51 protein-coding genes (1 of these 51 cut by a window edge) are annotated in these 56,833 nt (G+C 67.2%); 22 read left to right on the forward strand and 29 right to left on the reverse strand.

The features are described from left to right. Positions 1–207: 207 nt before the first annotated feature. A complete protein-coding gene (locus tag ACVOME_RS06030; RefSeq protein WP_053520081.1) occupies positions 208–1,185 on the reverse strand; it encodes an isopenicillin N synthase family dioxygenase in 978 nt (325 codons plus the stop codon). Positions 1,186–1,334: 149 nt separating this feature from the next. Between ACVOME_RS06030 and ACVOME_RS06035 the strand changes: the two genes are divergently transcribed. The 3 genes from ACVOME_RS06035 to ACVOME_RS06045 are packed head-to-tail and all read left to right on the forward strand — an operon-like array spanning position 1,335 to position 5,233. Further along, a complete protein-coding gene (locus tag ACVOME_RS06035; protein WP_111186386.1) occupies positions 1,335–3,218 on the forward strand; it encodes a DUF3413 domain-containing protein in 1,884 nt (627 codons plus the stop codon). Between the two features lie 19 nt (positions 3,219–3,237). Beyond that, positions 3,238–4,383 (forward strand): glycosyltransferase family 4 protein, encoded by a 1,146-nt coding sequence (locus ACVOME_RS06040; RefSeq protein WP_053520079.1) that lies wholly within the window; start codon positions 3,238–3,240, stop codon positions 4,381–4,383. Then, entirely contained in the window at positions 4,376–5,233 is an 858-nt protein-coding gene (locus ACVOME_RS06045; protein ID WP_481504832.1) for a polysaccharide deacetylase family protein, read from the forward strand. Before ACVOME_RS06040 ends, ACVOME_RS06045 begins: the two co-directional genes overlap by 8 nt. Before the next feature lie 85 nt (positions 5,234–5,318). On the opposite strand, the gene glmM is transcribed toward ACVOME_RS06045, so the two are convergent. The 5 genes from glmM to trpB form a co-directional block, all read right to left on the reverse strand. Beyond that, positions 5,319–6,683: a phosphoglucosamine mutase gene (glmM, locus tag ACVOME_RS06050; protein WP_111186387.1), complete on the reverse strand. Its 1,365-nt coding sequence runs from the start codon at positions 6,681–6,683 to the stop codon at positions 5,319–5,321. Continuing rightward, on the reverse strand, positions 6,683–7,558 hold the full coding sequence (gene accD, locus ACVOME_RS06055) for an acetyl-CoA carboxylase, carboxyltransferase subunit beta (protein WP_053520076.1): 876 nt from the start codon (positions 7,556–7,558) through the stop codon (positions 6,683–6,685). The genes glmM and accD overlap by 1 nt, the downstream gene beginning before the upstream one ends. Positions 7,559–7,763: 205 nt before the next feature. After that, on the reverse strand, positions 7,764–8,573 hold the full coding sequence (gene trpA, locus ACVOME_RS06060; protein WP_065174902.1) for a tryptophan synthase subunit alpha: 810 nt from the start codon (positions 8,571–8,573) through the stop codon (positions 7,764–7,766). A gap of 1 nt (position 8,574) precedes the next feature. After that, entirely contained in the window at positions 8,575–9,264 is a 690-nt protein-coding gene (locus tag ACVOME_RS06065) for a hypothetical protein (RefSeq protein WP_481504833.1), read from the reverse strand. Next, the gene (trpB, locus tag ACVOME_RS06070) at positions 9,261–10,478 is read right to left on the reverse strand and encodes a tryptophan synthase subunit beta (RefSeq protein WP_065181847.1); all 1,218 of its coding nucleotides are present in this window, start codon (positions 10,476–10,478) and stop codon (positions 9,261–9,263) included. Before trpB ends, ACVOME_RS06065 begins: the two co-directional genes overlap by 4 nt. Positions 10,479–10,574: 96 nt before the next feature. Here trpB and ACVOME_RS06075 point away from each other — a divergent pair, with 96 nt between their 5' ends. Next, positions 10,575–11,462 carry a LysR family transcriptional regulator gene (locus ACVOME_RS06075; RefSeq protein WP_053520072.1) on the forward strand — a complete coding sequence of 296 codons (888 nt, stop codon included), beginning with the start codon at positions 10,575–10,577 and terminating at the stop codon, positions 11,460–11,462. A gap of 23 nt (positions 11,463–11,485) precedes the next feature. Here the strand turns inward: ACVOME_RS06075 and ACVOME_RS06080 are convergent, their stop codons facing one another. The 8 genes from ACVOME_RS06080 to prmB form a co-directional block, all read right to left on the reverse strand. Beyond that, positions 11,486–12,142, reverse strand: coding sequence for a phosphoribosylanthranilate isomerase (locus ACVOME_RS06080; RefSeq protein WP_053520071.1), 657 nt, complete (start codon positions 12,140–12,142; stop codon positions 11,486–11,488). Continuing rightward, on the reverse strand, positions 12,139–12,909 hold the full coding sequence (gene truA, locus ACVOME_RS06085) for a tRNA pseudouridine(38-40) synthase TruA (RefSeq protein ID WP_481504834.1): 771 nt from the start codon (positions 12,907–12,909) through the stop codon (positions 12,139–12,141). The genes ACVOME_RS06080 and truA overlap by 4 nt, the downstream gene beginning before the upstream one ends. Positions 12,910–12,941: 32 nt before the next feature. Beyond that, positions 12,942–13,301: a VOC family protein gene (locus ACVOME_RS06090; protein ID WP_065174912.1), complete on the reverse strand. Its 360-nt coding sequence runs from the start codon at positions 13,299–13,301 to the stop codon at positions 12,942–12,944. A 26-nt stretch (positions 13,302–13,327) separates the two neighbouring features. Further along, positions 13,328–15,244 carry a motility hub landmark protein FimV gene (locus ACVOME_RS06095; RefSeq protein WP_481504835.1) on the reverse strand — a complete coding sequence of 639 codons (1,917 nt, stop codon included), beginning with the start codon at positions 15,242–15,244 and terminating at the stop codon, positions 13,328–13,330. 70 nt (positions 15,245–15,314) lie between these two features. Then, positions 15,315–16,343 carry an aspartate-semialdehyde dehydrogenase gene (locus tag ACVOME_RS06100; protein ID WP_053516858.1) on the reverse strand — a complete coding sequence of 343 codons (1,029 nt, stop codon included), beginning with the start codon at positions 16,341–16,343 and terminating at the stop codon, positions 15,315–15,317. An 89-nt stretch (positions 16,344–16,432) separates the two neighbouring features. Continuing rightward, a complete protein-coding gene (locus tag ACVOME_RS06105; RefSeq protein WP_053516856.1) occupies positions 16,433–17,470 on the reverse strand; it encodes a 2-hydroxyacid dehydrogenase in 1,038 nt (345 codons plus the stop codon). Further along, positions 17,463–18,566, reverse strand: a complete 1,104-nt coding sequence (gene aroC / locus ACVOME_RS06110; RefSeq protein ID WP_053516854.1) for a chorismate synthase — start codon at positions 18,564–18,566, stop codon at positions 17,463–17,465. Before aroC ends, ACVOME_RS06105 begins: the two co-directional genes overlap by 8 nt. Next, complete coding sequence (gene prmB, locus ACVOME_RS06115) at positions 18,563–19,492, reverse strand: 50S ribosomal protein L3 N(5)-glutamine methyltransferase (RefSeq protein ID WP_481504836.1); 930 nt, start codon at positions 19,490–19,492, stop codon at positions 18,563–18,565. Before prmB ends, aroC begins: the two co-directional genes overlap by 4 nt. A gap of 122 nt (positions 19,493–19,614) precedes the next feature. Between prmB and ACVOME_RS06120 the strand changes: the two genes are divergently transcribed. Beyond that, the gene (locus ACVOME_RS06120) at positions 19,615–20,265 is read left to right on the forward strand and encodes an SCO family protein (protein ID WP_065181843.1); all 651 of its coding nucleotides are present in this window, start codon (positions 19,615–19,617) and stop codon (positions 20,263–20,265) included. Next, positions 20,262–21,104 carry an archaetidylserine decarboxylase gene (gene asd / locus ACVOME_RS06125; protein WP_481504837.1) on the forward strand — a complete coding sequence of 281 codons (843 nt, stop codon included), beginning with the start codon at positions 20,262–20,264 and terminating at the stop codon, positions 21,102–21,104. The genes ACVOME_RS06120 and asd overlap by 4 nt, the downstream gene beginning before the upstream one ends. A 61-nt stretch (positions 21,105–21,165) precedes the next feature. Here the strand turns inward: asd and ACVOME_RS06130 are convergent, their stop codons facing one another. Together ACVOME_RS06130 and ACVOME_RS06135 are read right to left on the reverse strand one after the other, a co-directional pair. Continuing rightward, positions 21,166–21,513: a ribonuclease E inhibitor RraB gene (locus ACVOME_RS06130; RefSeq protein ID WP_053516848.1), complete on the reverse strand. Its 348-nt coding sequence runs from the start codon at positions 21,511–21,513 to the stop codon at positions 21,166–21,168. A 23-nt stretch (positions 21,514–21,536) separates the two neighbouring features. Continuing rightward, positions 21,537–23,147, reverse strand: coding sequence for a transglycosylase SLT domain-containing protein (locus tag ACVOME_RS06135; RefSeq protein WP_065174896.1), 1,611 nt, complete (start codon positions 23,145–23,147; stop codon positions 21,537–21,539). Positions 23,148–23,270: 123 nt separating this feature from the next. Here ACVOME_RS06135 and ACVOME_RS06140 point away from each other — a divergent pair, with 123 nt between their 5' ends. Continuing rightward, complete coding sequence (locus ACVOME_RS06140) at positions 23,271–24,776, forward strand: helicase HerA-like domain-containing protein (RefSeq protein WP_053516846.1); 1,506 nt, start codon at positions 23,271–23,273, stop codon at positions 24,774–24,776. Positions 24,777–24,811: 35 nt separating this feature from the next. Then, a complete protein-coding gene (gene greB / locus ACVOME_RS06145) occupies positions 24,812–25,318 on the forward strand; it encodes a transcription elongation factor GreB (protein WP_053516845.1) in 507 nt (168 codons plus the stop codon). 52 nt (positions 25,319–25,370) lie between these two features. Here the strand turns inward: greB and ACVOME_RS06150 are convergent, their stop codons facing one another. From ACVOME_RS06150 to ACVOME_RS06160, 3 genes are all read right to left on the reverse strand, one after another. Further along, on the reverse strand, positions 25,371–26,204 hold the full coding sequence (locus tag ACVOME_RS06150) for a DUF3025 domain-containing protein (protein WP_481504860.1): 834 nt from the start codon (positions 26,202–26,204) through the stop codon (positions 25,371–25,373). Continuing rightward, the gene (rimO, locus tag ACVOME_RS06155; protein WP_053516842.1) at positions 26,201–27,562 is read right to left on the reverse strand and encodes a 30S ribosomal protein S12 methylthiotransferase RimO; all 1,362 of its coding nucleotides are present in this window, start codon (positions 27,560–27,562) and stop codon (positions 26,201–26,203) included. Before rimO ends, ACVOME_RS06150 begins: the two co-directional genes overlap by 4 nt. A gap of 368 nt (positions 27,563–27,930) precedes the next feature. Then, entirely contained in the window at positions 27,931–28,470 is a 540-nt protein-coding gene (locus ACVOME_RS06160) for a hypothetical protein (protein WP_481504838.1), read from the reverse strand. Between the two features lie 345 nt (positions 28,471–28,815). Between ACVOME_RS06160 and ACVOME_RS06165 the strand changes: the two genes are divergently transcribed. Genes ACVOME_RS06165 through ACVOME_RS06175 form a run of 3 tightly spaced genes read left to right on the forward strand, consistent with a single transcriptional unit; the run spans position 28,816 to position 30,089 of the window. Next, positions 28,816–29,487, forward strand: coding sequence for a dienelactone hydrolase family protein (locus ACVOME_RS06165; protein WP_065174892.1), 672 nt, complete (start codon positions 28,816–28,818; stop codon positions 29,485–29,487). Beyond that, positions 29,484–29,906, forward strand: a complete 423-nt coding sequence (locus ACVOME_RS06170) for an HIT domain-containing protein (RefSeq protein ID WP_053516834.1) — start codon at positions 29,484–29,486, stop codon at positions 29,904–29,906. Before ACVOME_RS06165 ends, ACVOME_RS06170 begins: the two co-directional genes overlap by 4 nt. 15 nt (positions 29,907–29,921) lie before the next feature. Beyond that, the gene (locus ACVOME_RS06175; protein WP_005410498.1) at positions 29,922–30,089 is read left to right on the forward strand and encodes a LiaI-LiaF-like domain-containing protein; all 168 of its coding nucleotides are present in this window, start codon (positions 29,922–29,924) and stop codon (positions 30,087–30,089) included. Positions 30,090–30,155: 66 nt separating this feature from the next. Here ACVOME_RS06175 and dcd read toward each other — a convergent pair whose 3' ends face one another. Together dcd and apbC are read right to left on the reverse strand one after the other, a co-directional pair. Then, positions 30,156–30,728 (reverse strand): dCTP deaminase, encoded by a 573-nt coding sequence (gene dcd, locus ACVOME_RS06180; RefSeq protein WP_065174891.1) that lies wholly within the window; start codon positions 30,726–30,728, stop codon positions 30,156–30,158. Between the two features lie 74 nt (positions 30,729–30,802). Then, positions 30,803–31,657: an iron-sulfur cluster carrier protein ApbC gene (gene apbC, locus ACVOME_RS06185; protein ID WP_053516830.1), complete on the reverse strand. Its 855-nt coding sequence runs from the start codon at positions 31,655–31,657 to the stop codon at positions 30,803–30,805. A 440-nt stretch (positions 31,658–32,097) separates the two neighbouring features. Here apbC and ACVOME_RS06190 point away from each other — a divergent pair, with 440 nt between their 5' ends. From ACVOME_RS06190 to ACVOME_RS06215, 6 genes are all read left to right on the forward strand, one after another. Continuing rightward, positions 32,098–35,049, forward strand: coding sequence for a TonB-dependent receptor plug domain-containing protein (locus tag ACVOME_RS06190; RefSeq protein WP_053516828.1), 2,952 nt, complete (start codon positions 32,098–32,100; stop codon positions 35,047–35,049). Between the two features lie 97 nt (positions 35,050–35,146). Further along, positions 35,147–37,180, forward strand: a complete 2,034-nt coding sequence (locus tag ACVOME_RS06195; protein ID WP_053516826.1) for an alpha/beta hydrolase family protein — start codon at positions 35,147–35,149, stop codon at positions 37,178–37,180. 172 nt (positions 37,181–37,352) lie between these two features. Then, positions 37,353–39,455 carry a M13 family metallopeptidase gene (locus ACVOME_RS06200; RefSeq protein ID WP_180876129.1) on the forward strand — a complete coding sequence of 701 codons (2,103 nt, stop codon included), beginning with the start codon at positions 37,353–37,355 and terminating at the stop codon, positions 39,453–39,455. A gap of 166 nt (positions 39,456–39,621) precedes the next feature. After that, positions 39,622–41,628 (forward strand): M13 family metallopeptidase, encoded by a 2,007-nt coding sequence (locus ACVOME_RS06205; RefSeq protein WP_481504839.1) that lies wholly within the window; start codon positions 39,622–39,624, stop codon positions 41,626–41,628. A gap of 122 nt (positions 41,629–41,750) precedes the next feature. Next, on the forward strand, positions 41,751–42,233 hold the full coding sequence (locus ACVOME_RS06210; protein ID WP_197600341.1) for a VOC family protein: 483 nt from the start codon (positions 41,751–41,753) through the stop codon (positions 42,231–42,233). Then, positions 42,230–43,816 (forward strand): phytoene desaturase family protein, encoded by a 1,587-nt coding sequence (locus tag ACVOME_RS06215; protein ID WP_065181840.1) that lies wholly within the window; start codon positions 42,230–42,232, stop codon positions 43,814–43,816. The genes ACVOME_RS06210 and ACVOME_RS06215 overlap by 4 nt, the downstream gene beginning before the upstream one ends. A 49-nt stretch (positions 43,817–43,865) precedes the next feature. On the opposite strand, the gene ACVOME_RS06220 is transcribed toward ACVOME_RS06215, so the two are convergent. From ACVOME_RS06220 to ACVOME_RS06250, 7 genes are all read right to left on the reverse strand, one after another. Next, complete coding sequence (locus ACVOME_RS06220; RefSeq protein ID WP_053516819.1) at positions 43,866–44,540, reverse strand: rhomboid family intramembrane serine protease; 675 nt, start codon at positions 44,538–44,540, stop codon at positions 43,866–43,868. A gap of 93 nt (positions 44,541–44,633) precedes the next feature. Continuing rightward, positions 44,634–45,062 carry an MGMT family protein gene (locus ACVOME_RS06225; protein ID WP_231107755.1) on the reverse strand — a complete coding sequence of 143 codons (429 nt, stop codon included), beginning with the start codon at positions 45,060–45,062 and terminating at the stop codon, positions 44,634–44,636. Beyond that, complete coding sequence (locus ACVOME_RS06230) at positions 44,969–45,889, reverse strand: DMT family transporter (protein WP_065181839.1); 921 nt, start codon at positions 45,887–45,889, stop codon at positions 44,969–44,971. Before ACVOME_RS06230 ends, ACVOME_RS06225 begins: the two co-directional genes overlap by 94 nt. An 84-nt stretch (positions 45,890–45,973) precedes the next feature. Continuing rightward, complete coding sequence (gene gorA, locus ACVOME_RS06235) at positions 45,974–47,332, reverse strand: glutathione-disulfide reductase (protein ID WP_481504840.1); 1,359 nt, start codon at positions 47,330–47,332, stop codon at positions 45,974–45,976. Beyond that, entirely contained in the window at positions 47,329–48,579 is a 1,251-nt protein-coding gene (locus ACVOME_RS06240) for an NAD(P)/FAD-dependent oxidoreductase (protein ID WP_368865400.1), read from the reverse strand. The genes gorA and ACVOME_RS06240 overlap by 4 nt, the downstream gene beginning before the upstream one ends. A gap of 3 nt (positions 48,580–48,582) precedes the next feature. After that, positions 48,583–49,827 (reverse strand): DUF418 domain-containing protein, encoded by a 1,245-nt coding sequence (locus ACVOME_RS06245; protein WP_481504841.1) that lies wholly within the window; start codon positions 49,825–49,827, stop codon positions 48,583–48,585. A 99-nt stretch (positions 49,828–49,926) separates the two neighbouring features. After that, positions 49,927–50,409 carry an FKBP-type peptidyl-prolyl cis-trans isomerase gene (locus tag ACVOME_RS06250; RefSeq protein ID WP_053516805.1) on the reverse strand — a complete coding sequence of 161 codons (483 nt, stop codon included), beginning with the start codon at positions 50,407–50,409 and terminating at the stop codon, positions 49,927–49,929. A 111-nt stretch (positions 50,410–50,520) separates the two neighbouring features. Here ACVOME_RS06250 and ACVOME_RS06255 point away from each other — a divergent pair, with 111 nt between their 5' ends. Together ACVOME_RS06255 and ACVOME_RS06260 are read left to right on the forward strand one after the other, a co-directional pair. Further along, entirely contained in the window at positions 50,521–51,060 is a 540-nt protein-coding gene (locus ACVOME_RS06255) for a C40 family peptidase (RefSeq protein ID WP_053516860.1), read from the forward strand. Positions 51,061–51,191: 131 nt separating this feature from the next. Next, positions 51,192–51,965: a C40 family peptidase gene (locus ACVOME_RS06260; RefSeq protein WP_429001022.1), complete on the forward strand. Its 774-nt coding sequence runs from the start codon at positions 51,192–51,194 to the stop codon at positions 51,963–51,965. Positions 51,966–52,147: 182 nt separating this feature from the next. Here ACVOME_RS06260 and ACVOME_RS06265 read toward each other — a convergent pair whose 3' ends face one another. Beyond that, a complete protein-coding gene (locus ACVOME_RS06265) occupies positions 52,148–53,482 on the reverse strand; it encodes a dicarboxylate/amino acid:cation symporter (RefSeq protein WP_481504842.1) in 1,335 nt (444 codons plus the stop codon). A 155-nt stretch (positions 53,483–53,637) separates the two neighbouring features. Here ACVOME_RS06265 and ACVOME_RS06270 point away from each other — a divergent pair, with 155 nt between their 5' ends. The 3 genes from ACVOME_RS06270 to ACVOME_RS06280 all read left to right on the forward strand — a co-directional run. Continuing rightward, positions 53,638–55,344, forward strand: a complete 1,707-nt coding sequence (locus tag ACVOME_RS06270) for an alkaline phosphatase (protein ID WP_053516800.1) — start codon at positions 53,638–53,640, stop codon at positions 55,342–55,344. Positions 55,345–55,445: 101 nt separating this feature from the next. After that, positions 55,446–56,732: a tRNA lysidine(34) synthetase TilS gene (gene tilS, locus ACVOME_RS06275; RefSeq protein WP_481504843.1), complete on the forward strand. Its 1,287-nt coding sequence runs from the start codon at positions 55,446–55,448 to the stop codon at positions 56,730–56,732. A gap of 36 nt (positions 56,733–56,768) precedes the next feature. Beyond that, on the forward strand, positions 56,769–56,833 hold the 5' end (the start) of the coding sequence (locus ACVOME_RS06280; protein WP_065174877.1) for an exodeoxyribonuclease VII small subunit. Its footprint extends 196 nt past the window's final position; 65 of the gene's 261 nt are visible here — the first part of the coding sequence; the start codon lies at positions 56,769–56,771; its stop codon lies beyond the right edge, outside the window.

A 56,833-nucleotide genomic window follows, 5' to 3' on the forward strand; every position in this document is an offset into this window, starting at 1 on the left:
GGGGGGGGGGGGGGGGGGGGGGGGGGCGGGGGGGGCCCCCCCCCCCCCCCCCCCCCCCCGCCGGCGGGGCGCCCCCCCCCCCCCCCCCCCCCCCCCCCCCCCCCCCCGCCTCCCCACGGAACATCCCGGAGCCGCTTTGGCTTTGGCTCGCCGGGCACGGCCCGGCGCTACCCGTAACGGAAAGGCCGCCTCGCGGCGGCCTTTTCATTACTTCAGCTTGATCTCGCGCAGGCGTTCCTCGAGGAAGCCGTGGGCGGTGATCGGCTCCGGATACCGGCTCGGGTTCTCCGGGGTGATGCAGGACGGCAGCACGTCGATCAGGAAGTCCGGGTTCGGGTGCAGGAAGAACGGCACCGAGTAGCGCGGCTGGCGGGCCAGCTCGCCCGGGGGATTGACCACGCGATGGATGGTGGAGGGATACACGTGATTGGTCAGGCGCTGCAGCATGTCGCCGATGTTGACCACGATGGTGTCCGCATCCGACGTGAACGGCACCCACTTGCCATCGTGCGACTGCACCTCCAGGCCCGCCGCACTGGCACCAACCAGCAGGGTGATGAAGTTGATGTCGCCATGCGCACCGGCACGCACGTTGGGAATGTCGTCGGTGGTGATCGGCGGGTAATGGATCGGGCGCAGGATCGAGTTGCCGAAATTGGTCTTGTCGGCGAAGAAATCCTCCGGCAGGCCGATGTGCAGCGCCAGCGCCGACAGCACGCGCGACCCGAGGTTGTCCAGCGCCTGGTACAGGCCGTAGCCCCGCTCACGGAAGCCCTCGACCTCGGTCGGCCACAGGTTCGGCGGCATCACGTCGCGGTACCTGGAGTCGTCGCCGATCTCCCGGCCGATGTGCCAGAACTCCTTCAGATCGAAGTGCTTGGACCCCTTCGCGGTTTCCACGCCGAACGGGGTATAGCCACGTGCACCGCCCCCGCCGGCCACGTGGTACTTCCGCTTGATCTCCTCCGGCAGGGCGAAGAAGGCCTTGAAGACATCGTAGGCCGCGTCGATGTCGGCCTGCGGAATGCCGTGGTTGCGGATGCCCGCGAATCCCCATTGGCGATAGGCCGCCCCCAGCTCGGCCACGAAGGCCTCGCGGTCGCTGTCAAAACGGGTGATGTCGAGGGTAGGGATCTGGCTCACAGCGGTTCCTGGCTTGTCATTGGGTCTGGAGGGCCGCCGCATTCAGGGCCCACCTGAACATTGTGACAGATCGCCCGCAGGTCGACACCGATACGTTGAAACAAACCGATACAATGCGCGACCCGCGCGCGGATCCGCCAGCCGCGGCGGCGCCGCCCCCTTGTCCCGCTCCTGCTGAACACGTACCGACGATGCCCTCCGCTCCACCCGCCGCCGATCCAGCTTCCCGACCCGGTTGTACCCAGCACTGGCGCCGGCTGGCCTGGTGGTCCTTGTTCGTGGCGGCAAACGCCGTACTGGCAGCCGTCATCACCCTGGGCAACGTGCCGCTGCGGGACAACCCCGGCGGCCCCGTCGGCCTGGCGTATCTGGCCGTTGCCCTGCCCGGCCACCTGCTGGCGTTCGGCGCGCTGGCCGGCCTGCTGCCGCTGCTGCTCGGACTGTGGGCCCGCAGCGCGCGTCCTCTGAGCATCGGCGCGGTGGTGCTGCAGGGCCTGTGGCTGTGCCTGCTGCTGGTCGATGCCAAGGTGTTCGCGCTGTACCGCTTCCACCTCAATGCCATGGTGGCGAACATGGTGTTCGGCGGCGCGCTGCACGATCAGGTCGCACTGTCGTGGAAGACCTGGCTGCAGGCGATCGCCCTGGTATCGGCCATCTTCGCCGCCGAAGCCCTGCTGGCGTGGGCCTGCTGGAAGCTGCTGCCCGCCCTGCCCCGACGGCGCCACGTCCTGCAGGCATGGACACTGGTCATCCTGCTGATGGCAGGTGGCCAGGTGGCGACCGCCTATTACGATGCACGCGGCGAGCGTGACGTGATCAGCCAGTGGAACTACCTGCCCTGGGCGCAGCCGATCACCGCCAAGAGCTTCATGCGTCGCCTGGGCGTGGTCAGCCAGCAGCAGGCGGGCCTGCCCGACCCCCGCCATGCCCAGCTGCACTACCCGCTGCATCCGCTGCGCTGCCAGAGCCACCGGCGGCCGAACGTGCTGATGGTGGTACTCGAATCACTCCGCCACGACGTGCTGACGCCACAGATCATGCCGAACACCACGGCATTGGCGCAGTCCTCCCGCGTCTACGAGCATCACTTCAGCACCGGCAACGCCACCCGCTACGGCCTGTTCGGCCTGCTCTACGGCCTTCCCGGTGGCTACTGGGCAAGCATGCTTGACGAGCAGCGTGGCTCGCAGCTGTTCCAGGTCCTGGGACAGCAGGGCTATGACCTGCACCTGTACGGCAGCGCGCCGATGTACAGCCCTGAATTCGACCGCACCGTGTTCGCCGATGTCCGTGACCAGCTGCACCAGGGGCCGTCGGCACTGAAGCCCGATGGCCGCGACCGTGCCATCGTCGCGTCGCTGCAGCAGGACATCCGTAACAGCCAGGCCGCGCAGCGCCCGTGGTTCGGTTTCGTGTTCCTCGACTCCACCCACGCGCCCTACCACCTGCCGGCCGACTATCCGCCCCTGGCCACGCCGATGGCCGCGGACATCGACTTCCTCAAGTTCGGGCCGGACCACGATCCGACGCCGGAACTGAACCGCTATCACACCTCCGTCCACTACGCCGACAGCCTGGTCGGATCGCTGCTCGATACCCTGCGTGCGCAGGGCCTGGAGCAGGACACCATCGTGCTGGTCACTGGCGATCACGCAGAGGAGTTCAACGACCTCGCGCTGAACTACTGGGGCCACAACGGCAACTTCTCCGACTACCAGTTGCAGGTGCCGTTCGTGCTGCACTGGCCGGGCGAGGCCAGCGGCCGTGATGCGCGCACCAGCTCGCATGAGGACTGGGTGCCCACGCTGATGCGGCACGCCCTGGGCTGCGAGAACCCGCTGGCCGACTACAGCACCGGCCAGGATCTGCTGGCGGCCCCGGAAGGGCTCCGTGCCCTGGTGGTGGAGAGCTGGTCGCAGCGCGCCGTCCGCCACGGCGATGCCCTCTATGTGTTCGACAAGTTCGGCAATGCCACCGCGCTGGATCGGCACTATCGCCCACTGCCACAACAGGCGCCGGACGCAGCCGCGATCCGTTCCGCCTGGGAAGCGCTGACGCGCTTCCGCAATCGTTGATATCAAGGATCGAGTCCGCATGAAACGTTCGCTGCGCATCCTGCACACCGAAGCCGCCAAGGGAATGGGCGGGCAGGAGATCTACATCTTCCGCCACATGCAGGCCATGCGCGCGCGCGGCCACGACGTCTCGCTGCTGTGCCAGCCCGAGGCACGGCTGGCGCAGCTGGCGCGCGATGACGGCTTCACCGTGCATACGCTGCGCATGGGAGGGCTGGCGCGCCTGCTGCGCGGCATCTGGTCGGTTTCGCGCCTGGTGCGCCGCGAACGCTATGACGTGGTGAACACCACCAGCCGTCGCGACGCCTTGATTGCCGCCGCCGGCGCCCGCCTCGGCGGTGCGCCGCTGGTGGTGCGCTCGCGCCACCTGATGAGTCCGGTCAACTCGCTGCTGACCTATACCGGCCTGCCGCACCGGGTGCTGACCGTCAGCAGCTTCGTCAAGCAGCTGCTGGCCGACCGTGGCATTCCCGCTGAGCGCATCGGCATCGTGCCGCCGATCGCGGTTCCACCGCGCTGGACCGATATCCGCAAGGAAGATCCGTGGCAGTGCCTGCAGGACGTGCGTGCCGAAGTCCGTGCCGAGCTCGGCTTCGGCGAACAGGACATCGTGGTCGGCTGCGTGGCGGTGCTGCGCGAGCCCAAGGGCCATGCCGATCTGCTGCAGGCAATGGTGCCGCTGTGCAAGGCCAATCCGAACCTGCACCTGGTGGTGATCGGCGACGGGCAGCCAGTGATGGAGCGCCTGCAGGCGATGTGCGCCGAGCACGGCCTGCAGTCGCAGGTCCACCTGCTCGGCTACCGCGACGGCGCCTGCCGGCTGATGGCCGGCTTCGATATCTTCGCCCTCGCCTCGCACAAGGAAGCCGCCGGCACCGTGTTTCTGGAAGCGGCGTACGTCGGCGTGCCGATCGTGGCGACGCGGGTTGGTGGCGTGCCGGAGATGGTCGTGGACGGCAGCAATGCAATCCTCACCCGGCTGGGCGACAATGCTGCCCTGACGGGCGCTCTGCGCCTGCTGGTGGACGATCCGGAACGGCGCCGGCAGATGGGCCGTGCCGGCTGGGAATGGATGCGCGCTGCGCACCGCTTCACACCCACCGGCCACGGCGAGACCACCGAACACTACTACCGCCAGTGGCTGAAGGAGCTGGGACATGGCTGATGCCCGAACCGTACCGGTGCTGATGCACCATCACGTCAGTCCGTCGCCCGGCATGATCACGGTGTCGCCGGAGAATTTCGAAAGCCAGATTGCCTGGCTGGCCAACAGTGGCTGGACCTCACTGACACTGGAGCAGTACGCCGGGTTCCTGGCCGGCAGGCCGGTGCCGCGCCGGTCGATCGTCATCACCTTCGACGATGGCTACCTGGACAACTGGGTCTACGCGCATCCGATCCTGCAGAAGTACGGCATGCACGCGGTGGTGTTCGTGGTCACCGGATGGATGGGCGAAGGCCCGGTGCGGCCGCATGCAGGCCTGCCCGGCGCGGTACTGCCGGCAACGCCGGACCATCGCGGCTGCGAGGCCGCCATCTACGAGCAGGGGCGCAGCGACGATGTGATGATGCGCTGGAGCGAAGCGCGCGCGGCGATCGACGCGGGCACCTTCGAGGTGCATTGCCATACCCACACCCATACACGCTGGTTGCGCCGCGAAGACCTGGACCGCGCGCAGCGCCGGGCCGGCATCAGCAACGACCTGGCCTTCTCGCGCCAGGTCCTGCAGGACAAGCTGGGCGAAGTTTCGGACACATTGTGCTGGCCGTACGGTGACTTCGACGATGACCATGTCGAAGTCGCGCGCGAGCAGGGGTTCCGTTACCTGCATACCACCCACCCGTTCGGCCGCAACGTGATCGGCGGCGATCCCGAACGCATCTACCGCTTCGCGATCCGCAACCGGCCGGCCAGCTGGTTGCGCAAGCGCATCGCGCAGAGCTACAACCCGTTGATCGCGCCGCTGTTCAACGGCTTCAAGGCCCGCCAGAAGAAGATGGTGCCGGGCCCCTGAGTCCGCCTCGGCCCAGCAGCGGCCCCCTGAACAGAAAACGCCCCGGTCGTCCGGGGCGTTGTCCGTTGCGGAACCACCTGCGGGCTCAGGCCGCGGCGGCGGCCTTCACTGCGGCCGACAGGCGATCCAGCGTGTCCTGCATCAGTGTTGCGTCATCGGCCTCGACCGTCACCCGCACCACCGGCTCGGTGCCGGACGGGCGCAGGAATGCGCGCCCACGGCCGGCCACGGCCTGCTGCGCCTCCAGCAGTGCCGACTGCACGCTTTCGGCCTGCACGGTGGTCTTGGCCGAGACATTGCCCAAGCGCACGTTCACCGTCTTCTGCGGGACCTTCACCAGCGGCTGCAACGCCTGCCGCAGCGTCTGTCCGCTGCTGCGCAGCGCAAGCAGCACCTGCAGCGCACTGACGATGCCGTCACCGGTCGTGGCCCGGTCCAGGCACAGCAGATGGCCCGAGGCTTCGCCACCGAGCACGCCGTCACCTTCGATCAGCGCCTGGTGCACGTAGCGGTCGCCGACGTTGCTGCGCTGGAACGGGATCTGCAGGTCGGCCAGCGCCTTCTCCAGTCCATAGTTGCTCATCAGCGTGCCGACCACCGGCCCACGCAGGCGACCTTCCGCCTGCCAGGTGCGTGCCAGGATGTACAGCAGGTCATCGCCGTCGACCGGATTGCCCTGGTCGTCAGCCATCAGCACGCGATCACCGTCACCGTCGAAGGCGATGCCGAGATCGGCACGGGTCTCGCGGACCTTGGCGGCGAGGTTGTCGATATGGGTCGAACCGACGCCGGCATTGATGTTCACCCCGTTCGGCTCGGCACCGATGCCGATGACCTCGGCACCCAGCTCGCGGAACAGCAGCGGGGCGATCTGGTAGGTGGCACCATGCGCGCAGTCCAGCACCAGACGTACGCCACGCAGATCGAACGCACGCGGCACGCTGGCCTTGCAGAACTCGATGTAGCGGCCTACCGCCTCGCGCGCGCGCGACGCCTTGCCCAGCCGCTCCGATTCGGCCGTGGTGAACGGCACGTCCAGTGCGGCTTCCAGCGCCAGTTCGGTGGCGTCGTCCAGTTTCTCGCCCTGTGCGGAGAAGAACTTGATGCCGTTGTCGTAATGCGGATTGTGCGAAGCACTGATGACGATGCCTGCATCAACGCCCAAGGTGCGGGTCAGGAACGCCACCGCCGGGGTGGGCATCGGGCCGAGCAGCTGCACATCGGTGCCGGCGGCGACCAGGCCCGCCTCCAGCGCCGCCTCGAACATGTAGCCGGAAATGCGGGTGTCCTTGCCGATCACCACGATCGGGCGGCGCCCGTCATGGCCGTGCCGGGCCACCAGGACGCGGCCCAATGCATTGCCCAGGCGCAGCACGAAGTCGGCCGAGATCGCTCCCTCGCCGACACGTCCACGGATGCCATCAGTACCGAAGTACTTGCGGCCTCCCATCAAGCCACCTCCGGCGCCGGCTGGCGGCCCAGCATCGCCAGCAGGTCGGACAGGCGGTCACGCATTTCGCGGCGGTCGCAGATCTGGTCGATGGCACCATGCTCCAGCAGGAATTCCGAACGCTGGAAACCTTCCGGCAGTTTTTCGCGCACGGTCTGTTCGATCACGCGCGGGCCGGCGAATCCGATCAGCGCCTGCGGCTCGGCGATGTTGATGTCACCCAGCATCGCGAACGAGGCCGATACGCCACCGGTGGTGGGATGGGTCAGCACCGAGATGTACGGCAGGCCGGCTTCACGCAGCTTGCCCAGCGCAGCCGAGGTCTTGGCCATCTGCATCAGCGAGAACAGGCCTTCCTGCATGCGCGCGCCGCCACTGGCGGAGAAGCAGACGTAAGGCGCACCGATCTCCACGGCAGCCTCGGCCGCCAGCGAGAAGCGCTCGCCGACCACCGAACCCATCGAACCGCCCATGAAGGCGAAATCGAACGAGGACGCGACCAGCGGACGGCCCTTGAGCAGGCCGCGCATGGCGATCAGCGCGTCGTACTCGCCGGTGTTCTTCTGCGCGATCTTGATGCGCTCGCTGTACTTCTTCTGGTCCTTGAACTTCAGCAGGTCGGTCGGCCCCAGGCGCGCGCCGATCTCGGTGGTGCTGTCCGCATCGAACAGCGCAGCCAGGCGCGCGCGTGCGCGGATCGCCATGTGGTGGCCGCACTTCGGGCAGACCTCCAGGTTCTCTTCCAGTTCCGGCCGGTACAGCGCGCTGCCGCAGTTGCTGCACTTTTCCCACAGGCCCTCGGGGACGCTGCGCTTCTTGCTGGGGGTGTTGTCGGTGCGGATGCCGGACGGCATCAACTTGCTGAGCCAACTCATGCGGGAGGACACTTCCGTTCAGGGCGGCCCGGGGGCCGCAAAGGCGGACAGTCTAGCTCCGCTTTCCCCGCCCGTGCACCCCTTGCCGGCCTGTGGGCGGCGGCGGAAAAACCATGCTGGGACGTACGTTTAGCGCAGGCAGCGCCGGGCCACGCCCGGCGGATACGCCGTAGCGCGCACCGTCGGGCATGGCCGGGCGCTGCCGTCAGGCGTCCAGGGCCTGGCGCAGGGGCGCCAGGAATGCGTGCGCCCGCTGGGCCGCCTCTTCGGCCGAGGTCGCTTCGGCCAGTGCCGCGACCAGGGCGCTGCCCACCACCACACCGTCCGCCTCGCGCGCCATGGCCGCCGCACTGGCGGCATCGCGGATGCCGAAGCCGGCCACCACCGGGACCGTGGCCCGTTCACGCAGCGCCTGCAGGCGTACGCTGGCGGCCTCGCTGTCGAGGCGGTCGGACGCACCGGTGACACCGGCAAAACTGACGTAGTACAGGTAGCCCCGCGCCAGCGCGAGCAGCTTGTCCGCGCGTGCCGGGCTGGTGGTCGGGGAGGCAAGCAGGACCAGGGCCAGGCCTTCCGCATCAAAGGCCTGCTGGGCCTCGCCGGCTTCCTCCGGCGGCAGGTCGACCAGCAGCACGCCATCCACGCCGGCGCTCACCGCGGCCTTGGCGAATGCCGCGTAGCCATGGATCTCCACAGGATTGAGATAGCCCATCAGCACCACCGGCGTCTGCGCATCGCGCTGGCGGAACTGCGCTACCGCCTGCAGGACGTAACGGCTGCCTGCACCGCGCGCCAGCGCACGTTCGGAACTGCGCTGGATGGTCGGGCCGTCGGCCATCGGATCGGAGAACGGCACCCCCAGTTCGATCACGTCGGCGCCCGCCTCAACCAGTGCATGCATGACCGGCACGGTTGCTTCCAGCAGAGGATCGCCAGCGGTGACGAAGGGAATCAGTGCCTTGCGCTGCTGTTCGCGCAGGCGCTGGAAACAGGCGTCGAGTCGGGATACGGGCATGTCAGATACATCCTTCGATCAGGTCAACGGCGCCGCTGGCGCCCCAATGCATTCTGGATACGGTGCCATCCACGATCTCCACGCGGATCGCCAGATCGGAACCGGGGTCCTGCCAGAGCAGGGATTCTCCGGCGTCGGCATCAATGCCCAGCGCAGCTGCGATGACGCCCTGCGGCATCTGCTGCAGCACCTGCGCACGCGGCATGTCCAGGCGCAGTCCGAACGGCCCGGGCTGGGTCACCACCAGTCCCGAATCGTCGATCGGAGCCAGGTCGAAACGCACCACGTTGCCGTCCTGCACCAGCATCGCCACGCCCTCGGGCAGCGTGCCGCGCTCGTAATAGTCGCAGCGCCCGGCCGTCGCCTCGGCGAGGCCAGCCGAGTGCCACTGCGCCTCGGCCTGCAGTTCGCTGAAAGGCTGGCCGATCAGCACCTCGCCGGCATGGTCCAGCGCGACCGAAGCCACCGTCGGCGCGGCCCCGTCATCCGTGACCTCCCCTGCTGCAGGCAACGGTGCATCCTCGATCGGGTGATGGGCGGCATCGTCGTCGTTGCTGGCCACCTGGCGGGCCGGGGCGATGGCCGCCGGAGACGTCGCCGCGGGCGCCAGCACCGGCGGATCGGGCGGCGTGCAGCCGCCCAGCCCCACCGCCAGTACCAGCGCGCCGCCATGGCGCAGCATGGGCCTCACAGCACCAGCCCTTCGCGTGCGGCGATGGTATGCACGTCCTTGTCGCCACGCCCGGACAGATTGCACAGCACGATCTGGTCGCGCGGACGCTCGCGCGCCAGCTTGATCGCCTGCGCCAGCGCGTGGCTGGACTCCAGCGCCGGCAGGATGCCCTCGGTGTGTGCCAGCAGATGGAACGCCTGCAGCGCTTCTTCGTCGGTGATGCCGAGATAGCGCGCGCGCCCGCTGTCGGCCAGGAACGCGTGCTCCGGGCCGACCCCCGGATAATCCAGGCCGGCCGACACCGAGTGGGTCTCGATGATCTGGCCGTCGTCGTCGCACAGCACGTAGGTGCGGTTGCCATGCAGCACGCCTGGACGCCCTGCCGCGATCGAGGCGGCATGGCGGCCTGTGTTGATACCGTCACCGGCCGCTTCGGCGCCGACGATCTCGACCTGGCGGTCGTTGAGGAAGGCATGGAACAGGCCGATCGCGTTGCTGCCACCGCCCACGCACGCCGTGATCGCATCCGGCAGCCGGCCATACTCAGCCAGCATCTGTTCGCGCGCTTCGCGGCCGACGATGGCATTGAAATCGCGCACCATGCGCGGATACGGGTCCGGGCCGGCCACGGTACCGATGATGTAGAAGGTGTCCTGCACGTTGGTCACCCAGTCGCGCATCGCTTCATTGAGCGCATCCTTCAGGGTCGCCGAACCGGAGGTGACCGGCACCACCGTCGCGCCGAGCAGCTTCATCCGGTAGACGTTGATCTTCTGCCGCTCGATGTCGGTGGCGCCCATGTACACCACGCACTCCAGGCCCAGGCGTGCGGCAACGGTGGCGCTGGCGACGCCATGCTGGCCGGCGCCGGTCTCGGCGATGATGCGCGTCTTGCCCATCCGCGCCGCCAGCAGCGCCTGGCCGATGGTGTTGTTGATCTTGTGCGCACCGGTGTGGTTCAGGTCCTCGCGCTTGAGCAGGATCTGTGCGCCGCCGACGTGGTCGCTCAGGCGCTGGGCGTGATAGATCGGGCTCGGCCGGCCCACGTAATGAGCCAGATCGCGGTCGTAGGCCGCCTGGAACGCGGGGTCTTGGCGGGCCTGGTCATAGGCCAGGGCCAGCTCCTGCAGCGGACCGACCAGGGTTTCTGCGACAAAGCTGCCGCCATAGCGGCCGAAGTGGCCCTGGGCATCCGGGAAGGCGTGGTAGTCGGCAATGGGGGAGGCAGACATGGCAGGGACCGGTGATTCAGACAGGTGGATACTCTAGCGCACGGGTCATGACCGGAAAATGGATATTATCTGGCACATATCGTCAGGAAATCTCACATGAGCCGATCCCTGCTGCCGCCACTCAATGCCCTGCGCGCGTTCGAGGCCACCGCCCGTCTGGGCGGTGTTGGCCGCGCCGCGCAGGACCTGCATGTCACCCACGGTGCAGTCAGCCGGCAGCTGAAGCTGCTGGAGGATCATCTGGGCCTGGCCCTGTTCCAGCGCGCCGGGCGTGGCCTGCGCCTGACCGCATCGGGAACACTGTTGCAGGCGGCCTGCAGCGAAGCCTTCGCCGGCATCGAAGACTGCGTGCGCGAGCTGCGGCGGCCCGCGGCGTCGCCAGCGCTGGTACTGGGCTGCAGCGGCAGCGTGCTGGCGCGCTGGATGATTCCGCGCCTCCCCGCCCTGCAGGCCGCACTGCCCGGTGTGCGCCTGCAGTGGTCGGCACTGGACGGCAGCTTCACCGAGGCGCAGGCGGCACTGGATGCGGTCCTGCTGCTGGCGCAGGGGCCGTGGCCACGGGGCTGGCAGGTGCGCGAGCTGGCGCCCGAGCGGGTGGGCGTGGTGGTGGCACCGTCACATCCGGCGGCGCAGCGCCTGCGCCATGTGCCGCCCTCGGCACTGCTGCAGGAGACGCTGCTGCACACCAGCTCACGGCCACAGGCGTGGCCGACGTGGGCGCAGGCGCACGATCTCGACCCCGCCCGGCTGCGGCTGGGCACGGGTTTCGAACACCTTTACTACCTGCTGGAAGCGGCGGTGGCAGGGCTGGGTCCAGCGATCGCGCCGGAGCCGCTGGTCGCTGAGGATCTCGCGGCAGGCCGGCTGCTGGCCCCATGGGGTTTCGCCGCCACGGGCGGCTTCTGGGTCCTGGCGCGGCCGGAGGGCCAGGCCGACGCACGCGTCGACGCCCTGGCGGACTGGGTCGCGGCCCAGCTGAGGTAACGTGACGCCGCAGCCTCCCGGTCCTACTCCAGCACGGTGCAGTCGGCGCGGCGCACTTCCTCGACGAAGGTGCGCATCCTGTAGCCGTCCTTGATGCCCGGCTCCAGTTCAATGCCGCTGGAGACGTCGACGCCCCACGGCAGGGTCGCCAGCACCGCGTCGTACACATTGTCCGGGGTCAGACCGCCGGCCAGCAGGAATGGCCGATGCAACCCGGTCGGAATGCGGGTCCAGTCGAATGCAACACCGGTACCGCCACCGCCCCCCGGTGCATGGCTGTCGAACAGGAAGCCGGCCGCGCTCGGATAGCGCAGTTGCAGGGTACGCGCGTTGACTTCCTCACGTCCCCCCATCGCGACCGCCTTCAGGTAAGGCATGTTGAAGCTGCGGCAGAAGCTCTCGTCCTCCTCGCCATGGAACTGCAGCAGGGTGGGCCGCACGGTGCGCAGCACTTCGCGCACCTCTTCCTTGCTGTTGTTGCGGAACAGCGCCACCACGTCGACCATCGGCGCGATCGCCTGGCGCATCGCGCGCGCTTCGGCGGGCGCAACCCGGCGGCTGCTCTCGCGGGCGAAGATGAAACCCACCGCATCCACGCCGAGCTCGCCGGCCAGGCGCACGTCGCCGGCACGGGTCATTCCACAGAACTTGATGCGTGTACGGTAGTAGGAGCGGCTCATAGCGTGACCTCGGCGGGCAGATGCCAGTTGTCGGGGTACAGCGGTCCAAGAAACACCAGGCCCTGCGGCGGTGCAGTGGGACCGGCTACGGTGCGATCCCTTCCGGCCAGCAGCTCGGCGATCCACTCCACCGGTTTCTCGCCGCTGCCGACCAGGATCAGCGAACCGACGATATTGCGAACCATGTGATGAAGGAATGCATTGCCCTGTACCGCCACCTCGATCACCTCGCCGTGGCGGCTGACCTGCAGTGACTGCAGCTCGCGCCGCGCATGCAGGGCCTGGCACTGGACCGAGCGGAACGCGCTGAAGTCGTTCTCACCCAGCAGCGCCTGCCCGGCCGTGTGCATCAGCGTCGCGTCCAGTGCGCGACGCTCCCAGCTCAGCGTCTGCCGGTCCAGCGCCGGCCGTACTTCGCGATTGAGCAGCCGGTAACGGTAGCGGCGCGCCCGCGCTGAGAACCGCGCATGGAAATCCTCCGCCACCGGTACGCACCAGCGCACCGCGATCGAGCGCGGCAGGCGGGTGGTGGTACCCAGCATCCAGGCGCGCGGGTCGCGCACTATGTCGGTATCGAAATGCACGACCTGGCACTGGCCGTGCACGCCGGCGTCGGTTCGGCCAGCGCAGACCACCTGCAGCGGCGCGTCGGCCACCGAAGACAGGGCCTGCTCAAGACTGGCCTGGACGCTGGGACCGCCCTCTCCCAGGTTCTGCCAGCCTCTGAAATCGCTGCCGTCGTACTCGACGCCAAGCGCATAACGCATGTGCTACCTCGATGTTGCGGAGTGGACGACGCTCAGGCCGGATCGCGTTCCGACCAGACCGCCAGTTCATTGCCACCGGGTTCGACGAACTGGAAGCGGCTGCCGCCCGGGAAGGAGAACACCGGCCGCACCACCTCACCACCCGCCTGGCGCACGGCCATTTCGACCGGGGCCAGCTGATCGGCGTACAGCACCAGCAGCGGGGCGCCTTCGGTGGCGCGTTGCGGCTGGCCGCGGAAGAAGCCCCCCTGCAGGCGACCATCGTCGAAGGCGGTGTAGTCGCTGCCGTAATCGACGAACGACCAGCCGAACACCTTCTCGAAGAAGGCACGGCTGGCGGCCGGGTCGCGGGACGCGAACTCAACATAGTCGATGCGACGCTCGCGGGTCATGGCAGGGTCCTTGTCGAAGGTATCGGTCACGGCAGCCGGGCCAGCAGCTCGCGCGCCTGCGCCTGGCAGTCCGGGTCGCCCCCTTCGGCAACCTCCAGCAGCAGGGTACGCGCGGTCTGTGCGTCGCCCAGATCCAGGTAGGCGATCGCCAGTTCCAGGCGTTCCTGCCCGGCGCGGGGCGACCAGGTGTCGCCGGCATCCTCCACCGACGGGGCGTCGTTGTCCTGCAGATCGGCGGGCAGGTCGAACACGCCGCGGAACTGCGGCTGCTGCTCGGCATGCAGCGCGTAGTCCGGGACCGAAACCCCGGAATCGGCTTCCTGGGCCGTCGGCCGGCCAACACCCCTCTCGTCCACCGGTTCGTCCCAGCGCGGCAGGTCGGTCACGGGTTCCGGCAACGGTGCCTCGTCCTTGCCATCGCCCGACGGCTGCCCGTCCGTGCCGCCCGATCCGTCTTCGGATCGGGCGTCGGCGATCGTCGCCCAGGCCGGCATCGCCGGCTCCTGGCGCCCGCTGTCGGCATCGGCGGTAGACCACGCAGACTGCTCGGCCAGCGTATCGAGCGCCGCACCGGCCGGCACGGCCGCCGCCAGAGCTGCGGCATCGTCCTCCTCGCGCAGCGGCGGCAGCGGCGATGGCTTGCGACGGCGCAGCAACCATGCGGCGCCTGCCAGCACCAGCAGCACCGGCAGTCCCAGCCAGTACCACGGCGTTCCGGCGTCACGCGCGCCCGGCGCCTGTGCCAGCCGTTGCTGGGCCGCCGCCAGGTCGTTGTCCTTCATCGCGATCAGCGACTGCTGTTGTGCCTTCAGCGTCTCCAGTTCGGCCACACGCTGTTTCAGCTCGCCGATCTCGGCATCGCGGGTGGCAATGTCCTCGCGCGCCTGGCGAAGTTGTTCGTTGCCCAGCATGTCACCCTCGCTGCCGGCTCCGGTGCCGGTGGTTGTGCCCGCGTGCGCGGCGTCGGACGCCAGCGCCGGGGCGATCTCAAGTCGTGCCCCGGCCGCGGCGGCCGGAGAAGTGGCCCGCGCAGCGACCGCAGGTGCAGGAACGCCTGCCGGCTGCGGCACGGTACGCGCCTGCCGCCACTGCGCGGCGTGTTCGCGGACCAGGGCACCGGCTTCGGCCGCATCCACAGCCGCCAGCGCGTCACTGCCGGGCATGCGCAGTACCGCACCCTGTTTGAGCAGGTTGATGTTGCCCCGGATGAAGGCCTCGGGATTGGCACGCAGCAGCGCAATCATCGCCCGGTCGCGGCTGACCTGGTTGCCGCGGGCGACCGCGCTGGCGATCTGCGACAAGGTCTGCCCGCGCTGCACGGTAATGCTGCCATCGGCAGCCGGCGGCAACGACGGTGCAGCGGCAGCGCGCGGACGCACCGGTGCAGCCGCCGTGGTCGCACTGGCCGGCGTCCCGCCCTGTGCAGGCGCCGGTACCGCCGCCTCGGCGGGCGGATCGCGGGCGATGGTATTGGAGAGCGTGCCCGCCGGTGCGACGATTTCCGGTTCCGCCACGGCCAGCGCGCTGGAGGGCGCATCGATCAGGGCCGAATACTCGCGCACCAACCGTCCCTGCCCCCAGTCGGCCTCGACCAGGAAGCTCAGCGACGGCGTCTCCACCGGCATCTGCGAGGTGACCCGCACCACGGCCCGCCCCTGCGCATTGCGGGTCAGCTCGAACTGGAGCTCGCCCACCAGGCCGGTCGGCTGTTGCAGGCCGACACGTTCGAACGTGGCTGGCGATGCCAGCGCCACGCGCAGATTCTCCAGCTCCGAAGGATCGGCGGACACCACCGGAATCTCCGCCAGCAGCGGCTGACCGGGTCTGGACAGGACGCGGATGTCGCCCAGCCCCAGCGCGAACACCGGACTGCTGGCCAGAGCCAGCAGTGCGGCAGACAGATAGGTGAGCGGGCGCGATGCGCCCTTGGCCCGTTTATTCATGGGCGACACTATAAAGCGTGCGGACCGGGGTCCGCACGCACAGAGCAGCCCAGGGCGCCCGGGCTGTCGATCAACGCTGCTCGGCAGCGACCAGCTCTGCCAGCTGCACCGCGTTCAGGGCTGCGCCCTTGCGCACGTTGTCCGACACGATCCACAGATTGAGGCCACGCGGATGCGACAGATCCTCGCGGATGCGGCCGACGTACACCGCATCGGTGCCCGATGCGTGGGTGACCGGCGTCGGATAGCCGCCGGCTTCATGGCGGTCGACCACCTCGATGCCGGGCGACTGTTCAAGCAGCGCACGGGCCTCGGCCACGGTGACCTTGTCGCGGGTCTCGATCGCCACCGACTCGGAATGGCCGTAGAACACCGGGACGCGCACCGCGGTCGGGTTCACCAGGATGCTGTCGTCGCCCAGGATCTTGCGGGTTTCCCACACCAGCTTCATTTCTTCCTTGGTGAAGCCGTTGTCCTGGAAGTCGTCGATGTGCGGGATCAGGTTGAAGGCGATCTGCACCGGGAAACGCTGCGGATCGATCTCCTGGAAACTCAGCAGCTGGCCGGTCTGCTTGCCCAGCTCCTCAAGTGCGGAGCGTCCACCGCCGGACACCGACTGATAGGTGGAGACGTTGATGCGCTCGATGCCATAGCGACGATGCAGCGGCGCCAGCGCGACCAGCATCTGCATGGTCGAGCAGTTGGGGTTGGCGATGATGCCGCGCGGACGATTGCCGATCTGGTCCGGATTGACCTCCGATACCACCAGCGGCACGTCATCGTCGTAACGGAAGGCCGAGGAGTTGTCGATCACCACCGCACCGGCGGCGGCGAACTTCGGTGCGTACTCCTTGGAGACGCTGCCACCTGCGGAGAACAGGGCGATCTCCACACCCTTCGGATCGAAGCTCGCCAGGTCCTGGATCCTGACCTTCTCGCCGTTGAACTCGACCTCACCACCGGCCGAACGCTCGGAGGCAAGCAGGCTCAGGGTTCCGACCGGGAAACCGCGCTCGGCCAAGATGGCCAGCATGGTCTCGCCGACGGCGCCGGTGGCACCGACGATGGCGACATGGAAGCGGCGTTGTGCATTGCTCATGGGGGAACTCTCAAGAAAACGGATGGGAAAAATTCACGCACGACAGCTGGGTTCGGGGAACCTCCTCGGACGGAACGCGCGGAGGCTCCCTATCGTTTCCCGTTTTTTTTGCCCAGGGCGGCACGTGCGGCCAGCGCCGCGTCGGCATTGATCGCGCTCGGCATGTGCGCCGGCCCGCCGGCCAGGCCGAGCGCGGCCAGCAGGTTGTCCACGGCCCGCTGCACCATCGCCGTACGCGTGGCCAGCGAAGCGCTGCCGATGTGCGGGGTCAGCACGACGTTGCGCAGCGCCAGCAGTTCCGGGCGTACGGCCGGCTCGCCTTCGTAGACGTCCAGCCCGGCAGCGGCCAGGCGCCCATGGGCCAGTGCATCGGCCAGCGCTGTTTCGTCGACCAGGCCTCCGCGCGCGATGTTCACCAGCGTGGCCGTCGGTTTCATCTTCGCCAGCGCAGCGGCGTCGATCAGGTGGTGCGAGGCCGGGGTGTAAGGCAGCACAAGCACCAGATGGTCGGACTGCGCCAGCAGCGTATCCAGATCGACATAAGCGGCACCGACTGCTGCTTCGGCATCTGCTGGCAGTCGCGAGCGGTTGTGGTACAGCACCTTCATGCCGAAACCATGCGCGCCGCGACGGGCGATGCCCTGGCCGATCCGCCCCATGCCGAGAATGCCCAGGGTGCTGCCGTGGATGTCGGCACCGAGCATGGTCTGGAACGACCATTGCTGCCAGTGCCCTTCACGCAGCCAGCGCTCGGATTCGGTGATCCGGCGCGCGGCGGCCATCAGCAGTGCGAAGCCCAGATCGGCGGTGGTCTCGGTAAGCACGTCGGGGGTATTGCTGGCCAGGATGCCCGCCGCGCTGAGCGCGGTCACATCCAGGTTGTTGTAGCCCACGCCGACGTTGGCAACGACCTGCAGCCGCGAGGCATTGGCCAGCTCGGCCGCGCCGATACGCTCGTTGAGGGTGATGATCGCGCCATCGGCGCTGGCCAGTTGTGCGGCGATCTGCTCAGGCGACCACACGGTGACGGCGTCGGTGGTGCGCAGCTGCACGCGATCACGCAGCGGCGCGATGGCCGCCTCGATCAGCGGCTGGCTCACCCACACCGTCGGCCGCGTTTCAGCCATCGACCTGCCCGGGAATGCGGGGCGTGATGGTGCCGACATCGCCGCATTGCGCGCGGTGACGCAATGCCTGGTCCATCAGCACCAGCGCCACCATCGCTTCGGCGATCGGCGTGGCGCGGATGCCGACGCAGGGATCATGGCGGCCAGTGGTGACCACTTCGACCACGTTGCCGGCGGTGTCCAGCGATGGGCCCGGCAGGCGCAGGCTGGAGGTCGGCTTCAACACCATCGACGCAACCACCGGCTGGCCGGTGGAAATGCCGCCCAGGATGCCGCCCGCGTGATTGCTGGCGAAACCCTGCGGGGTCAGCAGGTCACGGTGTTCAGTGCCCTTCTGGGCCGCGCTGGCGAACCCGTCGCCGATCTCCACGCCCTTGACCGCGTTGATGCTCATCAGCGCCGCCGCAAGCTCGCCATCGAGCTTGCCGTAGATCGGCTCGCCCCAGCCCGGGGGCACGTTGTCGGCAACCACGTCCACGCGCGCGCCGACCGAATCGCCGGACTTGCGCAGCGCATCCATGTACGCCTCCAGCTCCGGCACCTGCGCGGCGTGCGGCCAGAAGAACGGATTGTCTTCCACCGCCGACCAGTCGAAACCTGCAGGAGTGATCCCGCCCAGCTGCGACAGATACCCGCGCACGGTGACGCCGAAGCGCTCGGCCAACCACTTCTTGGCGACCACGCCCGCGGCCACGCGCATGGTGGTCTCGCGCGCCGAGGAACGGCCACCGCCCCGCGGATCGCGGATGCCGTACTTGTGCCAGTAGCTGTAGTCGGCATGGCCCGGCCGGAACTGCTGGCCGATGTTCGCGTAGTCCTTGCTGCGCTGATCGGTGTTGCGGATCAGCAGCGCGATCGGCGTGCCGGTGGTCAGGCCCTCGTACACGCCGGACAGGATCTCGACCTCATCGGCCTCGCGCCGCGCCGACGTGTGCCGGCTCTTGCCGGTGGCACGGCGCTGCAGATCGTGGGCAAATTCGGCCGCGTCCAGCGCCAGCCCGGGCGGACAGCCATCGATCACGCAGCCGATGGCCGGCCCGTGCGACTCGCCGAACGTGGTGACGGTGAACAGCTTGCCGAACGAATTGGAGCTCACGGCCGTTGCGCCGCCAGTTCGGTGATGCGGGCGCTGTGGGCGATCAGCTCGCGGCATTCGACCGCGAAAATGCCCATCTGCCCGACCTTGAACTCGATCCAGGCGAAGTCCACTTCCGGCAGCAGCTTGACCAGGTGCTGCTCGGACTCGCCCACTTCGCAGATCAGCAGGCCGTCCTCGCTCAGGTGCAGCGGCGCATCGCGCAGGATCTTCAGCACCAGGTCCAGGCCGTCATCGCCGGCACGCAGGCCCATTTCCGGCTCGTAGGAATATTCCTGCGGCAGGGCATCGGTCTCGTCGTTGGTGACGTACGGCGGGTTGGTGACGATCAGGTCGTAATGGCGGCCGGTCAGGCCACTGAACAGGTCGGACTTGATCAGCGTGACGTTGTGCGCCTGCAGGCGCTCCTTGTTCTCTTCGGCCAGCGACAGCGCGTCGTCGCTCAGGTCCACGCCGTCCACCTCCCAGTTCGGGTAATAGTGGCCCATTGCGATGGCGATGCAGCCCGAACCCGTGCACAGATCCAGCGCGCGGCTGACGTCGCGGCCGGCCAGCCAGGGTTCGAAACCACACTCGATCAGCTCGGCGATCGGCGAACGCGGCACCAGGGCGCGCGCGTCGCTCTTGAAGCTCAGGCCGGCGAACCACGCCTCGCCGGTCAGGTAGGCGGCCGGGATACGTTCGTCGATGCGGCGCTGGAACAGCCCCAGCACCCGCACCTTCTCCTCCTGCAGCAACCGCGCCTGGCCATACGCCGGGCCCAGGTCATGCGGCAGGTGCAGGCTGTGCAGCACCAGTTGGGTCGCCTCGTCCAGGGCGTTGTCGTAGCTGTGCCCGAAGGTCAGCCCGGCGGCGTTGAAACGGCTGGTGCCGTAGCGGATCAGGTCGATGATCGTGTGGAGTTCGGCGGCCGTTTCAGCGGTCATGGCGGTACTGCGGGCAAAGTGGCCCCCGATTATAGGGGCTGGCGCCTGCGCCGGCATCCGTTGCGACGGAAACGATCAGGCCGCAGCCGGTATGATGGGGACCACTTCGCGCGGGGGCTCCCATGTTCAATCGCAACGTCGGCATCATCCTGCTGATCGCCCTGGCGGCGGGCCTGGGCCTGCTCGCCGCGCAGCAGGTCTTTGCTCCGAAGCCCCCGGCCGGCCAGCCGGCCACCGAAGCGATCACCCTGTACCCGCAGCCGCGCGAGCTGCCCGACTTCAACCTGGCCCAGTCCGATGGCACGCGGCTCATTCCGGGCGAGCTGAAGGGCCATTGGACCCTGGTGTTCCTGGGGTTCACCTTCTGCCCCGACGTGTGCCCGACCACCCTGGCCGAACTGGCCGGTGCGCAGCAGCAGTGGGAAGCACTGCCCGACGGGCTGCGTCCGCGGGTGCTGTTCGTCTCCGTCGATCCCGAGCGCGACAGCGCCACCCGCCTTGGCGAGTACGCGCACGGCTTCCACAGGGACACCCTGGCGGCCACCGCCGACGTCCCTTCGCTGGAACGCTTCGCCACCGCACTGGGCTTCGTGTTCCAGAAGGTGCCGGGCAAGCATTTCGATGAGAATCCCGAGGATTACACCGTCGAGCACTCGGCCAGCCTGGCCGTGCTCGATCCGCAGGGCCGGCTCGCCGGCCTGGTGCGCCCCCCGTTCAACGCGCCGGCGATCGCCCGCGACCTGCAGAAGCTGACCGAGAAAACCGCCCCATGAGCCTCACCACCGCCCTGACATACGCCCTGCCCCATCGCCTGTTGTCCTCGATGGCGCGCTCGCTGGCGTACTCGGACAACCCGCGCGTGTCGCGCTGGCTGATCGACACCGTCAGCCGCAGGTTCAACGTCAATCTGGACGAAGCCGCCAACCCCGACCCGCGCAGTTACGCCACCTTCAACCAGTTCTTCACCCGTGCGCTGAAACCGGGTGCACGCGTGGCCGATGCCGATCCGCGCACCCTGGTGATGCCGGCCGACGGCCGTGTCAGCCAGCTCGGCAACATCGAGGCCGGCCGCATCTTCCAGGCCAAGGGCCAGTCGTTCACCGCCGCCGAGCTGCTGGGCAGCGCCGAGGACGCCAAGCCGTTCAACGACGGCCTGTACGCGACCGTCTACCTGTCCCCGCGCGACTACCACCGTGTGCACATGCCCTGGACCGGCACCCTGCGCGAGACCGTGCATGTGCCAGGCCGCCTTTTCAGCGTGGGTCCGGCCGCCGTGGCAGGCGTGCCACGCCTGTTCGCACGCAACGAGCGCCTGGTCTGCCATTTCGATACCAGCTTCGGCCCGATGGTGAGCGTGATGGTCGGCGCGCTGCTGGTCTCCGGCGTGGAGACAGTGTGGAGCGGCGAGGAGATCCCTCAGTACGGTGACCGCATCACCCGCAAGGACTATCGCGGCCAGGGCATCCGCCTGGAGCGCTTCGCGGAGATGGCACGCTTCAACTATGGCTCGACCGTGGTCGTGCTGCTGCCGCCGGGCGTGGCGGAGTTCGCTCCATACCTGGCTGCGGAGTCACCGGTGCAGCTGGGCCAGGCCCTGGCCACGCTGCGCTGACAATCCCGCCACCGGGTTGCTGCGCAGCGCCGGGCACGCGCCCGGCACTACGCACAGGCCCCTACTGCAGGGTGGGGGCCGGGCCGACGTCCATGCCGTCGTAGTCTTCCACACCCATCTGCGCTGCCAGCGCTGCCAGCTCCTGGTTGCGGCGATCCAGCGACGCTTCGTCGTGGACCTCCACGCGCTCCACATGCAGCACGTGGAACGGCGCGTCCCCCTCGTCCGGCTCCTGCTCGAACACCTCCACCAGGGTGTAGCCCTGCGCCTGCAGATGCGCGGCCAGTGCCTGCAGCGGCTCGGCAGTGGAATGCACGAAGAAATAGCCCCACAGCAGCGGGCCGCTGATGTCCCAGTCGGTGTTTTCGCGCAGATTGGCGAACAGGTTGCGGGTTGCTTCAAGGTCCATGGCAGTTCCAGAGGTCGTGGAGATTACTTTTCGCAGCCCTGCAGCTTCAGCACCTGGCCGTGGCGCAGGCTGTAGGCCGGTGCCTTCAGACCGTTGGCGCGTGCCAGCGTCGGCACGTCGCACTGGAACTTGGCCGCGATGCGGCCCAGCGTCTCGCCGCGGCCGACCTTGTAGCTGCGTGCCGGCTTCGGTCGCGCGGCCGGTGCCGGCCGAGGCGCGGCCACTGCCGCCACCGGTGCGGTCGGTACGCTGGTCGAACTGGCCGCATCGGCCACCGGCACCACGCCGCCCACCGCCACGCTGCCGGTGTAGCTGGCAGCGCTTGGCCGCACGATGGCGGCGTTGAGGTCGGCCGTAATCAGGGTGCGCGCCAGGTCGGCACGCGGTCCGCTCACGCAGTTGCGCTGATACAGGCTCGCGATGCGGGTGGTTGCGTTGATCAGGGTGCCGGCCGGAATCCAGCCATCAGCCTCATAACGCGGATTGAGGTTGCGCAGCGCACGCATGTAGCCATCACGGGTGCCGTGGCTGCCCAGGCAGATGGTCAGCTCGTAGATGGTGGTCGAGCGCGCCAGGCGCAGGGTGGCCGGCTGCGCGCTGATCTTCGGGAACTCCACGCCGTACTGCTGGGGGTGCAGGAAGATCCACGCCGCAGCAATCACCATCGGCACGTAATCCTTGGTTTCACCGGGGAACTGGTTGTAGACACGGTCGACCCAGAAGCTCTGCCCCGGATTCTCGCGCGCCACGCGCAGGGCGCGCCCTTCACCCCCGTTGTACCCGGCCAGCGACAACTCGATGTTGTTGTTGAGCTCGCGCATGCGCTCGTTGAGATAGGTCGCACTGGCTTCAGCAGCGCTGTGGGCATCGAAGCGGGTATCGAACCCGGTGCCGTCCGGACCGAGGCCGAAACGCCGCCCGGTGGCCGGCATGAACTGCATCAGGCCGGCGGCGCCAGCGCGCGAGGACGCATGCACGCGGCCATTGGATTCCTTGGCCATGATGCCGAACAGGAGCGCTTCGGGCAGGCCGCGCTTCTCCCACTCCGGCCACATCACGGCACGCAGGTTCTGGTAGTTCTCGTAGCTGGTCAGCAGCGCCGGACGCATGTCGGTCAGCCAGCGGCGGATGCCGGCCTGGACGGCCGGGTTGTACTCGACCATGTTGTCGAAGGCGTGCCGCTTGTCGTTGAGCAGTGCCGCTGCGCGTGCGGCTTCCGGCACGTCGGCGGTCAACGGACCGATATGGTCGGGGTCGGCTTCCAGCCGCTCGGCGGGCAGTTCACCGCCCTCGTCTTCCGCGGCCGCATCGGCATCGCGCTTGAGCAGGCGCTTGTAGGTGGCCAGCATGTTGCTCATCTGGCAACCCTTCTGCTTCACGCACTCACTGATGACATCCTCCATGTCCTCCAGCGCCGCGTCGGCCTCGTTGCTGCCCTTGGGGTCGGCGTTGGCCACCAGCAGCAGCGCATCGCTGTAACGCTTCTCGGCAGCCGTCATGCGCTGCTGCAGGGCATCTACCTTCACTTTGTCCCGGGCGGAAACCCGCTGGGCGTGGGCATCGGGGGCCAGGGAAACCAGGCCAGCCAGGGCCAGCAACGGCCAGGTGCGGGAAATCAGGACAGGAACGGGCATTTTTGGCACTGTGTGCGAAACAGGCAGGCAGAGTAGCGGCGCCGCCAAGGTCGGGGCAAGCCGACCTTCGGGCCGTCATCGCTGCCGGTTAACATTGGGCGCATTCACCACAAGGGCTGGACCATGGATCCGATTCTGCTCGGCAAAGGCATCACCGACGATGTGGCCGTCACCCTGCTGCCGAAACTCGGCAACCGCCACGGGCTGGTGGCGGGCGCCACCGGCACCGGCAAGACCGTGACCCTGATGACCCTGGCCGAAGGATTCTCGCGGCTCGGGGTTCCGGTGTTCCTCGCTGACGTGAAGGGCGATGTGTCCGGCCTGGCCGTGCCCGGCACGGGCAGCGAAGCGCTGCTGAAGCGCGCCGCGGACATCGGCGTGGCCGACTATGCGCCGGCGGGCAGCCCGGCCATCTTCTGGGACCTGTACGGAAAACTCGGCCACCCGGTGCGCACCACCGTCAGCGAGATGGGGCCGACCCTGCTCGCGCGCATCCTCGAATTGAATGACACCCAGGCCGGCGTGCTGGACATCGTGTTCAAGCTGGCCGACGACCGCGGCCTGCTGTTGCTGGACATGGATGATCTGCGGGCCCTGCTCGGCCTGGTCGCCGAAGAGCGCAAGGACATTTCCACCGAGTACGGACTGGTCAGCGCGCAGTCGATCGCAGCGATCCAGCGTGCCGTGCTGCGGCTGGCGCAGGACGGCGGTGAGAACTTCTTCGGCGAGCCGGCACTGGAACTGGCCGACATCATGCGGGTCAATCACGACGGCCGCGGTGTGATCGGCATCCTCGCCGCCGACCAGCTGGTGCTCAAGCCCAAGCTGTACTCGACCTTCCTGCTCTGGCTGCTGTCGGAACTGTTCGAACAACTGCCGGAAGTGGGCGACCTCGACAAGCCCAAGCTGGTGTTCATCTTCGACGAGGCCCACCTGCTGTTCGACGATGCGCCTTCCTCGCTGGTGCAGCGCATCGAGCAGGTGGTGCGGCTGATCCGCTCCAAGGGCGTGGGCGTGTACTTCTGCTCGCAGTTCCCCGACGACGTGCCCTCCAACATCCTGGGCCAGCTCGGCAACCGCGTGCAGCACGCGCTGCGGGCCTTCACGCCGCGCGACCAGAAGGCGGTCAGGACCGCCGCCGAAACCTTCGTGCCGAACCCGAAGCTGGATGTCGCCAAGGTGCTGAGCCAGCTCGGCACCGGTGAAGCACTGGTTTCCACGTTGCAGGACAAGGGCGTGCCGATGCCGGTCCAGCAGACGATGATCGCGCCGCCCCGCTGCCGGATGGGGCCGGTCACCGAGGCCGAGCGCGCACAGGTGCGTGCCGGCAGCCCGGTCGGCAGCCGCTACGACACGGCCGTCAACCGTGAATCGGCCGCCGAGCTGCTGGCCCAGCGGGCGCAGAAGAGCGTGGAGCAGGCCCAGACCCCGGCCGCGCGCAGCCGCGAGCAGGACGAGGCACAGGAAGGTGGATTCGGCCAGGCGATCAAGGATGCGATCTTCGGCACCAAGCGTCGCCAGGGCATGATTGAAACCATGGCCAAGCAGACCACGCGCACGGTCGGGACCAAGCTGGGCAACCAGATCGTGCGCGGCATCCTGGGCGGCATCTTCGGCGGCAAGCGCTGAGGCCCTTTCGTATTCCTGAGAAGAAGCTGTATTACATGTCCCGTTGGCGTCCGCCCGCAGAGAAAAGCACCGCCCTGATCACCGCCGCCGGCCACGCCCGGCTGAAAGCCGAGCTGGACGACCTGTGGCGGGTACGCAGGCCCGAGGTGGTGAAGGCGCTGGCCGCTGCCGCCGCCGAGGGCGACCGCTCGGAGAACGCCGAGTACACCTACCGCAAGAAGCAGTTGGGTGAAATCGACCGCCGCGTGCGCTACCTGACCAAGCGGCTCGAATCGCTGCGTGTGGTCGATACCACGCCGACCGATCCACAAGCGGTGTTCTTCGGTGCATGGATCGAACTGGAGAACATCGACAGTGGTGAGACCAGCCGTTACCGCATCGTTGGGCCGGATGAAACCGACGCCGGCCTGGGCTGGATCAGCATCGACTCGCCGCTGGCGCGGGCCGTGCTGAAGAAGCGCCTGGACGATGAATTCTCGGTGGAACTGCCGGGCGGCCGGTTCACCTTCGCGGTGATCAGCGTCGAGTACCCGTCTTCGTAACACCGAGCCCTCCCGGCGTTGCTGTCAATCCAGCGCCGGGCATGGCCCGGCGCTACCGGGGCAAGAGCGGCGGCGGGTACAGGCGGCCCTGCCGCAGCGGGCGGAAGTAGTCGGCGTTGCCATGGAAGGCGGCGTCCTGCTGCGGGTACCAGCCGGGGATTCCGGCCAGTGGCAGCGGGCGCAGCTGCAGCGGATCGGTCACCGTCGCGCCCTGCTCGATCGCCCGGGCCACGGTCTCGATGCAGGCACCCTCATCATCGCCGCGCACCACCACGCACTTGCCGACCAGCAGGCGCCCCGGCAGCAACGCCTGTTCCATCAGTGCATGGCCGAACACCGCGGCGATGGTGATGCGACCGGCCTGCCAGTGCGGCGGCGCGAACAGCATCGGCCAGTCGTGGGCGTCCCACGCAGCGATCAGCGCATCGTCCTGGACGCACACGATCACGCCGGTCTCGTCGAACTGGGTCAGCGCCGCCTGCGCGCGATTGCGTTGACCGGCTGGCATCGTGGCGACGTGCAGGCATTGCCGCCTGTTGAGCGCGTGCTTCAGCTGCGGGTGACACGCCCACACCAGTGCATTGAACAGATCGTGCCAGCTCGCCGCACGGGTGGCGATACGCCCCTGCGCGATGCGCACTTCGTAGTGCAGGCCATCGGCCAGCAACGCCGCATCCTGCTCGACCAGTCGTCGCCCGCGCAACGCCAGCCGCGTATCCAGCTCGGCAACGGTCGGCCAGCGGTCGCCGGACAGAAGATCGCGGAAGGCACGCACCCGGGCAAACAGCGGATGATCGAACACCGCCGGGTCCACCGCCGCGCGCAGCGGCGGCACGAATCGCCGAGGGCTGCCAGCGTGGCCGGCAGCACCCTTGGCCATGATCAGAGCACCTTCAGGTCGAAGGCCGGGCGCGTGGTCGGCGGCAGCGCGTCGCCATACAGATCGTGCTCGTCGCTCTCGGTGATTTCCACGTTGATGAATTCGCCTACGCGCAGCGGCACCTGGTCGGCATTCTGGATATGCACCAGTCCATCGATTTCCGGTGCATCGGCCCTGGAACGGGCCACGGCGATGTCACCTTCGATGGCATCGACCAGGCACTGCTGCACCGTGCCGATCTTGGCCTCCAGACGTGCGGCCGAGATCTGTGCCTGCTTTTCCATGAAGCGCGCCAGGCGCTCCTGCTTCACCTCTTCCGGGACAGGGTCCGGAAGAGCGTTGGCGGTAGCCCCCTCGACCGGCGAATACGCGAACGCACCCACGCGGTCCAGCTGCGCCTCATCGAGGAACGACAGCAGCTCCTCGAACTCCGCTTCGGTCTCGCCCGGGAAACCGACGATGAAGGTCGAACGCACGGTGATGTCCGGCGCGATGCGACGCCAGTTCTGCACGCGCTCCAGCGTCTTTTCCACCGCACCGGGGCGCTTCATCAGTCGCAGGATACGCGGGCTGGCGTGCTGGAACGGAATGTCCAGGTACGGCAGGATGCGGTTCTCGGCCATCAACGGCACCACGTCATCCACGTGCGGGTACGGGTACACGTAGTGCATGCGCACCCACGCGTCCAGTTCGGACAGGCCCTCGCACAGCGCCTTCAGGCGGGTCTGGTAGGCCTTGTCGCGCCACATCTTCTCGGCGTACTTCACGTCCACGCCGTAGGCGGAGGTGTCCTGCGACACCACCAGCAGCTCACGCACACCGCCCCGGACCAGGCGCTCGGCTTCGCGCAGCACTTCATCGACCGGGCGCGAGACCAGCTTGCCGCGCATCGACGGAATGATGCAGAAACTGCACGCGTGGTTGCAGCCTTCGGAAATCTTCAGATAGGCGTAGTGGCGCGGGGTCAGCTTGATGCCGTAGTCGGGCACCAGGTCCACGAACGGATCATGCCGGGGCGGCAGCGCCTCATGCACCGCCTCCATCACGCTCTGGTAGTCCTGCGGGCCGGACACCGCCAGCACGTTCGGGTACGCCTCACGGATCTGTTCGGGGCGCTTGCCCAGGCAGCCGGTGACGATGACCTTGCCGTTCTGGTTCATCGCCTCGCCGATGGCGTCCAGCGACTCCGTCACCGCCGAATCGATGAAGCCACAGGTGTTGACCACCACCACGTCGGCCGAGTCATAGGACGGGACGATGTCGTATCCCTCCGACCGCAGCTGGGTCAGGATGCGCTCGGAATCGACAAGGGCCTTCGGGCAGCCAAGGCTGACGAAGCCGACTTTGGGGTTCAGCTGGGACATGGAATCGCGGGACTCTGGGGGCCTGGGCCCCTGCCGGAGTGGCAGGGGTTCCTGGGGGCCGGGGCCTGAAAGGGCGCCAGTATACCGGGGTTGAGGGCCGCGCTCTGAACGGCCCCGGGGTGTACTGAGGGGAGCGTCCCGGATTCGGCCCCACGTGCCATCTCCATCAGCGGGGTACCCGTGAACGCGTCAAGGCCCCCGGCGGCTTGAGCTGGAGCTCCGGCTCGACCCGGCGGAACGCGCTGCGAAGGCTCGACGCTCACGGAGCGACAATCGTCTCACGGTCCACCGTCGCCACGGCCGCACGGGAGCGTTGATTGCGACATCAATAGACGTTGATTGATCCGTTGTTTGTTGGGCCCGCGTATTCATCGCTCGCGGAGGTCATGCAGCGCCTGTAGATTTCCCTGCCAACGAATTCTGGAAACGAGCAGTTCCCACCGAATTGAAATTGACTCCGATTGGCGCATTCCACTGGTCGCCAATGCAAAAAAGTAGTACCCCACCTTGGGCTGCGTCATGCCGCTGGAGGCTGGATTCGAATCCTCCGCCGGATCTGAATCACCCTCACAGGACCAACCAACGACGGCCGACTCGCCAGATATCACGGTTTCGCCACGCCGCACCTTGGAGTTCATGACTTCGCAGGCGGCCTGGTGATAGAGCTTTGTGGTTTCATTCTGATCATCATAACGATATACAAAACCGCCCTTTCCATCCTTGAAAAGGCGCACCTGGACAGCCACGTCGCCGCCTTCGAAATCAGAGAGGCGCACCGTCCGCTCAACCCACTGCCTGCCATCCGATGACGCCATCTGGCGGTCCTGGTACGACGATTGGTTGGCCATAGCCACCGTGTGCATTGTTGCCATCCCCAATGCACACAGAAGGCGAAATTCCTTTTTCATTTCATGAAACTCCATTTATCGGGCGCCTGCGCCTTCACGCCGCGCCCCGGAAACATGCCGAGATATGATCAGCCCCACATCGCCCCTCCAGACTGGAGTTCCGCGAACGAAACGCTATCTGCTCGCCCTCTTGGCTTCAGCAGGTGCTTTACTGAATCTACTGTCAGAGCCAGGCCGAATCAGATGCCAGAATCCCTGGCAGGATCGTCCGCGAAGCATTCGGTCAAGTCGCGATCCGACGTCGCTCGATGCATCAGCCGCCCGATCACGCACAGCCGCAGACGCCGCGCTAACCCGCCCAGCGCCGACAATGCAGGCCTGTCCACTGCTATGAGGAACCCGACGATGTCCGAATGGATCACCCTGGATACGCATCATGGCCCGGTCCGGGCCTGGCAGGCCCTGCCGGCGGGCACGCCGCGTGGCGGCCTGGTGGTCGTGCAGGAGATCTTCGGCGCCAATCCGCACATCCGTGGCGTGGCCGAGCGCTTCGCCGCCGAAGGCTATGCCGTGCTGGCGCCGTCGTTCTTCGACCTGGTCGATGGCCCGGACGCCGACCCCGACGCCCTGCCCTATGACCCTGAAGGGGTGAAACAGGGCCTGGAACGGGTAAGTGCGCTGGGCATTGAACGGGCACTGGAAGTGGTGCGCGCCGCAGCAACCCGGCTTGCCCCCTTCGGCAAGGTCGGCACGGTCGGCTACTGCTGGGGCGGAACGGTGGCGATGCTGTCCGCGCTGCGCCTCGGCCTGCCCTCGGTGAGCTATTACGGCGCACGCAACGTGCAGTATCTGGACGAGACACCGAAGGCGCCGGTGATCTTCCACTTCGGCGCGCAGGACCGCAGCATCCCGCCTGAGGCCGTGGAGGCGCATCGCCAGAAGCTGCCGCAGATGGCGACCTATGTCTACCCGGCCGACCATGCCTTCAACCGCGAGGTCGGACATGCGTATGATCCAGACAGCGCCACCCTGGCGCTGCAACGCACCCTGGACTTCTTCACGGAGCATCTTGGATGAGCGATTTCGAACTTGATTCCCGCCTGGCCACCGACAGCGTTCTGGTGGCGCAAGGCCCGCTGTCGCAAGTGCGGTTGATGAACGACGAACGGTTTCCCTGGCTGATCCTGGTGCCGCGTCTGGCCGGGGTAACGGAGTGGATCGAACTGGACGGCGACCAGCAGGACAAGCTGCGCACCGAACTCAACCGCGCCTGCAAGGCCCTGAAGGGCTCCGACGGGGTGGAGAAGATCAACATCGGCGCATTGGGCAACATCGTGCGCCAGCTGCATTTCCACGTGATCGGCCGCCACGACGGCGATCCGGCGTGGCCGGGACCGGTGTGGGGCAGCGGTCCTGCGCACCGCTACGAACCGGACGCCCTGCAGCAGCATGTCGCCTACTGGAAGGAACGGCTAGGATATCCGGCCCACTCCTGAGCCTGTGCCGACACGATGCGATTCAACCTCGTCGCCGCCATCCTGCTGATCCTGATCGGCCTGTTCATGCTTGCCAGCAACCTGGGCTGGACGCACCTGAACCTGTCCAAGCTGCTGCTGACCTGGTGGCCGGTGGCCCTGGTCGGCGTCGGCATCGCCATGCTGTTCGGCCGCGGCAAATAAGCGAAGGCGGCGCAAGCGCCGCCTTCGATCGAGCGACGCCGGGCATGACCCGGCGCTACCGGTCCGTCAGGTGCGCGGCAGGGTGACGCCGGTCTGGCCCTGGTACTTGCCACCACGGTCCTTGTAGGACGTTTCGCAGATATCATCGGCCGCCGCCTGGAAGAACAGCATCTGGGCCACGCCTTCGTTGGCGTAGATGCGCGCCGGCAGCGGCGTGGTGTTGCTGAACTCCAGGGTCACATGGCCTTCCCACTCCGGCTCGAGCGGAGTGACGTTGACGATGATGCCGCAACGCGCGTAGGTGCTCTTGCCCAGGCACACCACGAGGGTGTCGCGCGGAATGCGGAAATACTCCACGGTACGCGCCAGCGCGAAGCTGTTGGGCGGGATGATGCATTCGTCGGCGGTGATGTCGACGAAGCTGCCCGAATCGAAGTGCTTCGGGTCCACGATGGTCGAGTTGATGTTGGTGAACACCTTGAACTCGCGCGAGCAACGCACGTCGTAGCCGTAGCTGGAGGTACCGTAGCTGACGATGCGCTGGCCGTTGACCTGCTTCACCTGCCCGGCCTCGAACGGCTCGATCATGCCGTGCTGTTCGGACATGCGGCGGATCCAACGGTCACTCTTGATGCTCATGCTCTGTCCTGGGTGCGAGGGGGCGCGAGGATTCTAGCAGGGGGCCGGGCGCCACCGCCCTCCCCGCCCGGTCCCTACAGCAGCGACGACAGGATCGGGATCGAGGCACGCGGGCGCTTGCCCACTTCCTCGATGAGCCGCTGCGCGGCGTGGCGATAGGCCTGGGCCGGCAGGGAATCCGGCTGCGCGGCGGTGATCGGTGTGCCTGCGTCACCCTGCTCACGGATGCCGATCTGCAACGGCAGCGATCCCAGCAGCGGCACGCCGTACTGCGCCGCCATGCGCTCCCCGCCCCCCTCGCCGAACAGGTGCTCGACGTGGCCGCACTGGCTGCAGGTATGTACCGCCATGTTCTCGACGATGCCCAGCACCGGCACTTCGACCTTCTCGAACATCTTCAGTGCCTTCTTCGCATCCAGCGTGGCGATGTCCTGCGGCGTGGTGACGATCACCGCACCGGCCAGCGGAATCTTCTGGGTCAGCGTCAGCTGGATGTCACCGGTGCCGGGCGGCAGGTCGATCAACAGGAAGTCGAGGTCGTCCCACAGGGTGTCGTTGAACAGCTGGGTCATTGCCGAGGTCGCCATCGGCCCACGCCAGATCATCGGCGTGTCTTCCTCGATCAGGTAACCGATCGACATGGTGTCCACACCGAAGGCACGCAGCGGTTCGATGCTCTTGTTGTCCGGGCTTTCCGGGCGGCCGGACAGGCCCAGCATGGCGGGAACGCTGGGGCCATAGATGTCCGCATCGAGCACGCCCACCCGCGCGCCCAGCTGCTGCAGCGCCACCGCCAGATTGACGGCCGTGGTGGACTTGCCGACACCGCCCTTGCCCGAGCCGACCGCGATCACGTTGCGGATGCGCGCGTGCGGTGCCAGCCCCTTCTGCACCTGGCTTGCATGGGGACGACGGGTCGGACTGTTCACTGCGGGCTCCGGCGGAAAGTCAGGAAGGAGAACCCGACATCATACCGCCGGAGCCTCAAGGACCGGCGCGCAGGATCGCGTTGGTCGAAGATGTGGGCGCCGCGGAGAATTTTCGCTCCCTGTTCACCCCAGCCCCCCCCCGTTAAGGAAGCAGACACGATTTGCGAAGGAACAGAAAAACCAGTTGAATCAATACACTGCGCGGTTTTCGACACGCCTTGATACGTTCCGACAGGAAATCGACCACAGAAAGATGACTGCGTTGTGAACGTTTGACACGCTTGGTTAATGGCGTGTTAATCTCGAGTCACTGGCTTGTGAAGCCGGTACCAGAACCGGGCGGCGGCACGCTGCCGATACCGGGGTAGGGGCACACGGAGACGCCCGCAAGGTCATGTCCCCGGTGTACGACGCAATCATTCGATTCAAGGGGATTTCAGATGATCAATCGCAAGTCGCTCGGCAGGAACCCGCTGAGCTTCGCCCTCGCCTCTGCCGTGCTGCTCGCCGCAGCCGCCCCGGCGATTGCCCAGGATGCGTCGGGCTCGACGCAGACGACACAGGACACGCCGCAGGAAGCGCCGAAGTCCAAGGCGACCAATCTGGACACAGTGACCGTCACCGGTTCGCGCATCAGTCGCGACGTGTTCAACTCGGTTTCGCCGGTGCAGGTCGTGACCCGTGAGGAGACCACCCTGGCGGGCTTCAACTCGACGGCCGCCGCGCTGCAGAGCAACAGCGTCACTGCCGGCAGCGCACAGATCAACAACTCCTTCGGCGGATACGTCACCAATGGCGGCCCGGGTGCCAACACCCTGTCGCTGCGTGGCCTGGGCGCTACCCGCACCCTGATCCTGCTCAACGGCCGCCGCGTTGCACCGGCGGGCTCGCGCGGCTCGGTCGGCTCGGCCGACCTGAACGTGCTGCCCAGCGCGATGGTCGACCGCGTGGAAATCCTGAAGGACGGTGCTTCGTCCATCTATGGTTCCGACGCCGTGGCCGGCGTGGTCAACATCATCACCCGCAAGAACGTGGACGGTGTTGAAGCCGAGTTCCAGCACAACGCCACCGAGGGCGGCGGCGGCGACGAAACCCGGTACTCGATCGTGTTCGGCAGCACCGGTGAGCGCTCGCACTTCTCTGGTTCGTACGAGAACTACCGTCGCAATGAGATGACCATTGGCGATCGCAGCTGGGCCAGCTGCCCGACCGATAACCTGCGCGACATGGACGTGGGCAACTACTTCGGCAGCGGCGACTACATCGATCCGACCACCGGTAAGCCGAAGTGCTTCACCCTCGATTCCGGCGGCGTGACCATCAACACCCTGGGCACCGCCACCTTTGGCGGGTTCAACCGCTGGCGTCCGAATCCGGCCGTCACCACCGGCCGCCTGCCGGGCTATGAGTCCGTCGGCTACTACGACCGCGACACCTACGATCCGGGCCTGCTGAAGGAATCGCTGGTGTCCCCGGCCGAAACCCACACCCTGTTCTTCCAGGGTGGCGTGGATCTGGGCGTGATGGGCGACGCCGAGTTCTACTACGAGTTCCTCGGCAACAAGCGCGACTCCACCCAGACCGGCTACCGCCAGCTGTCGTATGACTACTCGGTCGGCAATCCGCTGCTCGGTAACCTGTCCAACCTGCCGGCCTTCGCCCTGCCGACGGAAACGTCCAATGGCAAGAACGTAGCGGCCCGCACCTTCATCGGCTTCGGCAACGACCGCAGCAAGCAGTCGGTGGACTTCTTCCGCGCCACCGCTGGCGTGCGCGGCAGGCTCGGTTCGGAGTGGAACTATGACTTCATGGTCAGCCACGCCGACTCGGATGCCGATTACACCTTCAACTCGTTCCTGACCGACCGCCTGGCACAGAGCCTGGATGTTGTGTCCGACGGCGCAGGCGGCTTCAACTGCGTGAACCCGGCCAATGGCTGCGTTGCCGCACCGATGCTCAACGCACAGACCCTGGCCGGCAATCTGCCGTACGAGTGGAAGAACTTCGTCTATACCCCGGTCACCGGCAACACCAGCTACCAGGAATCGACCGCGAACCTGAACGTCAATGGTCCGCTGTTCGATCTGCCGGGCGGTACCGCCGCAGGCGCCTTTGGTGTCGAGTACCGCAAGGCCAAGATCGACGATACCCCGAGCATCCACTCGATCAACCGCAACCTGTACAACCTGACCAGCTCCGACCCGACCCGCGGCAGCGACTCGGTGTGGGAAGCCTACGGCGAAATCGAACTGCCGCTGCTGTCCGGCGTCACCGCTGCCGAAGAGCTGACCTTCAACGCCTCGGCCCGCTACACCGACTACCAGTCCTACGGATCGGACACCACCTGGAAGCTGGGTGGCCTGTGGACGCCGGTCAAGTGGCTGTCGCTGCGTGCTTCCTACGGCACCTCGTATCGTGCTCCGGCGCTGTTCGAACAGTTCCTGGGTGCCACCAGCGGCTTCCTGAACGCCTCCAGCGATCCCTGCAACAACTACGGCTCGCGCAATCCGACCAGCCCACGCTACATCAATTGCGCTTCTGAGGGCCTGCCCACCAGCTTCACCGCGACCAACTCGGTACGCGTGGACTCCATCGGTGGCGGCCTGGTCGGTGCCAACCTGAAGGCTGAAACCTCCGACGCATTCACCGTTGGCCTGGTGTTCCAGCCGGAGTTCGGCAGCGGCTTCGGTGATCTGTCCTTCGCCGTCGATTATTACGACATCGAAGTGGAGAACGGCGTTGCCCAGATGGGTGCCACCTACATCCTGAGCACCTGCTACAACGGCACCACCGGCGACTTCGCCGCCAACAACGGTCTGTGCCGTCTGATCAGCCGTTCGCCCAACAACACGCTGACGGTCCAGAACGGCTATGCCAACCTGGCCACCGACAAGGTGCGCGGCCTCGACTTCACGACCCGCTACGTGCGCGACATCGGTCCGGGCGAATTCCGCGCCAATGTGCAGGTCTCGCGGTTCCTGGAGCAGTCCGGCAAGGTGTTCGAGGACGATCCGCTGGTTGACTCCAACGGCCTGATCAACAACCCGAAGTTCACCGGCCAGCTCGACCTGACCTATCGTGTCAAGGAATGGCGCGTGCGCTATGGCCTGAACTGGGTGGACAACATGTCCAGCTACGCGTACTACGAGGAAGATCCCGCAACCTCGGCGTACAAGCTGGCCGTGCCGAACTACATCACCCAGGACTTCTCGGTGCAGTACACCGCCGACAAGTGGCAGGCCACTGCCGGCGTGCGCAACTTCGCCGACAAGGAACCGCCGACCATCAGCCCGGGCGCCGGCATCTACAACACCGTCGGCAACGCCCCGCTGTACAGTGGCTACGACTACTTCGGCCGTACGTTCTTCGTGAACCTCAGCAAGAAGTTCTGAGCCATGCGTCAACAGCCGCCGCCCGCAAGGGCGGCGGCTGCTTTTGGGGTGGGTGCAATGCCCGCCTTCCCATTGCACGGACACAGTGAGACGTCGCATGAAGCACTACCTGCTGCTGGCCGCGCTGGCCGTCGCCGCGCCGCTGCACCTCAACGCCAAACCCGCGGTCCCCACGATCGAACAACTGGCCGCCTTCCCGGATATTTCAAGCCTTTCCGTGTCGCCTGACGGCACGCAGATCGCCGGTCTGCAGGCCCGCGGCGAAGAGCGCGTGATCCTGGTCTGGAAGACCGATGATCTCAGCGCAGCACCGACCACGATCGGTGCGGGCCGCATGAAGTTCCAGAGCGTGGGCTTCATCAAGAACGGGCTGCTGGCAGTCACGCTGTGGCAGCCCTTCGACCTGCGCACCGACCGGGTCAACAAGACCTTCATCAGCAAGTTCTTCATCACCGATACCGAAGGCAAGCAGTGGAAGGAACCGATCAGCGTTCCGCGCGCCACCAGCCGCAACGAAGAACTGGAACAGGCGCTGTCCAATGCCACGGTGCTGGACACGCTGCCCAACGACCCCGACCACATCCTGGTGGTCAACGGCTCGGGCAGCAATTCCGGTGACGTCTACAAGGTCAACCTGCGCAGCTTCACGTCCCAGCGCATCCAGAAGACGGAAGAACGTGTCGCTGGCTACCTCACCGATCTGAACAGCGAACTGCGCGCACGCCTGCGCCAGGACGTGGACGGTACCGGCGCCTACGTCGCCACCGAGTTCCGCAACCCTGCCACCAACGCGTGGGAAGAACATTTCCGCTCGCACGTGAAGGACCGCGATATCACCCAGGTCGTCGGTTTCGCCGATGATCCGAACATCGCCTTCATCCAGAGCAACGTCGGACGCGACAAGACCATCATCTATGAGTACGACATTACGGCCCGCAAACAGAGGGAAGTACTGTTCGAGCACAAATTCTTCAATGCAGGCACCGTTCATGTGAACCGTTACAAGGACGTCGAGGGCGTGCCGTTCGGCGCACTGCTCGGCGTGACCTACAGTGGTCCGCGCGAGAACGAGGTTGAATGGACCCATCCGGTGTTCAAGGGCCTCAACCAGGGCGTCCGACAGGCCCTGGGCATCCAGTCCAGCGACGTCACCCTTGTCGATCCCGCAACGGGCCAGCGCGCGGTCACCCAGGCCGACACCGGCCGCGCGGTGCGCGTGATCGACTACAGCAAGGACCTGAAGACCTTTGTGCTGGCCGTCTCCGGGCCGGCGAACCCGCCGGAATACCACCTGTTGCGCAACGGCAAGCTGACCCTGCTGGCCAAGTCCTATCCGAAGATCGATCCGGCTGCGCTGGGCGATACCAGGCTGGTCTATTACAAGGCCCGCGATGGTCTGGATATTCCGGCGTTCCTGACCACACCGAACACCGAACTATGCGGTGCCGGCCCGTGGAAGGCGGTGGTGCATCCCCATGGTGGGCCGTGGGCGCGCGATGGCATGGACTTCGACGGTTCGATGTGGGTACCGCTGATGGCCTCACGCTGCATGGCGGTCCTGCGCCCGCAGTTCCGCGGTTCGGCCGACTGGAGCCGCAAGCTGTGGATGGCCGGTGACGCCGAGTGGGGCCAGAAGATGCAGGATGACAAGGACGACGGCGCCAAGTGGATGATCGAGCAGAAGATCGCCCAGCCTGGCCACATCGCCATGTTCGGCTTCTCCTACGGTGGTTATTCCGCGTTCGCCGCCTCGGTCCGCCCCAATGGGTTGTACAAATGTGCCATCGCCGGTGCTGGCGTCTCGGACATCAAGAAGATCTGGGCACGCTTCTATACCAACCCGTTCTTCCGCCAGGCGCAGTCCAAGACCGTTGACGGCCTGAATCCACTGGACAAGGCCGGCGAGATGAAGATCCCGCTGATGGTCTACCACGGTGACCGCGACCGTACGGTGCCGATCGAGCAGTCGGAGTGGTTCGTTAACAAGGCCAAGAATTCAGGACAGCCGATCGAATTCCACGCCATCGCCGACTACGCGCATGGCCCCGCCTGGACCCGAGCGATCATGGGCGACCAGCTCAAGTTGATCGACGACTACCTGACCAAAGGCTGCGGCGGCGGTGGCCTGTAAGCCCCGTCGCTGCCAGGCAAGGGCGCCCACGGGCGCCCTTGCCCGTTCTGGCCCTTGCACCCGCCCATGACCTTCGACACCCTTGCGGGGTAGGCTGGCGGCGTATCGTTCGGCCCACGGCCGTCCCCGCGGCTCTTCCCTGACTCACTCGGCCTGGAGGCCAAACATAGTGATCACGCGTACTCCCAAGATCGTGCTGCTCAGCCTGGCCGTGTCGGCCGTGCTGGCCGGCTGTGGCAAGAACGAAACCCCGGCCAAGGAGGCCGCCGCGCCTGCCCCGGCCGCCGCCGAAGCCACCACCTACACCCTGGATGAGAGCAAGCTGCCGGCCTATAACGCCTTCCAGCCCAGCGATCTGGACACCAACCTGGACGCCTGCACCGCATTCGGCGACTACGTCAACAGCAAGTGGCTGGCCGCCAACGAGATTCCCGGCGACCGCACCAGCTGGGGCGCGTTCACCATCCTCGACGAGCGTTCGGTGGCAGTGCAGCACCAGCTGGCCGAGCAGGTCGCGCAGGTCAAGAACCCGAGCCACATCGAGAAGATCGTCGGCGACCTGTGGGCCACCGGCATGGATGAGGCCAAGATCAACGCCCAGGGCATCGAGCCGCTGAAGGCCGACCTGGCCGCCATCGACGGCCTGCAGGACAAGGCCGCCATCGCCGACTACCTGCGCACCAGCGCAGCCAAGGGCGAGAACGTGCTGTTCGGCTTCGGCGCCGAGGCCGACTTCAAGAACTCGACCATGAACTTGGCCTACGCCAGCCAGGGCGGCCTGGGCCTGCCTGACAGCACGTACTACACCGACGCCAAGAACGCCGACAAGCTCAAGGCCTACCAGGCGCACGTCGCCAAGGTGCTGGAACTGTCCGGCGTCCCGGCAGCCGACGCCGCCAAGCAGGCTGAGGACGTGGTCAAGTTCGAGACCCGCCTGGCCAAGGCGTCCAAGTCGCGCGTCGAACTGTCGCGCAATGTGGAGCTGTACTACAACCCGGTCACCCTGGCTGACGCCGACAAGCTGACCCCGAACTTCAGCTGGACCGAGTTCTTCAAGTCGCAGGGCGTTGCTGCGCCGGAGAAGTTCTCGCTGGCGATGCCGGCCTTCCATGAGGAAGTGAGCAAGGCGCTGGGCGACACCGACCCGTCGGTCTGGCGCGCCTACCTGCGCTTCCACACCGTCGATGGCGCCTCGCCGTACCTGGCCGATGCCTTCGTCCAGGAGAACTACGCGTTCTACGGCAAGACCCTCAACGGCCAGAAGGAACAGAAGCCGCGTTGGAAGCGCGTGCTGGGCACCATCGAGAACGATGCCGGCGAAGCGTTCGGCCAGCTGTACGTGAAGGTTGCCTTCTCGCCGGAAGCCAAGGCGAAGATGGAAGAACTGGTGAAGAACCTGGCTGCCTCGCTGAAGGAACGCATCCAGGGCCTGAGCTGGATGAGCGAGGAAACCAAGGCCAAGGCCATCGCGAAGTGGGAAACCTTCACTCCGAAGATCGGCTACCCGGACAAGTGGCGTGACTGGTCGGGTCTGCAGACCCAGCGCGACAGCTACCTGGCCAACGTGCGTGCGGCCAACGAGTTCAACTACAAGTTCAACCTGTCCAAGATCGGCAAGCCGGTGGACAAGACCGAGTGGGGCATGACCCCGCAGACGGTCAACGCCTACTACAACCCGCTGCAGAACGAGATCGTGTTCCCGGCCGCCATCCTGCAGCCGCCGTTCTTCGATCCGAAGGCAGACGATGCGCTGAACTACGGTGGCATCGGTGCGGTGATCGGCCATGAGATGACCCATGGCTACGACGATCAGGGCGCGCGCTTCGGGCCGACCGGCAACATGGAAGACTGGTGGACGCCGGCCGACAAGAAGAACTTCGAAGGCCTGACCGGCAAGCTGGTCAAGCAGTTCGACCAGTACAAGGTTGACGGCCAGGCCGTGAACGGCCACCTGACCCTGGGCGAGAACATCGCCGACCTGGGTGGCCTGGCCACGGCCTACGATGCGCTGCAGAAGGCCTCGGCCGGCAAGGAAGATCCTAAGGTCGACGGCTTCACCCGCGATCAGCGCTTCTTCTTCAACTGGGCCACCGTGTGGCGTACCAAGTACACCCCGGAAAACGCCAAGGTCCGCCTGGCCACCGATCCGCACGCCCCGGCGCAGTTCCGCGCGATGGGCGCGCCCTCGAACCTGCCGACCTTCGCGGCCGCGTTCCAGTGCAAGGCCGGTGCACCGATGGCGCGCAGCGGCGAGCAGCAGGTGGTGATCTGGTAAGCCACGGCTGACGCCAAGGCAGACCTGCAAGGGCCCGGGATCTCCCGGGCCCTTGTTTTTGCGCGACCCGCCACGGCCGCCAGGCATACCGTGATACGTGCATGCTGCGCCCATGCGCGGCTTGCTATAGTGCGCCCGCCCTCAATCCATCATGGATTCGTTCTACATGCCCAATTTCCGTCCGCTTGCCATCGCCCTGGGCATCAGCCTTGCGACCCTGGTCCCGAGCCGTGATGCGTTCGCCGCAAAGAAGAAGGCCGCCCGCGCCCCGGCCGTCAGTGCCCAGTGCAGCGACTTCTACAGCGCCACCAACGCTGGCTGGCTGAAGGCCAACCCGGTACCGCAGACCGGAGCCACCACCGCGCTGGGCCAGCTGGTCGAGCGCAGCAGGCAGCAACAGCGCGAACTGCTCGATGCGGCCATGACGTCGCCGCAGGGCAACGTGCAGAAGCTGCTGGGCGACTTCTGGGCCAGCGGCCTGGACGAGGCGGCGGTGGAAGCCGATGGCTCCAATCCGATCGCGCCGCTGCTGACCCGCATCAATGCGATCAAGAAATCCAAGGATGTGCCGGCGTCGATCGCTGCACTGCATCAGGTCGGCATCCCGGTCGCCTTCAACTTCGGTCCGGACGTCGACCTGAAGGCATTGGACCGTCATATCGGCTACTTCATGCAGGGCGGCATGGGCCTGCCGGATCCGGCGTTCTATACCCGCACCGATGCCGATACCGTGGCGCTGATGGGCCGCTACCGCACCTACGTCAAGCAGATCCTGGCACTGACCGGTACGCCGGCAGCCAAGCTCGATGCGGAGTCGCAGGCGGTGATCGCGCTGGAAACCGAGCTGGCGCGCAATGCACAGTCGCTGGCCGGCATCAACAACCCGTTCAACAACTACGCGCCGATCTCCACCAAGGAACTCAACAGCCGCTACCGCAACCTGCAGCTGGAGGCGTTCCTGAAAGTACAGGGTGTGAACGACGATCTGGTGTCGCTGGCCGACCCGGGCCTGTTCCAGCAGCTGGATGGCATGGTCACCAAGCTCAAGCCGGACCAGTGGAAGGCCTACCTGCGCTGGCGCGTGGGCGACTCGATGGCGCCGTACCTGTCCAAGGCCTACCGGGACGCCGAGTTTGAGTTCCGCGGTCGCGTACTGCGCGGGCAGACGCTGCCGCCGCAGCGCTGGGAAGCGGTGCTCGATGCCATCAATGTGGCGGCCGGTCCGATGGTCGGCCGCGAGTACGCTGCCCGCCATCTCTCGGCCGAAGACCGCCGGCAGGCGGCATGGATCGTCGACAAGGTCCGCGAGGTGCAGATCGAGGCCGTCAGGAACAGCACGTGGATGAGTGCCGAAGCCAAGGCTGAAGCACAGGCCAAGCTGGCGGCGCTGAAGATCGAGATCGGCACCCCGCTGCGCGACCTCGACTACACCGTGCAGCCGATGGGCCGCGGCTCGTTCGGTGGCAACATGCTGATCGCCTCGACCTGGCGCCATCGCGAGGAGATGAAGCGCATCGGCAAGGGCAATGCCGACCGTCGCTGGGACGTGCTGCCGCAACAGCCGTCGCTGGCCTATGACCTGGCGCAGAACCGCCTGATCGTCACCGCGGCCATCCTGCAGGGCCCGGTGTTCAACGCCAAGGCCGACAGCGCCGACAAGTTCGGCAGCTTCGGCGGCCTGGTCGGCCACGAGCTGACCCGTGCCATCGATGCCAAGGGCGCGCTGGTCGATGCCAAGGGCGAACTGCGCAGCTGGTGGACGCCGGCCGACAAGACCGCCTGGACCCTGCTCGGCAGCCGCGTGGCCGCCCAGTACGGCGCCTATGAGTTCCCGGGCGTGAAGGGCGCCAAGGTCAACGGCACGTTGACCCAGGAGGAGAACCTGGCCGACATCGCAGGCCTGGAACTGGCCTGGGCGGCCTACACCGCACAGGAGCCGAAGGCCAAGCCGGCCCAGCAGCAGGGCTTCTTCCGTGCCTGGGCCGCGTTGTGGGCGCAGCAGCTGTCGCCCAACGAAGCCGCACGCCGCCTGACCGCCGACATCCGCGCGCCGGGCATGTGGCGCACCAACGGCACGCTGGCCAACCTCCCGGCGTTCGGCGCCACCTTCAGCTGCAAGGCCGGCCAGCCGATGCAGCGCAGCGATGCCGAGCAGATCAAGGTCTGGCGCTGAGCCAGCCGGCCGTGACACGAAGGGCGCCCTCGGGCGCCCTTTTTTTTTGCGCATGCAGCACGATCCGCCATTAACACGCGGCATGCTATCGCTGCGCCTTCGTCCTGCAGCGGAGCCCGACCATGGCCCACAAGAACACGATCTGCATCTGGTACGACAGCGAAGCACTCGAGGCCGCCACGTTCTACGCCGGAATCCTGCCCGACAGCACGGTAACGGCCGTGCATCACGCACCGGGTGACTATCCGGACGGCAAGGAGGGCAACGTGCTGACGGTCGAGTTCACCGTCTGCGGCATTCCCTGCGTCGGGCTCAACGGCGGCACCGCGTTCAGGCACAGCGAAGCGTTCTCGTTCCAGATCCAGACCGAGGACCAGTCCGAGACCGACCGCCTGTGGAACGCGATCGTCGGCAACGGCGGACAGGAGAGCCAGTGCGGCTGGTGCAAGGACCGCTGGGGCATCTCATGGCAGATCAGTCCGCGCATGCTGATTGAAGCGGTGACCAGCCCGGACAAGGCCTTGGCCAAGCGCGCCTTCAACGCGATGATGCCGATGAAGAAGATCGACATCGCCACCATCGAAGCGGCGATCCGCACCGCATGACCGCGTGGGATGCGGTCATCGTCGGCGGCGGCCACAATGGCCTGGTCTGCGCGGCCTATCTTGCCCGTGCCGGCAGGAAAGTACTGGTGCTCGAACGCCGTGGCGTGCTCGGCGGCGCAGCGGTCACCGAGGAATTCCATCCGGGCTTCCGCAACTCGGTCGCCTCGTACACCGTCTCGCTGCTGCAGCCTAAGGTGATCGACGAGCTGCAGCTGCACGCGCATGGCCTGCGCGTCGTCGCCCGCCCGGCCAACAATTTCCTGCCGTTGCCTGACGGCCGCTATCTGCTGTCGGCACCCGGCCGTACCCAGGCCGAGGTGGCGAAGTTCTCCGAACGGGATGCGCAGCGCCTGCCAGCCTATGAGGCGAGGCTGGAGGTCTTCGCCGACGTGCTGCGCGCCTGGGCCCTGCGCGCGCCGCCGGACCTCGGCGTCGCAGGCGGCTGGCGCGCATTGCCGGCACTGTGGCGGATGGGCCGGCTCGGCCGGGAACTGGCGGCACTGTCCCCTGCCCTGCGCCAGGAGCTGCTTGATCTGTTCACCCTGTCGGCCGCCGACTATCTGGACCGCTGGTTTGAAAGCGAGCCGATCAAGGCCTTGTTCGGATTCGATGGCATCGTCGGCAACTACGCCAGTCCGTACACGCCCGGCAGTGCCTACGTCCTGCTGCACCACGTGTTCGGCCAATGCAACGGAGTGAAGGGCGCCTGGGGCCATGCGATCGGTGGCATGGGCGCGATCAGCCAGGCCATCGCTGCATCGGCGCGCGCGGCCGGCGCAGAACTGCGCGTGGATGCCGGCGTAAAGCGGCTGCTGGTCGAGCACGGACGCGCGGTGGGCGTTGAGCTGGCCGGCGGGGACGTACTGCGCGCGCGCGTGGTGGTGGCCAACGTCAATCCAAAACTGCTCTACGAGCAGTTGCTGGAACCGGAGCAGGTGCCCGCGGCGACGCGCGAACGCATGGCGCAGTGGCGCTGCGGTTCGGGCACCTTCCGGATGAACGTGGCGCTGTCGCGGCTGCCGGACTTCCACGCCCTGCCCGGCGCCGGTGAGCACCTCAGTGCCGGCATCATCATGGCGCCCAGCCTCGACTACATGGACCGCGCGTGGCTGGATGCACGGCGCGACGGCTGGTCGCGCGAGCCGATCGTGGAGATGCTGATTCCCAGCACGCTGGACGATTCGCTGGCGCCGCCGGGCCAGCACGTCGCCAGCCTGTTCTGCCAGCATGTGGCACCGGTCCTGCCCGGGGGTAGGCATTGGGACGCACATCGCGATACCGTCGCCGACCTGATGATCGCCACCGTCGATCGGTATGCGCCCGGCTTCGCCGACAGCGTGCTCGGTCGGCAAGTGCTGTCACCGCTGGATCTGGAGCGGACGTTCGGCCTGGTGGGCGGCGATATCTTCCACGGTGCGCTCAGTCCCAACCAGCTGTTCTCGGCGCGGCCGATGATCGGCCAGGCCGGCTACCGCGGTGCCCTGCCCGGGCTTTACCTGTGTGGTTCAGGCACGCATCCCGGCGGCGGCGTGACCGGCGCGCCGGGCCACAATGCCGCGCAGGTGATCCTGCAGGATCTGTAGGGGTGTGCCAACCACGGTTGGCACCTGCTGCATCAAATGACCCTGCGGATCATTTGACGCTGCGCAGATGATTCGGACGGTTCGGCGGGCCGGGGGGACGGCGCTTGTTGAACGGTGGCTGGCCGCGCCAGTAGCGGATCAGCAGCCAGCCGAACAACATGCCACCCAGGTGCGCGAAGTGCGCCACGCCCGGCTGCCAGCCGGTCATGCCCAGCACCAGTTCACCGACACCGAACAGGATCACGAACGTGCGCGCCTTCATCGGAATCGGTGGGAACAGCAGCATCACCCGCTGGTTCGGGAACAACATGCCGTACGCCAGCAGCAGGCCGAACACACCACCGGACGCGCCCAGCACCGTGGCCGGATTCTCCAGCAGCGTCCCCACCAGCAGCTGGCAGACGCCGGCGCCGGCCACGCACACCAGGTAGTAGAGCAGGAAGCGCTTCTCGCCCCAGGTCTGTTCCAGCGGCGCACCGAACATGAAAACGGCCAGCATGTTGAAGAACAGGTGGCCGAAGCTGCCGTGCAGGAAGCCGTAGGTCAGCAGCTGCCACGGCTGGAAGTTGCCACCCGGGGAGAACGCATCGAAGCCCTGCTGCAGCGGCTGCAGCATGAACGGCTCGAAGGTCTGGTTGCCGAGCAGGAACGGCTGCTGCAACAGGAACAGAATCGCGTTGGCGATCAGCAGGGCCTTGGTGACGGTTGGCAGTCGCGGGAACATGGGGACACCGGCATGGAACGGTCTCCATCATAGCCGCACCGTCGTGTCGTGTCGGCGACTGCCGCGTGCGGCCCGTTCAGACCCCGGTCGCGCTCAGCCCGGTCCCCACACGGCGGCATCCAGCGCCGCCGCCGGGTCGGACGCCGGCATCCGCACCCGGCCGTTCTCCACCACCACGCCTTCCGCGCGCAGCCGCTGCGACTGTTCCCGCCAGCCCGCCGACCCCTCCGCCATGGCGATGCGCCCGTCAGAACGCAGCACGCGGTGCCAGGGCAGTGTCGGGTCATCGTTCTGGCCGAGAATGCGTGCCGTCAAGCGTGCCCGCCCCGGCAGGCCCGCGCGCATCGCCACCTGTCCATAGCCCATCACCTGTCCCGGCGGGATCGCGTGGATCACCGCCAGGATGCGCGCGCGCGCGTGGTCCGGCGTCAGCGGCGCAGACGCGTCACCAGCAGCACGCCGAGCAGGACCAGCACGGTGCCGGCGATCTGCGCCGGCCCCATCGGTTCGTCGAGCAGCCATAGGCTCATCACGATGGTGGAAACAGGGCCCAGCATACCGACCTGCGCTGCCAGCGAGGAACCCACGCGCTGCACCGCCAGCATGATCGCCAGCACCGGCAGCACGGTGCAGACCGTGGCGTTGACCAGCGACAGCCACTGCACCGGTGCAGGTGCCTGCCACAGCAGTGGCAGCGGATGGGTGATGGCGAAATGCAGCAGCACCAGACCGCTGGCCACGCAGCTGGCATAGGCGGTCAGGCGCACCGCGCCGATCCGTGCCACCACCTGGCCGCTGCCGAACAGGTACAGCGCATAGCTGAGCGCGCTGCCCAGCACCAGCAGGCTGCCGACGATGATCTGCCCGCCCTCCCGCTGCAGATCGTGGCCGAACGCCAGCAGCACCCCCAGGTAGCTCAGCACCAGCGCGGCGACCTGCCAGCGCCCTGGCCGCTGTCGCGCCAGCAGCACGTTGATCAGCAGCACCAGCGTCGGGTTGAGGTAGAGGATCAATCGTTCCAGCGTGACGCTGATGTACTGCAGACCCTGGAAATCCAGCAGGCTGGACAGGTAGTAGCCGGTGAACCCCAGCCACAGCACGCGCGCCCGGTCTGCCCACGACAGCGGCTCGACACGGCGCGAAGCCCACACCGCCATCAGTGCGAACAGGGGCAGTGCCATCAGCATGCGCAGCGCCAGCAGCGTGGTCGCATCGACACCGTGGCGCAGGCCGAGCTTGACGATCACCGCCTTGCCGGATGCGGCAACGGCGCCGATCGCCGCCAGGCCGATTCCCCCCAGGGCGATGCGTGGGGATGCGGTGGCGATGCGCGGGGAGGAGCTTGACATGGGAACAGCGGCGGGCCGCGCAGGGCGGCCCGGGGGTGCGTGTGGACGCCCATTGTCGCATGGCCCGACGCGGCAACCGCAGCGTCAGCGCATCAGCACCACTTCCTCTGCGGAGGTCGGGTGGATCGCCACCGTGTCATCGAACTGGGCCTTGGTCGCTCCCATCTTCACCGCCACCGCGAAGCCCTGCAGGATCTCGTCCGCGGCCTCGCCCAGCAGGTGCACCCCCACCACGCGCTCTTCCGGCCCGGCGCAGACCATCTTGAACAGGCTGCGCTGGGTACCGTTGGCCAGTGCCTGCAGCATCGGCCGGAAACGGCTGTGATAGACCGTCACCTGCTCGAAGCAGGCACGCGCCTCCTCCTCACCCATGCCCACCGCCCCCAGCGGCGGATGCGAAAACACCACGCTGGCCACATTCTCATAGTCCATCTTCGACTGTGGGCGGCCACCGAACAGACGGTCCATCAGCCGACGCGATGCAGCCACCGCCACCGGGGTCAGGCCCACCTTGCCCGCGATATCCCCCACGGCATGGATGCTGGGTACCGCCGTGGTCTGCCATTCGTCCACCTGCACCTGCTCGTGCTCGCCGATGTCGATGCCCAGCGCTTCCAGGCCCAGGCCCCGGCTGTTGCCACGGCGGCCGGTGGCGAAGAACACCGCGTCGAACACGCTGTCCATGGGGCCATCATGGCCGAAGGCGCGGACGCGCTCACCGTCGCGCTGCAGTTCGCGCAGGCGGTAATCAAAGTAGATGCGCACGCCCTGCTGGCGGAGGTTTTCCGCCAGCTGATCGGTCAGCTCGTAGTCGAAGCGTTCCAGCAGGCGCTTGCCGCGTACCAGCAGGCTCACCCGGCTGCCCAGCGCCTGCAGCAGCCCGGCCAGCTCCACCGCGATGTAGCCGCCGCCGATGATCGCGACCTCGGCCGGGGCCGCACGCAGCTCGAAGAAGTCGTCGGATACCAGGCCCAGCTCCGCGCCGGGGATTTCCGGACGCTGCGGGTGCGCTCCGGTGGCGATCAGGATGTGGTCGGCGGTGTAGCGCACGCCGTCGCTGCAGGCCACCGTGTGCGCGTCGAGCAGGTGGCCGCGCGCCGGAATGCGGACCACGCCGGTTTCATCCAGACGCTTGTGGTAGCTGGTATGGATGTTGCTGATATAGGCCTGGCGATGGATCACCAGTTCCTTCCACGACAGTGCCGGTCGTGGCGGCACATCGAAGCCCATCGCGCTTGCCAGGCCGATACGCTCGTGCAGATCGGCGGCCAGCCACATCGCCTTCTTCGGTACGCAGCCAACATTGACGCAGGTCCCGCCCAGTTCGCCGGGTTCCAGCAGCGCCACGCGCTTGCCGTACTGCGCGGCGCGGATGGCGCCGGCCAGGCCGGCAGAGCCGCCGCCAAGGACGATCAGGTCGTAATCATGGGAAGCCGTGTTCATCGGAATCGCTCGGGTCGGTAAGGGGCAGGATCGATCGCTGGCGTGCGGCCACAGACGAGATCGGCGATCAGCTGGCCGGTGCCGGCGCTCATGCTGATGCCGAGCATGCCATGCCCTGCCGCAAGCCAGACGTGAGGATGCGCAGGCGCGCGGCCGATCAACGGTACATCGTCCACGCTCATCGGACGCCAGCCGCACCACTGCTCCTGCAGCTGCGCGCCACGAGGCATGCGCAGGTGGCGATCAGCGGCCAGCTGCAACGCCTGCAGGCGCTGCGCACGCAGCTGCGGGTCGGCACCGGCGAATTCCATCGTGCCACCCAGTCGCAGCGCGTCGCGCCAGGCGATCACGAAGACGGAGTGATCTTTCAGCACGACCGGACGGGCCGGCACCAACGGCGGGCGCGACCAGGTCAGCGAGTACCCCTTGCCGGGCTGGATCGGCACCCGCAGGTCGAGCAGCCGTGCCCATCGCGGCGACCACGGGCCGGTGGCCAGCACCAGTTCGCGCGCGCGCAGCGTGCGTCCGCCGGCCTGTACCCGGACCCCGTGTACGTCGCCGCTGAAGCCCTGCATCTCGACCTGCTCGTCGATCTCGACGCCCTGCGCACGCAGTACCCGCGCCAGCTCCGCAGTGAAACGGTCCGGGCGCAGCTGCGCGTCGCCGGGGAAATGGATCGCACCGGCAAGCCGATCATGGAACGCCGGATTGTCGCGTGCGTAGTGGCCGCCATCGATGCAGCGGGTTGCAATGCCGTGCGCATCCAGCGCCTCGCACTGGGCGATATGCTGATCGAAGCTGCGTGCATCACCGAACACGTAATCCAGGCCGCGCGTCTCGAATTCACAGTCCAGCCCATGGGTTCCCACCCATTCGGCCAGGCGCACGCGGGAATCATTCAACAGCGCAGCGCGCGCGCGCGTGGCCTGCAGCCAATGCCGCGCATTGCAGCGCGCGCTGAACTGCAGCAGCCAGCGCCACAGCGCGGGATCGAGGCGGCTGCGCACATACAGTGGCGCGCGTGGGTCGAGCATCCAGCGCAACGCACGCAGCGGCACACCCGGCGCGGCCAGGGGCGGTGCATGACTGGGCGTGACGGTGCCGCAGTTGCCGTACGACGTCGCTGCGCCCACGCGGCCACGATCGATCACCCGTACCTGCCGTCCCTGTCCGCACAACGCCAGCGCAGTCGCCAGGCCGATGGCACCGGCACCGATCACGATCACGTCATCGCGCGCCCCCTGCATCGGTCAGCCCCTTCCAGCCTCGCGGCGCATCGGCGGCCACTGGCGATAGGTCATCGCCCGCCACAGCCACTCCATCGGTCCGAAGCGGAAGCGGCGCAGCCAGGCATGGGAAAGCGCGACCTGCGCGGCGAACAGCAGCACAGCGAAGAGCAGCTGCACGCTGCGCGGCATCACGTCGAAATAGCCCAGGCCATGGTGGTAGAACACCCAGGTGCACAACAGCGACTGCCCCAGGTAGTGGGTCAGCGCCATCCGGCCGACCGGCGCCAGCCAGCCCAGCCGCGCGCGCCACTGCACGATCCAGGCGAGGTAGCCCAGGCACATCGGCAGCGCGCCGATCATCACCAGCGCCATCGCCGAGGTCACTCCAAGGTCGTAGGCACCGGGTGCCAGGTAAGGTTTCCAGGCCACACCCAGCACGGTGACCAGCAGGCCCAGCGGCAAGGCGACCCAGCGCAGCGCCGCGAACAGGCGCGGATGGCGTTCCGGCGCGGCCAGGGCACCACTGCCGGCCAGTCCACTGCCGATCAGGAACATGCCCAGCACCGCCGGGCCGGTGATCAGCAGCGCCCCCATCGACGAACCAAACTCATGCAGGCGCTGGATGCAGGCCTGGATCCAGTTGCCGTGTCCGTAGACCATGCGCTCCCGGGCGATGCTCTGCTGCGCGTCGACCAGCATCTGCTGCGCGTCCTGCGGCGTTGCCAGTGAAACCATGGCGCCGAGCAGCAGCATCATCGCCGCGCCACCGAGGTAGACGATGACGCCCATCCACGGCAGCCAGCTGCGCGGTGCCTCGCGGCACGCCAGCAGGGGCAGCGACGCCAGCGCGTAGAGCACCAGGATGTCGCCGGACCAGACCAGCAGCGCGTGGCACAGGCCGATCAGCATGAGCCCGGCGCTGCGGCGCAGATAGAACGGAGTGAACTCGCGGCCGGCAGTCTCGGCGCGCTGTACCATCACTGCGAATCCGGCGCCGAACAGCAGCGAGAACAGGGTGAAGAACTTGCCCTGCACGAACACATAGACGAAGGCGTCGGCCCAGTAATCGATCCCCTGCCAACGCACGTCGATACCAGTGAATGCCAGGTCCAGCGGTCCGCTGAAGGCCTCCATGTTCATCAGCAGGACGCCCAGCAACGCGGCCCCGCGCAGTATGTCCAGCACGGCGATGCGGTCGCCGGAGGCGACCGGCTGCAGGGAAGACGAAGCGCTGTTCACAGGACATCCGGCGGGCAGGTCCTTCATTATGCAGCCCGCCTGCGCGCCGTGGACGAGCGCGCGGTGTTCCAGACATGCAACGGCCCGCCGAAGCGGGCCGTTGCTGCCGTCACGATCGCAGGGCGATCAGTGCGCGTGACCGCCGTCGCCGTGAACGTGGCCGTGCTCGATCTCTTCCTTGCCGGCTTCGCGCACGTCGACGATTTCCACGTCGAAGTGCAGGTCCTTGCCGGCCATCGGATGGTTGAGATCGACGTCGACCACGCTCATGCCGACCTTCTGCACGGTCACCGCACGCGGGCCGAAGTTGGTCTGCAGCACGACCTGCTGGCCCGGCGCCAGCTTGGTATTGCCGAAGTGCTTCTTCGGCACGCGCTGGGACAGGCCTTCGCGGCGCTCGCCATAGGCGTCGGCCGCCGTGACGTCGACACTGAAGGTGGCGCCGGCTTCCTTGTCCATCATGGCGTTTTCCAGGCCCGGGATGATGTTGCCGTGACCGATCAGGATCGCCAGCGGCTCGCCGCGGTCCTTGGACGATTCGATCGGCTCCTGGCCGACTTCGGAAACGGTGTAGTGGAAGCGGACAACGCGGTCTTTTTCGATCTTCATGCGCGACTCTGTCTGGTTCTGCCGGAGGCAGACGGGTTGGGGCGGGTTGTCGCCCGGCGGGGACGCCGCCATCATGACGGCCAATCCAAGGTGGCGCATTATCCGGAGAACATGCACATCACGCCAGTTTCGTCCGGCCCGCGCCGGCTGTCCGTGCCCGCCCTGCTGCTGGTCCTGCCCCTGCTGCTGACCGCCTGCGGCGGCGGCAAGGCCACCCGGACGGCGGCGCCCCCGCCGTCGGCGCACTGGCCGGCGACCACCCCGGACAATCCCGAGGCCGCCAATTCAGTACTGATGCGTGCCATCAGCCTGGTCGGCACGCCCTACCGTTACGGCGGCAACACCCCCGAATCGGGCTTCGACTGCAGCGGCCTGGTCGCCTATGTCTACCGCGAGATGCTGGATCTGAAGCTGCCGCGCACCTCGCGCGACCTGGCCGCCGTACAGGGCCCGAGGATCGATCCGAAGCGTCTGGCCACGGGTGACCTGGTGTTCTTCGGCAGCCGCGGCAACGTCACCCATGTCGGCATCTATGTCGGCGAGGGGCGCTTCGTGCACGCCCCCAGCACCGGCGGCACGGTGCGCCTGGACTCGCTCAGCGGGCCCTACTGGAAGGACCACTACACAGGGGCCAAACGCGTCCTTCGCTAAAATGAACAGGCGGCATGTTCAAAATTGAGAATTACGTCACAGTGAAAATAACGATTTTATAACGGAATTTTTAACTTATCAGTGCTTTTACAGGGCATGATGCCCCATCGTTTTTTTTCTGTGACCGACGCGTGACGACTGACGACCTGACGTGCAAAGGCCAGACCGCCGCTTCCCCGCGTAGTGTCCGCCCTGTTCTTCTGGGCTTGGCACTGTGCCTGACCAGCCTCCCCGCCTGGTCGCAGACCGTTCCCTCACGCGCCGACGCTGCTCCGGTCCCGGCGACCGACAATGGCGTACGTGTGACGGGCAAGACCGACACCGCGGCCCCCCAGCGCAGCCGCACCGATGCAGCCGCCAGTGCCACGCTGGCCGCCCTGCTGCCGCACCTGGCCGCAAACGACACCATTCCGCTGATGGACCGCTCGGCCATGGTCGCCGGCGATCTGAGCCGCCTGCTCGCCAACTACGACACCAGCAGCGCTGCCAATGGCAGCGTTGTCGGCAGCGCCGCCGACAATGGCAAGGTGCAGTCGCTGCTGCGGCGGGCGATGACCCTGCTCGGCACCCCCTATCGCTGGGGTGGCAGCAATCCGGACAGCGGCTTCGACTGCAGCGGCCTGGTCGGCTACGTCTTCCGTTCGGCGCTGGGCATCGAACTGCCGCGCGTCTCCCGCGAGATGGCACACGACAACAACGCCGAGCTGATCAACGACCGTGCCGCCCTGGCCGCGGGTGACCTGGTGTTCTTCGGTCGCAAGGGCCGGGTCGACCACGTCGGCATCTATGTGGGTGACGGCCGCTTCCTGCATGCCCCGAGCGCAGGCAAGGATGTGCGGGTGGACACCCTGCTCAGCGGCTACTGGGGCAACAAGTTCATGCAGGCGCGCCGCGTCGAGCTCTGACGCCGCCTTTCCAGGCACCGCCTGATAGCTGAAAGCCGCTGCCCTGCAGCGGCTTTTTCGTTGCCCGCGGAATGCCTGGGATGCGTCTTCCCTTCCCTGGCCCGGCGGGCACGCCCCCAACGAAAAGGCCCGCCAGTCCGGCGGGCCTTCATCTCTCGCATGACAGGCCGCTGCGCGGCGTCTCAGCTGCGTGGCGGCGTAGGGTCCGGGTCATCCACGCCCACGTTGCTGGAGGGATTGTCGTACACCGACTGGTCGAGCAGGCCGGTCTCCTTGGCCACCAGCACCGGCACCAGCATCTGACCGGTCACGTTGGTCATGGTGCGCATCATGTCCAGGATACGGTCGATGGCATACAGGTAACCGATGGTCTCCAGCGGCAGATTGGCGGCACTGAGCACCACGGTGGCCATGATCACGGCCGTACCCGGCACACCGGCAGTACCGAAGCTGCCCAGCACCGAGGCGATCAGCACCACCACGTACTGCTCCGGCGTCAAAGGCACGCCGCTGTACTGGGAGATGAAGACCGCGCACAACGCGGGGTAGATCGCGCCGCAGCCGTCCATCTTGATGCTCGCACCCAGTGGCACCGCGAATGCACCGTAGTCCTTGTTGACGCCCAGGTTGTGGGTGATCGAACGCAGCGCCACCGGCATCGCGGCGAAGCTGGAGGAGCTGACGAAGGCGACCTGCATGCCTGGCGCCGCGCCGCGGAAGAACTTCAGCGGGTTCAGGCCGTGCGCCAGCAGCAGCGCGCTGTAGACGACCACGATGTGCAACGCACAGGCCACGTACAGGGCCAGCACGAAATGCCCCAGCGGCAGCAGCTTTTCGAAACCGTAACTGCCCACCAGGCCGGCAATCAGGCCGAAGGTACCGATCGGGGTGACTTCCAGCACGAAGCGGGTCACCTGGATCATGATGTCGCTCATCTGGCCGACCAGCTTCCGCGCCTCGGTCACCTTCTCGCCCAGCTTGACGATGGCAAAGCCCACCAGGCCGGCGAAGAAGATCACCGGCAGGATCGAGCCCCTGCCAGCGGCCAGCACGGTCTCGCCGGCAGCATTGACGCGGGTGCCGATGCCGGACAGTGCATAGAAGACGTTGGCCGGCACCACATCCAGCAGCACCTGTACCACGCTGGGAACCTCGCGCGGTACATAGTTGCTGGCCATGGACAGCTGCAGGCCACCAGCACCGGGCTGCAGCACGGTGCCCACGCCCAGGCCCACGCACACCGCCAACGCCGCGGTAATCACGAACCACAGGAAGGTGCGGCCACTGAGCGCTGCAACCGACTTCTGGCCATGCAGTGACGAGATCGCGTTGATGACCGCGAAGAACACCAGCGGCACCGCGATCATCTTGATCAGGGTGACATACAGCTCACCGAGCGGACCGAACCACGTTTCCGCAGCGGGGCCGAGCGCCCAGCCGGCCAGCGCACCAAGCACGAAGCCGCCGACCACGCGCTGCCAGAATGGAATCCGCAGCCAGGCAGAGACCAGCGTCATAGGCAATCCAGAGGGGGAAGGAAGGGATGCTGGCACGATAGCCCAAGGCGGCCCGCAGAACGACCGTCCGCCCGGCAAATCAGTGTGTCATCGGCGTGCCTTGCGAGGGCGGGCATAATGAACGTCCCGTTACAGTTTGTGAGATCCCAGCGTCCATGCGCCGTTCCGTCTCCCTGTTGGCCACGTGTGCCACCACCCTGCTGCTCGGCGCCTGCGCCAGCACCACCCCCGCTTCCGCGCCGGCAGGCCTGAAGGTCGCCGTCGAGCCGGTTGCACACCCGGCCGGCGAGACGCCGCAATGGTGGTACCGCAGCGGCGCCGCCCAGGCCGCCGCCAATGGCGCGATGGCCGGCAAGGCCCGGAATGTCATCCTGTTCCTCGGCGACGGCATGAGCCTGACCACCGTGGCCGCTGCGCGCATCTACGAAGGCCAGAAGAAGGGCGGATCGGGTGAAGAGAACCTGCTGTCCTGGGAACGCTTCCCCGCCACCGCGTTCAGCAAGACCTACAACACCGACTCGCAGACCCCTGATTCGGCAGGCACCATGACCGCCATCACCACCGGCGTGAAGACCCACATGGGCGCGATCGGTGTCAGCGCAGGCGCCCGCACCGATTGTGCCGACAGCCTGTCCAAGGGCCTGCTCACCTGGCTGCAGCTGGCCGACAGCGCCGGCCTGGCGACCGGCATCGTGTCCACCGCGCGCCTGACCCACGCCACCCCGGCGGCCACCTACGCGCACTCGCCGGAGCGCAACTGGGAGAATGACACCGATCTGACCGAAGCGGCCAAGGCCGCCGGCTGCAAGGACATCGCCCAGCAGCTGCTGTCCACGTCGCGCTATGGCCGCGGCCCGCTGGTCGCGCTCGGCGGTGGTCGCGGTGAATTCACCACCGTGGAAGAGCGCGATCCGGAATACGACGACAAGGTCGGCCAGCGCCTGGATGGCCGCAGCCTGGTACAGGAATGGCAGCAGGCGCATCCGCAGGGTGCCTACGTGTGGAACAGCAGGCAGCTGGCCGCCGCCGCGAATGCGCCGGCCATCCTCGGCCTGTTCGAGCCGGACCACATGCGCTACGAGTACGAGCGCCCACAGGATCCGGCCGGTGAGCCGAGCCTGGCCGAGCTGACTGCCGCTGCGATCACCAATCTGTCGCGCCATCAGGAAGGTTACGTGCTGATGATCGAAGGCGCTCGCATCGACCATGCCAACCACAGCGGCAATGCCTATCGCGCACTGACCGAAACCGTGGCGATGTCCGATGCGGTGCGGGTGGCGTCGGAAATGACGTCGGCCGACGACACGCTGATCATCGTCACCGCCGACCACTCGCACACCCTGAACTTCGTCGGCTACCCCGCACGCGGCAACCCGATCCTGGGCAAGGTGAAGGACAAGGGCGGTGAGGACGGCGCCGGCAAGCTGGACTACGCGCTGGACGGCAACGGCCAGCCTTACACCACCTTGAGCTACGCCAATGGACCGGGCCACACCGGCAGCACCAACCAGCAGCCGGCGGGCAGCAAGCGCTACCCGCACAACCCGAGCAGCTTCGAGCCGGCCAAGGGGCGTCCGGACCTGCATGATGTCGACACCGAGCATCCGGACTACATGCAGGAAGCGCTGGTGCCGATGAAGTCCGAATCGCATGGCGGCGAGGACGTCGGCATCTGGGCGCGCGGTCCCGGCAGCAAGGCGATCCGCGGCACGCTGGAGCAGAACACGATCTATCACATGATCGTGCAGGCAACGCCGGCGCTGCGCGATCGCCTGTGCCAGGCGGGCACCTGCGATGACAAGGGCGTACCGGTGCAGCTGCCGGCGCCCAAGGCCTTCGAACGCAGCGTCGACGGAAAGTAACGGCACGGCGGACGCAGTGTGCAGCCGGGCCATGCCCGGCTGCATCCCGCCCGTGAGTCGAAGGCGCGGCGCGACCCCGCCGATCACCCTACACTTCACCCGTGACTGCCTTCCCCGCCCTGGTTTCCCTCGATGCACCGCTGCTGGTCGGCTACAGCGGCGGCCTGGATTCGACCGTCCTGCTGCACTGGCTACGGCGCTGCACGCAGGCGGCCGGCGTGGGACTGCGCGCTGTACACGTACATCACGGGCTGCAGCCCGACGCCGATGCCTGGGTCCAGCATTGCCAGCAGCAGTGCGCGGCCCTGGGAATCGAACTGGTCGTACACCGCGTGCAGGTCGAGACCGGCACCGGTCTGGGCCTGGAGGGTGCAGCCCGGCAGGCGCGTCGCGCTGCTTTCGTCGCCTCTCTGCGCGACGGAGAGACGCTGGCCCTGGCCCAGCATCAGGACGATCAGGCTGAAACTTTCCTGCTGCGCGCGTTGCGCGGTTCCGGTGTTGATGGCCTGGCGGCAATGAGCAGGGACAGCATGCTCGCCGGCCACCGGCTGTGGCGGCCGCTGCTGCAGGTCCCGCGCGACGCTCTGCATGACTATGCGCGGGCCCACGATCTGCACTGGATCGAAGACCCCAGCAACGACGACGCGTACGCCGACCGCAACTTCCTGCGCCTGCAGGTGCTGCCGCTGCTGCGCCAGCGCTGGCCGCACGCCGCAGCGGCCCTGGCCGGCAGTGCCGATCATTGCGCACGCACCCGCGGCCTTCTGCAGGAGGAGGACACTGAACTGCTCGCACACCTGGAGGCAGCCCCGCGCGTGCTGTCCTTGCAGCTGCTGCGGCAGGTCTCGCCGGAACGCGCCGCACGCGTCCTGCGTACCTGGGTGGCCAGCCATGGCGCGGCCCCGCTGCCGGGGCGGGTGCTGCAGCAGATGCTCGACGAAATGCTGCCCTCCGCTTGCGACCGGCAGGCACGGGTGCGCTGGCAGGATCACGTCATCCAGCAATGGCGCGAGCATGCCTATCTGCTGCCGGCCGAGCTGCCTGCCCTGCCTCTGGACTGGCAGGAGGAGTGGGACGGCCGGGTGCCCCTGGCCTTGCCTGATGGCGGCCAGCTGCGCCTGCTGGGCGCCGCGATGTTCCAGCAACCCATGCAGGTGCGTGCACGGCGTGGCGGCGAGCGCATCGTGCTGCCGGGACGCAGCCACGCACATGCCTTGAAGGACTGCCTGCAGCGTGAACATCTGGCCCCCTGGCGGCGCGCGCAGCTGCCGCTGCTGTTTGCTGACGGCAACCTGCTGGCCGCCGCCGATGTGGTGATCGCCGCACCGCTGCAGGCCTGGCTGCACGCTCACGACGCCCAGCTGCGGTGGCAGCCGGGTGGCTGGTGAATTGACCCCTGCGCGCGTGCCGTCCACACTTGCCGCATGGCCAAGAAGTCCCCCGAAAACGCCTCCCCTGTTGCCCAGTTCGAGCAGTCGCTCGAATCGCT

This window comes from Stenotrophomonas sp. STEN008 (assembly GCF_056760435.1).

Bases quoted from the DNA above. Each gene is read 5' to 3' on its own strand.
- ACVOME_RS06030 (WP_053520081.1), bottom strand. From the start codon at position 1,185: ATGCGGCGGCCCTCCAGACCCAATGACAAGCCAGGAACCGCTGTGAGC.
- ACVOME_RS06035 (WP_111186386.1), top strand. From the start codon at position 1,335: ATGCCCTCCGCTCCACCCGCCGCCGATCCAGCTTCCCGACCCGGTTGT.
- ACVOME_RS06040 (WP_053520079.1), top strand. From the start codon at position 3,238: ATGAAACGTTCGCTGCGCATCCTGCACACCGAAGCCGCCAAGGGAATG.
- ACVOME_RS06045 (WP_481504832.1), top strand. From the start codon at position 4,376: ATGGCTGATGCCCGAACCGTACCGGTGCTGATGCACCATCACGTCAGT.
- glmM (WP_111186387.1), bottom strand. From the start codon at position 6,683: ATGGGAGGCCGCAAGTACTTCGGTACTGATGGCATCCGTGGACGTGTC.
- accD (WP_053520076.1), bottom strand. From the start codon at position 7,558: ATGAGTTGGCTCAGCAAGTTGATGCCGTCCGGCATCCGCACCGACAAC.
- trpA (WP_065174902.1), bottom strand. From the start codon at position 8,573: ATGCCCGTATCCCGACTCGACGCCTGTTTCCAGCGCCTGCGCGAACAG.
- trpB (WP_065181847.1), bottom strand. From the start codon at position 10,478: ATGTCTGCCTCCCCCATTGCCGACTACCACGCCTTCCCGGATGCCCAG.
- ACVOME_RS06075 (WP_053520072.1), top strand. From the start codon at position 10,575: ATGAGCCGATCCCTGCTGCCGCCACTCAATGCCCTGCGCGCGTTCGAG.
- ACVOME_RS06080 (WP_053520071.1), bottom strand. From the start codon at position 12,142: ATGAGCCGCTCCTACTACCGTACACGCATCAAGTTCTGTGGAATGACC.
- truA (WP_481504834.1), bottom strand. From the start codon at position 12,909: ATGCGTTATGCGCTTGGCGTCGAGTACGACGGCAGCGATTTCAGAGGC.
- ACVOME_RS06090 (WP_065174912.1), bottom strand. From the start codon at position 13,301: ATGACCCGCGAGCGTCGCATCGACTATGTTGAGTTCGCGTCCCGCGAC.
- ACVOME_RS06095 (WP_481504835.1), bottom strand. From the start codon at position 15,244: ATGAATAAACGGGCCAAGGGCGCATCGCGCCCGCTCACCTATCTGTCT.
- ACVOME_RS06100 (WP_053516858.1), bottom strand. From the start codon at position 16,343: ATGAGCAATGCACAACGCCGCTTCCATGTCGCCATCGTCGGTGCCACC.
- ACVOME_RS06105 (WP_053516856.1), bottom strand. From the start codon at position 17,470: ATGGCTGAAACGCGGCCGACGGTGTGGGTGAGCCAGCCGCTGATCGAG.
- prmB (WP_481504836.1), bottom strand. From the start codon at position 19,492: ATGACCGCTGAAACGGCCGCCGAACTCCACACGATCATCGACCTGATC.
- ACVOME_RS06120 (WP_065181843.1), top strand. From the start codon at position 19,615: ATGTTCAATCGCAACGTCGGCATCATCCTGCTGATCGCCCTGGCGGCG.
- asd (WP_481504837.1), top strand. From the start codon at position 20,262: ATGAGCCTCACCACCGCCCTGACATACGCCCTGCCCCATCGCCTGTTG.
- ACVOME_RS06130 (WP_053516848.1), bottom strand. From the start codon at position 21,513: ATGGACCTTGAAGCAACCCGCAACCTGTTCGCCAATCTGCGCGAAAAC.
- ACVOME_RS06135 (WP_065174896.1), bottom strand. From the start codon at position 23,147: ATGCCCGTTCCTGTCCTGATTTCCCGCACCTGGCCGTTGCTGGCCCTG.
- ACVOME_RS06140 (WP_053516846.1), top strand. From the start codon at position 23,271: ATGGATCCGATTCTGCTCGGCAAAGGCATCACCGACGATGTGGCCGTC.
- greB (WP_053516845.1), top strand. From the start codon at position 24,812: ATGTCCCGTTGGCGTCCGCCCGCAGAGAAAAGCACCGCCCTGATCACC.
- rimO (WP_053516842.1), bottom strand. From the start codon at position 27,562: ATGTCCCAGCTGAACCCCAAAGTCGGCTTCGTCAGCCTTGGCTGCCCG.
- ACVOME_RS06160 (WP_481504838.1), bottom strand. From the start codon at position 28,470: ATGAAAAAGGAATTTCGCCTTCTGTGTGCATTGGGGATGGCAACAATG.
- ACVOME_RS06165 (WP_065174892.1), top strand. From the start codon at position 28,816: ATGTCCGAATGGATCACCCTGGATACGCATCATGGCCCGGTCCGGGCC.
- ACVOME_RS06170 (WP_053516834.1), top strand. From the start codon at position 29,484: ATGAGCGATTTCGAACTTGATTCCCGCCTGGCCACCGACAGCGTTCTG.
- ACVOME_RS06175 (WP_005410498.1), top strand. From the start codon at position 29,922: ATGCGATTCAACCTCGTCGCCGCCATCCTGCTGATCCTGATCGGCCTG.
- dcd (WP_065174891.1), bottom strand. From the start codon at position 30,728: ATGAGCATCAAGAGTGACCGTTGGATCCGCCGCATGTCCGAACAGCAC.
- ACVOME_RS06190 (WP_053516828.1), top strand. From the start codon at position 32,098: ATGATCAATCGCAAGTCGCTCGGCAGGAACCCGCTGAGCTTCGCCCTC.
- ACVOME_RS06195 (WP_053516826.1), top strand. From the start codon at position 35,147: ATGAAGCACTACCTGCTGCTGGCCGCGCTGGCCGTCGCCGCGCCGCTG.
- ACVOME_RS06205 (WP_481504839.1), top strand. From the start codon at position 39,622: ATGCCCAATTTCCGTCCGCTTGCCATCGCCCTGGGCATCAGCCTTGCG.
- ACVOME_RS06210 (WP_197600341.1), top strand. From the start codon at position 41,751: ATGGCCCACAAGAACACGATCTGCATCTGGTACGACAGCGAAGCACTC.
- ACVOME_RS06215 (WP_065181840.1), top strand. From the start codon at position 42,230: ATGACCGCGTGGGATGCGGTCATCGTCGGCGGCGGCCACAATGGCCTG.
- ACVOME_RS06220 (WP_053516819.1), bottom strand. From the start codon at position 44,540: ATGTTCCCGCGACTGCCAACCGTCACCAAGGCCCTGCTGATCGCCAAC.
- ACVOME_RS06225 (WP_231107755.1), bottom strand. From the start codon at position 45,062: ATGGCTGCTCGACGAACCGATGGGGCCGGCGCAGATCGCCGGCACCGT.
- ACVOME_RS06230 (WP_065181839.1), bottom strand. From the start codon at position 45,889: ATGTCAAGCTCCTCCCCGCGCATCGCCACCGCATCCCCACGCATCGCC.
- gorA (WP_481504840.1), bottom strand. From the start codon at position 47,332: ATGAACACGGCTTCCCATGATTACGACCTGATCGTCCTTGGCGGCGGC.
- ACVOME_RS06240 (WP_368865400.1), bottom strand. From the start codon at position 48,579: ATGCAGGGGGCGCGCGATGACGTGATCGTGATCGGTGCCGGTGCCATC.
- ACVOME_RS06245 (WP_481504841.1), bottom strand. From the start codon at position 49,827: ATGAAGGACCTGCCCGCCGGATGTCCTGTGAACAGCGCTTCGTCTTCC.
- ACVOME_RS06250 (WP_053516805.1), bottom strand. From the start codon at position 50,409: ATGAAGATCGAAAAAGACCGCGTTGTCCGCTTCCACTACACCGTTTCC.
- ACVOME_RS06255 (WP_053516860.1), top strand. From the start codon at position 50,521: ATGCACATCACGCCAGTTTCGTCCGGCCCGCGCCGGCTGTCCGTGCCC.
- ACVOME_RS06265 (WP_481504842.1), bottom strand. From the start codon at position 53,482: ATGACGCTGGTCTCTGCCTGGCTGCGGATTCCATTCTGGCAGCGCGTG.
- ACVOME_RS06270 (WP_053516800.1), top strand. From the start codon at position 53,638: ATGCGCCGTTCCGTCTCCCTGTTGGCCACGTGTGCCACCACCCTGCTG.